The organism is Hymenobacter sp. H14-R3 (genome assembly GCF_030063445.1).
Classification (GTDB): domain Bacteria; phylum Bacteroidota; class Bacteroidia; order Cytophagales; family Hymenobacteraceae; genus Hymenobacter.
In genome coordinates, this window is record NZ_JASITD010000012.1 from 113,292 (window position 1) to 168,961 (window position 55,670).

General features: G+C 62.2%; 53 protein-coding genes (1 of these 53 only partly in view). 21 read left to right on the top strand and 32 right to left on the bottom strand.

What is annotated here, in order from left to right:
- Positions 1 to 424, bottom strand: the 5' portion of a protein-coding gene (locus QMK33_RS12695; RefSeq protein ID WP_283564966.1) for a M23 family metallopeptidase. It extends 902 nt beyond the left edge of the window; only the first 424 of its 1,326 coding nucleotides appear in the window; the start codon lies at positions 422 to 424; its stop codon lies beyond the left edge, outside the window.
- Positions 425 to 564: 140 nt separating this feature from the next.
- Between QMK33_RS12695 and QMK33_RS12700 the strand changes: the two genes are divergently transcribed.
- The 3 genes from QMK33_RS12700 to QMK33_RS12710 all read left to right on the top strand — a co-directional run bounded on the left by QMK33_RS12700 (position 565) and on the right by QMK33_RS12710 (position 3,330).
- Positions 565 to 1,446, top strand: a complete 882-nt coding sequence (locus tag QMK33_RS12700) for a hydroxymethylglutaryl-CoA lyase (RefSeq protein WP_283564967.1) — start codon at positions 565 to 567, stop codon at positions 1,444 to 1,446.
- A gap of 70 nt (positions 1,447 to 1,516) precedes the next feature.
- Positions 1,517 to 2,254: a (Fe-S)-binding protein gene (locus QMK33_RS12705; protein ID WP_283564968.1), complete on the top strand. Its 738-nt coding sequence runs from the start codon at positions 1,517 to 1,519 to the stop codon at positions 2,252 to 2,254.
- 143 nt (positions 2,255 to 2,397) lie between these two features.
- Entirely contained in the window at positions 2,398 to 3,330 is a 933-nt protein-coding gene (locus QMK33_RS12710; protein WP_283564969.1) for a cation diffusion facilitator family transporter, read from the top strand.
- On the opposite strand, the gene QMK33_RS12715 is transcribed toward QMK33_RS12710, so the two are convergent.
- Genes QMK33_RS12715 through dapA form a run of 3 tightly spaced genes read right to left on the bottom strand, consistent with a single transcriptional unit; the run spans position 3,327 to position 4,779 of the window.
- Positions 3,327 to 3,665 carry a 2OG-Fe(II) oxygenase gene (locus tag QMK33_RS12715; protein ID WP_283564970.1) on the bottom strand — a complete coding sequence of 113 codons (339 nt, stop codon included), beginning with the start codon at positions 3,663 to 3,665 and terminating at the stop codon, positions 3,327 to 3,329. The genes QMK33_RS12710 and QMK33_RS12715 overlap by 4 nt on opposite strands.
- 30 nt (positions 3,666 to 3,695) lie before the next feature.
- Positions 3,696 to 3,902 carry a hypothetical protein gene (locus QMK33_RS12720; protein ID WP_283564971.1) on the bottom strand — a complete coding sequence of 69 codons (207 nt, stop codon included), beginning with the start codon at positions 3,900 to 3,902 and terminating at the stop codon, positions 3,696 to 3,698.
- A 13-nt stretch (positions 3,903 to 3,915) separates the two neighbouring features.
- Positions 3,916 to 4,779: a 4-hydroxy-tetrahydrodipicolinate synthase gene (dapA, locus tag QMK33_RS12725; RefSeq protein ID WP_283564972.1), complete on the bottom strand. Its 864-nt coding sequence runs from the start codon at positions 4,777 to 4,779 to the stop codon at positions 3,916 to 3,918.
- Between the two features lie 82 nt (positions 4,780 to 4,861).
- On the opposite strand from dapA, the gene QMK33_RS12730 reads away from it, so the two are divergent.
- Complete coding sequence (locus tag QMK33_RS12730) at positions 4,862 to 5,803, top strand: polysaccharide deacetylase family protein (RefSeq protein WP_283564973.1); 942 nt, start codon at positions 4,862 to 4,864, stop codon at positions 5,801 to 5,803.
- A gap of 12 nt (positions 5,804 to 5,815) precedes the next feature.
- The gene (locus tag QMK33_RS12735) at positions 5,816 to 6,157 is read left to right on the top strand and encodes a hypothetical protein (RefSeq protein WP_283564974.1); all 342 of its coding nucleotides are present in this window, start codon (positions 5,816 to 5,818) and stop codon (positions 6,155 to 6,157) included.
- Between the two features lie 29 nt (positions 6,158 to 6,186).
- Here the strand turns inward: QMK33_RS12735 and QMK33_RS12740 are convergent, their stop codons facing one another.
- A complete protein-coding gene (locus QMK33_RS12740) occupies positions 6,187 to 7,365 on the bottom strand; it encodes a LacI family DNA-binding transcriptional regulator (protein WP_283564975.1) in 1,179 nt (392 codons plus the stop codon).
- A gap of 675 nt (positions 7,366 to 8,040) precedes the next feature.
- On the opposite strand from QMK33_RS12740, the gene QMK33_RS12745 reads away from it, so the two are divergent.
- The 5 genes from QMK33_RS12745 (at position 8,041) to QMK33_RS12765 (ending at position 16,398) form a co-directional block, all read left to right on the top strand.
- Positions 8,041 to 9,534 (top strand): xylulokinase, encoded by a 1,494-nt coding sequence (locus QMK33_RS12745; protein WP_283564976.1) that lies wholly within the window; start codon positions 8,041 to 8,043, stop codon positions 9,532 to 9,534.
- 132 nt (positions 9,535 to 9,666) lie between these two features.
- A complete protein-coding gene (gene xylA / locus QMK33_RS12750; protein ID WP_283564977.1) occupies positions 9,667 to 10,983 on the top strand; it encodes a xylose isomerase in 1,317 nt (438 codons plus the stop codon).
- 172 nt (positions 10,984 to 11,155) lie between these two features.
- Complete coding sequence (gene tkt, locus QMK33_RS12755; protein ID WP_283564978.1) at positions 11,156 to 13,237, top strand: transketolase; 2,082 nt, start codon at positions 11,156 to 11,158, stop codon at positions 13,235 to 13,237.
- A 166-nt stretch (positions 13,238 to 13,403) separates the two neighbouring features.
- Positions 13,404 to 14,615 carry a lactonase family protein gene (locus QMK33_RS12760; RefSeq protein ID WP_283564979.1) on the top strand — a complete coding sequence of 404 codons (1,212 nt, stop codon included), beginning with the start codon at positions 13,404 to 13,406 and terminating at the stop codon, positions 14,613 to 14,615.
- A gap of 25 nt (positions 14,616 to 14,640) precedes the next feature.
- Positions 14,641 to 16,398: a S41 family peptidase gene (locus tag QMK33_RS12765; RefSeq protein ID WP_283564980.1), complete on the top strand. Its 1,758-nt coding sequence runs from the start codon at positions 14,641 to 14,643 to the stop codon at positions 16,396 to 16,398.
- Between the two features lie 99 nt (positions 16,399 to 16,497).
- Here the strand turns inward: QMK33_RS12765 and ligA are convergent, their stop codons facing one another.
- The 3 genes from ligA to QMK33_RS12780 form a co-directional block, all read right to left on the bottom strand.
- Positions 16,498 to 18,513, bottom strand: coding sequence for an NAD-dependent DNA ligase LigA (ligA, locus tag QMK33_RS12770; protein WP_283564981.1), 2,016 nt, complete (start codon positions 18,511 to 18,513; stop codon positions 16,498 to 16,500).
- Positions 18,514 to 18,690: 177 nt separating this feature from the next.
- Positions 18,691 to 18,927, bottom strand: coding sequence for a hypothetical protein (locus QMK33_RS12775; RefSeq protein ID WP_283564982.1), 237 nt, complete (start codon positions 18,925 to 18,927; stop codon positions 18,691 to 18,693).
- A 58-nt stretch (positions 18,928 to 18,985) separates the two neighbouring features.
- Positions 18,986 to 19,447, bottom strand: a complete 462-nt coding sequence (locus tag QMK33_RS12780) for a hypothetical protein (protein WP_283564983.1) — start codon at positions 19,445 to 19,447, stop codon at positions 18,986 to 18,988.
- Positions 19,448 to 19,568: 121 nt separating this feature from the next.
- Here QMK33_RS12780 and QMK33_RS12785 point away from each other — a divergent pair, with 121 nt between their 5' ends.
- The 3 genes from QMK33_RS12785 to QMK33_RS12795 all read left to right on the top strand — a co-directional run bounded on the left by QMK33_RS12785 (position 19,569) and on the right by QMK33_RS12795 (position 20,889).
- The gene (locus QMK33_RS12785; RefSeq protein ID WP_283564984.1) at positions 19,569 to 19,820 is read left to right on the top strand and encodes a hypothetical protein; all 252 of its coding nucleotides are present in this window, start codon (positions 19,569 to 19,571) and stop codon (positions 19,818 to 19,820) included.
- On the top strand, positions 19,813 to 20,160 hold the full coding sequence (locus QMK33_RS12790) for a hypothetical protein (RefSeq protein ID WP_283564985.1): 348 nt from the start codon (positions 19,813 to 19,815) through the stop codon (positions 20,158 to 20,160). The genes QMK33_RS12785 and QMK33_RS12790 overlap by 8 nt, the downstream gene beginning before the upstream one ends.
- A gap of 75 nt (positions 20,161 to 20,235) precedes the next feature.
- Entirely contained in the window at positions 20,236 to 20,889 is a 654-nt protein-coding gene (locus QMK33_RS12795; RefSeq protein ID WP_283564986.1) for a cytochrome c oxidase subunit 3, read from the top strand.
- A 193-nt stretch (positions 20,890 to 21,082) separates the two neighbouring features.
- Here QMK33_RS12795 and QMK33_RS12800 read toward each other — a convergent pair whose 3' ends face one another.
- The gene (locus QMK33_RS12800) at positions 21,083 to 23,344 is read right to left on the bottom strand and encodes a T9SS type B sorting domain-containing protein (RefSeq protein WP_283564987.1); all 2,262 of its coding nucleotides are present in this window, start codon (positions 23,342 to 23,344) and stop codon (positions 21,083 to 21,085) included.
- Between the two features lie 219 nt (positions 23,345 to 23,563).
- Between QMK33_RS12800 and QMK33_RS12805 the strand changes: the two genes are divergently transcribed.
- A complete protein-coding gene (locus QMK33_RS12805) occupies positions 23,564 to 25,612 on the top strand; it encodes a M1 family metallopeptidase (protein ID WP_283564988.1) in 2,049 nt (682 codons plus the stop codon).
- Positions 25,613 to 25,660: 48 nt separating this feature from the next.
- Here QMK33_RS12805 and QMK33_RS12810 read toward each other — a convergent pair whose 3' ends face one another.
- From QMK33_RS12810 to QMK33_RS12820, 3 genes are all read right to left on the bottom strand, one after another.
- Positions 25,661 to 26,296 (bottom strand): hypothetical protein, encoded by a 636-nt coding sequence (locus tag QMK33_RS12810; RefSeq protein WP_283564989.1) that lies wholly within the window; start codon positions 26,294 to 26,296, stop codon positions 25,661 to 25,663.
- A 160-nt stretch (positions 26,297 to 26,456) separates the two neighbouring features.
- Positions 26,457 to 26,900: a DUF2147 domain-containing protein gene (locus tag QMK33_RS12815; RefSeq protein ID WP_283564990.1), complete on the bottom strand. Its 444-nt coding sequence runs from the start codon at positions 26,898 to 26,900 to the stop codon at positions 26,457 to 26,459.
- A 620-nt stretch (positions 26,901 to 27,520) separates the two neighbouring features.
- A complete protein-coding gene (locus QMK33_RS12820; RefSeq protein WP_283564991.1) occupies positions 27,521 to 28,054 on the bottom strand; it encodes a C40 family peptidase in 534 nt (177 codons plus the stop codon).
- 160 nt (positions 28,055 to 28,214) lie between these two features.
- Here QMK33_RS12820 and QMK33_RS12825 point away from each other — a divergent pair, with 160 nt between their 5' ends.
- The gene (locus tag QMK33_RS12825) at positions 28,215 to 30,092 is read left to right on the top strand and encodes a M61 family metallopeptidase (protein WP_283564992.1); all 1,878 of its coding nucleotides are present in this window, start codon (positions 28,215 to 28,217) and stop codon (positions 30,090 to 30,092) included.
- A 64-nt stretch (positions 30,093 to 30,156) separates the two neighbouring features.
- Here the strand turns inward: QMK33_RS12825 and QMK33_RS12830 are convergent, their stop codons facing one another.
- The 10 genes from QMK33_RS12830 to QMK33_RS12875 form a co-directional block, all read right to left on the bottom strand.
- A complete protein-coding gene (locus QMK33_RS12830) occupies positions 30,157 to 30,372 on the bottom strand; it encodes a Txe/YoeB family addiction module toxin (protein ID WP_283564993.1) in 216 nt (71 codons plus the stop codon).
- 65 nt (positions 30,373 to 30,437) lie between these two features.
- Entirely contained in the window at positions 30,438 to 30,698 is a 261-nt protein-coding gene (locus QMK33_RS12835; RefSeq protein ID WP_283564994.1) for a type II toxin-antitoxin system Phd/YefM family antitoxin, read from the bottom strand.
- 236 nt (positions 30,699 to 30,934) lie between these two features.
- Positions 30,935 to 32,905, bottom strand: coding sequence for a KUP/HAK/KT family potassium transporter (locus tag QMK33_RS12840; protein WP_283564995.1), 1,971 nt, complete (start codon positions 32,903 to 32,905; stop codon positions 30,935 to 30,937).
- Between the two features lie 157 nt (positions 32,906 to 33,062).
- The gene (locus QMK33_RS12845; RefSeq protein WP_283564996.1) at positions 33,063 to 33,623 is read right to left on the bottom strand and encodes a hypothetical protein; all 561 of its coding nucleotides are present in this window, start codon (positions 33,621 to 33,623) and stop codon (positions 33,063 to 33,065) included.
- A 171-nt stretch (positions 33,624 to 33,794) separates the two neighbouring features.
- Entirely contained in the window at positions 33,795 to 34,433 is a 639-nt protein-coding gene (gene bamJ, locus QMK33_RS12850) for a BamJ family beta-barrel-assembly machinery protein (protein WP_283564997.1), read from the bottom strand.
- A gap of 159 nt (positions 34,434 to 34,592) precedes the next feature.
- Entirely contained in the window at positions 34,593 to 34,727 is a 135-nt protein-coding gene (locus QMK33_RS12855; protein WP_283564998.1) for a hypothetical protein, read from the bottom strand.
- A gap of 106 nt (positions 34,728 to 34,833) precedes the next feature.
- A complete protein-coding gene (locus QMK33_RS12860; protein ID WP_283564999.1) occupies positions 34,834 to 35,400 on the bottom strand; it encodes a DinB family protein in 567 nt (188 codons plus the stop codon).
- Positions 35,401 to 35,406: 6 nt separating this feature from the next.
- Positions 35,407 to 35,829 (bottom strand): YybH family protein, encoded by a 423-nt coding sequence (locus QMK33_RS12865; RefSeq protein ID WP_283565000.1) that lies wholly within the window; start codon positions 35,827 to 35,829, stop codon positions 35,407 to 35,409.
- 210 nt (positions 35,830 to 36,039) lie between these two features.
- The gene (gene mtgA, locus QMK33_RS12870; RefSeq protein ID WP_283565001.1) at positions 36,040 to 36,801 is read right to left on the bottom strand and encodes a monofunctional biosynthetic peptidoglycan transglycosylase; all 762 of its coding nucleotides are present in this window, start codon (positions 36,799 to 36,801) and stop codon (positions 36,040 to 36,042) included.
- Positions 36,802 to 36,845: 44 nt separating this feature from the next.
- A complete protein-coding gene (locus QMK33_RS12875; protein WP_283565002.1) occupies positions 36,846 to 38,054 on the bottom strand; it encodes an App1 family protein phosphatidate phosphatase in 1,209 nt (402 codons plus the stop codon).
- A gap of 331 nt (positions 38,055 to 38,385) precedes the next feature.
- Between QMK33_RS12875 and QMK33_RS12880 the strand changes: the two genes are divergently transcribed.
- Entirely contained in the window at positions 38,386 to 39,504 is a 1,119-nt protein-coding gene (locus tag QMK33_RS12880) for a DNA topoisomerase IB (protein WP_283565003.1), read from the top strand.
- A gap of 13 nt (positions 39,505 to 39,517) precedes the next feature.
- On the opposite strand, the gene QMK33_RS12885 is transcribed toward QMK33_RS12880, so the two are convergent.
- On the bottom strand, positions 39,518 to 41,095 hold the full coding sequence (locus QMK33_RS12885; RefSeq protein WP_283565004.1) for a hypothetical protein: 1,578 nt from the start codon (positions 41,093 to 41,095) through the stop codon (positions 39,518 to 39,520).
- Positions 41,096 to 41,278: 183 nt separating this feature from the next.
- On the opposite strand from QMK33_RS12885, the gene QMK33_RS12890 reads away from it, so the two are divergent.
- Positions 41,279 to 42,907 (top strand): hypothetical protein, encoded by a 1,629-nt coding sequence (locus QMK33_RS12890; protein ID WP_283565005.1) that lies wholly within the window; start codon positions 41,279 to 41,281, stop codon positions 42,905 to 42,907.
- A 76-nt stretch (positions 42,908 to 42,983) separates the two neighbouring features.
- Here the strand turns inward: QMK33_RS12890 and QMK33_RS12895 are convergent, their stop codons facing one another.
- From QMK33_RS12895 to QMK33_RS12910, 4 genes are all read right to left on the bottom strand, one after another.
- Complete coding sequence (locus tag QMK33_RS12895) at positions 42,984 to 43,682, bottom strand: spheroidene monooxygenase (protein WP_283565006.1); 699 nt, start codon at positions 43,680 to 43,682, stop codon at positions 42,984 to 42,986.
- Positions 43,683 to 43,699: 17 nt separating this feature from the next.
- On the bottom strand, positions 43,700 to 44,161 hold the full coding sequence (locus QMK33_RS12900; RefSeq protein WP_283565007.1) for a hypothetical protein: 462 nt from the start codon (positions 44,159 to 44,161) through the stop codon (positions 43,700 to 43,702).
- A gap of 9 nt (positions 44,162 to 44,170) precedes the next feature.
- Entirely contained in the window at positions 44,171 to 44,560 is a 390-nt protein-coding gene (locus QMK33_RS12905) for a hypothetical protein (protein ID WP_283565008.1), read from the bottom strand.
- Between the two features lie 100 nt (positions 44,561 to 44,660).
- A complete protein-coding gene (locus QMK33_RS12910) occupies positions 44,661 to 45,173 on the bottom strand; it encodes a pyridoxamine 5'-phosphate oxidase family protein (protein WP_283565009.1) in 513 nt (170 codons plus the stop codon).
- A gap of 150 nt (positions 45,174 to 45,323) precedes the next feature.
- Here QMK33_RS12910 and QMK33_RS12915 point away from each other — a divergent pair, with 150 nt between their 5' ends.
- On the top strand, positions 45,324 to 45,920 hold the full coding sequence (locus QMK33_RS12915) for an acyl carrier protein phosphodiesterase (protein ID WP_283565010.1): 597 nt from the start codon (positions 45,324 to 45,326) through the stop codon (positions 45,918 to 45,920).
- Here QMK33_RS12915 and QMK33_RS12920 read toward each other — a convergent pair.
- The 3 genes from QMK33_RS12920 to QMK33_RS12930 all read right to left on the bottom strand — a co-directional run bounded on the left by QMK33_RS12920 (position 45,917) and on the right by QMK33_RS12930 (position 49,153).
- Positions 45,917 to 46,195: a SemiSWEET family sugar transporter gene (locus QMK33_RS12920; protein WP_283565011.1), complete on the bottom strand. Its 279-nt coding sequence runs from the start codon at positions 46,193 to 46,195 to the stop codon at positions 45,917 to 45,919. The genes QMK33_RS12915 and QMK33_RS12920 overlap by 4 nt on opposite strands.
- 170 nt (positions 46,196 to 46,365) lie before the next feature.
- Positions 46,366 to 46,881 (bottom strand): FKBP-type peptidyl-prolyl cis-trans isomerase, encoded by a 516-nt coding sequence (locus QMK33_RS12925; protein ID WP_283565012.1) that lies wholly within the window; start codon positions 46,879 to 46,881, stop codon positions 46,366 to 46,368.
- A 166-nt stretch (positions 46,882 to 47,047) separates the two neighbouring features.
- Positions 47,048 to 49,153: a catalase gene (locus QMK33_RS12930; RefSeq protein ID WP_283565013.1), complete on the bottom strand. Its 2,106-nt coding sequence runs from the start codon at positions 49,151 to 49,153 to the stop codon at positions 47,048 to 47,050.
- 383 nt (positions 49,154 to 49,536) lie between these two features.
- Between QMK33_RS12930 and QMK33_RS12935 the strand changes: the two genes are divergently transcribed.
- Positions 49,537 to 50,670, top strand: a complete 1,134-nt coding sequence (locus QMK33_RS12935) for an SMP-30/gluconolactonase/LRE family protein (protein ID WP_283565014.1) — start codon at positions 49,537 to 49,539, stop codon at positions 50,668 to 50,670.
- A gap of 208 nt (positions 50,671 to 50,878) precedes the next feature.
- Complete coding sequence (locus QMK33_RS12940; protein WP_283565015.1) at positions 50,879 to 51,472, top strand: fasciclin domain-containing protein; 594 nt, start codon at positions 50,879 to 50,881, stop codon at positions 51,470 to 51,472.
- Between the two features lie 283 nt (positions 51,473 to 51,755).
- On the opposite strand, the gene QMK33_RS12945 is transcribed toward QMK33_RS12940, so the two are convergent.
- Complete coding sequence (locus QMK33_RS12945; RefSeq protein ID WP_283565016.1) at positions 51,756 to 53,747, bottom strand: AAA domain-containing protein; 1,992 nt, start codon at positions 53,745 to 53,747, stop codon at positions 51,756 to 51,758.
- Between the two features lie 146 nt (positions 53,748 to 53,893).
- Between QMK33_RS12945 and QMK33_RS12950 the strand changes: the two genes are divergently transcribed.
- The gene (locus QMK33_RS12950) at positions 53,894 to 54,556 is read left to right on the top strand and encodes a DUF6985 domain-containing protein (protein WP_283565017.1); all 663 of its coding nucleotides are present in this window, start codon (positions 53,894 to 53,896) and stop codon (positions 54,554 to 54,556) included.
- Positions 54,557 to 54,751: 195 nt separating this feature from the next.
- Here the strand turns inward: QMK33_RS12950 and QMK33_RS12955 are convergent, their stop codons facing one another.
- Positions 54,752 to 55,495, bottom strand: coding sequence for an outer membrane beta-barrel protein (locus QMK33_RS12955; RefSeq protein ID WP_283565018.1), 744 nt, complete (start codon positions 55,493 to 55,495; stop codon positions 54,752 to 54,754).
- Positions 55,496 to 55,670: the final 175 nt, after the last annotated feature.

Sequence of the window (55,670 nt, forward strand, 5' to 3'; positions counted from 1 at the left end):
TCAGCGGCTCGGGTTTTTGGCCGGCGGCCAGGGCAAAGGCATCGACGAACACGCGCGGGGCCAGTACCGGGCCAGGGGCTAGGGTGAGGCGCACATGCACCAGCTCGCCGGCCCGCACGGCGTAGCGGTAGCTGGCGGCCGTGGGCTGCTCGGGCCGGAAGTAGCCGGTTTCGAGCACCGGTAGCGTCACCGTCAGCGAGTCGCGCAGGGCCTGGGCGGCGGCCTGTTGCCACTGCCGGCCCAGGGCGGCTTCTTGCAGGCCAGCCCGGTTGAGGGCGCGGGCGTAGTCGTCGTGGGGGGTGGTTTTCTGAAATAAAGCCGCCAGGGTCTGGGGCTTGCTGCAACTGGCCAGCAGTAGGAGCGCGGCCAGCCCAATACCCCCGGCCTGCCGCCTGCCAGTGGGGGAGAAAAACGAAAAAAGCATACCCTTCCAACGCCCGCGCCGCCGGGCAAGTTCGGCGCGGCGGTAGCGTGGATTCTGCTAATCTGCGTGTGGGGTCGTTGTTCAAGCATACCCACGCGCGGACTCGCAGAGTCCACGCTACTGCGCTTTACCTTCGTGCCATGCCCACTCACTCTCTCGCTCTCACCGAATGCCCGCGTGATGCCATGCAGGGCCTGCCTGACTTCATTCCGACCGCCACCAAAACGGCCTACCTCCAGCAGTTGCTAGCCGTGGGCTTCGACGTGCTCGACTTCGGCTCGTTCGTGTCGCCCAAGGCCATTCCGCAGCTGCGCGACACCGCCGAGGTGCTCGCCGGCCTCAACCTCGACTACACGCGCACCAAGCTGCTGGCCATCGTGGCCAACCTGCGCGGGGCCGAGCAGGCCGCCAGCCACCCCGAAATTAGCTACTTAGGCTTCCCCCTCTCTGTGAGCGAAACCTTCCAGCGCCGCAACACCAACCAAACCATCGCCGAGGCCCTGGCCGATGTGGCCGCCATGCACGCGCTGTGCGAGCGCCGCGGCAAAACGCTAATCGTCTATCTATCAATGGGTTTTGGCAACCCCTACGGCGACCCCTACAGCCCCGCCGTGGTGGTCGATTTTACGCAGCAGCTAGCCGCGCTGGGCGTGCGCATCGTGGCCCTCTCCGACACCATTGGCGTGAGCACGCCGGCCCTCATCATGCCGTTGTTTGAGGAGTTGATTCCGGCCTTCCCGCACATCGAGTTTGGCGCGCACCTGCACACCACGCCCACCACCTGGCTCGAAAAAGTGCAGGCCGCCTACCAGGCCGGCTGCTGCCGCTTCGATGGCGCACTGGGCGGCATCGGTGGCTGCCCCATGGCGACCGACGTGCTCACCGGCAACATGGCCACCGAGAACATCGTGGCCTTTCTGGCCGGGCAGGGCGAGGAACTGGGGCTGGACCTGGCGGCTCTGGCGGCCGCCCAGGCGCAGGCGACTACCGTGTTTCAGCCGCTGCCCGCCAGCGCCGCCTAGCTTCTGCGTCTTCTGCGCAAGCTTCTGCGCCTTCTGCGGGAAAGCTTCCCCGCCCAAACCCGCCTCAACCATGCACCAAGTCGATATTTTCATTCCCTGCTTCGTGGACCAGCTCTACCCGCACACCGCCCTCAACATGGTGAAGGTGCTGGAAAAAGCCGGCTGCCAGGTGCACTACAACCCGGCCCAAACCTGCTGCGGCCAGCCCGCTTATAACGCTGGCTACAAGGAGGAAAGCCGCGACATTGCCAGCAAGTTCCTCACCGATTTCACCCCGCACTCCAACGAGTCGCGCTACGTGGTGAGTCCGTCGGCCTCGTGCGTGGGCATGGTGCGCAATGCCTACACGCACTTGTTTGCCGGCACGCCCGAGGTGGCGCGCTGCCAGGGCGTGCAGCGCCGCACCTACGAGCTAACCGAGTTTTTGACCGATGTGCTGAATATCAGTACGATACCCGGTGCGGCGCTGGCCGGCACCTACACCTACCACGACTCGTGCTCGGCGCTGCGCGAGTGCGGCATTCGGGAGGCCCCGCGCCGGCTGCTCGATGGTGTGGCCGGCCTCAGCCGCCTCGAAATGGCCGAGAACACCACCTGCTGCGGCTTCGGCGGCACATTTGCCGTAAAGTTTGAGGCTATTTCGGTGGCCATGGCCCAGCAAAAAGTAGAGCACGCCCTGGCCACCGGCGCCGATTATATCGTGAGCACCGACGTGAGCTGCCTCATGCACCTGGAGGCCTACATTCGCCGTGAGAAGCTGGCTATCAAAACGATGCATATTGCCGATGTGCTGGCCAGCGGCTGGTAATCTTAGCTGGCAGCTACCAAGCAGCAGTTATCGGAAGCGGGCGTTGAGTACTTCAAGATGAATATTGGATGAAAACCCGCCGGGCAATGCCCCCGTTGAGGAAATCCACTTGATAGGTGCTCACTGATAACTGATAACTGAAAATGGCCGGTGGTTCTAAAGTAGTTGTATACGGGGCCATCGCGGCTAACCTGGCCATCGCGGTAGCCAAGTTTACGGCCGCATTTTTCACGGGTAGCGCCGCTATGCTCTCCGAGGGCATTCACTCGCTGGTGGATAGCGGCAACGGCCTGCTCATCCTACTGGGGCTATCGCGGGCGGCCAAGCCGGCCGACGACCAGCACCCGTTTGGGCACGGTAAAGAGCTGTATTTCTGGACGATGATTGTGGCCGTGCTTATCTTCGCGGTGGGCGGCGGTATCTCGCTCTACGAGGGCTGGATTCATATTAAGGAGCCCGCCCCGCTCACCGACCCCACCTGGAACTACTGGGTGCTGGGCCTGGCCGTGCTCTTCGAGGGCATCGCTTTTTCGCTGGCCTTCCGCGAATTCAACAAAACGCGTGGCGACGCGGCCTTCTGGAAAGCCCTGCGCGCCAGCCGCGACCCGGCCGTGTACGCCATTCTGCTCGAAGACCTGGCCGCGCTCGTGGGCCTGGTTATCGCGCTGGGCGGCGTGTATTTTGGCCACCTACTCCACAACCCGTATTTCGACGGGGGGGCCTCCATCGCCATTGGCCTGCTGCTCATCGGCATGGCCGTATTCATGCTCAAGGAAACGCGCGGCCTGCTGGTGGGCGAGGGCGTCGACGCCGCCACGCGGGCCAGCCTGCAAGCATTGGCCCAGGCCGAGCCGGCCGTGCGCAGCCTCAGGCCGCCGCTCTCGATGTACCTAGGCCCGGCCGATGCCTTCCTGGCGCTCGACGTGCGCTTCCAGCAAGACCTTTCGGCTCAGCAGGTGGAAGACGCCGTGGGCCGCCTCGAAAAAGCCATCCGGGCCAAGCACCCCGAATTCAAGCGCATTTTTGTGGAGGCCGAGTCGTTTGCGCCCGAGCAGCGGGCCGGGTATACCTCCTAAATACCTGAGGAAGTGGGTGTTGTGGCGTCGGCGAGGCGGTACATCACATCTAAGCGCAGCACGTATTTCACGCCCTGCGTTACCTCGCTGCCCTCGTGGTAGAGGCTATGCAGGAAGATAAGCGCCATGCCCTGCCGGGGCCGGATGCGCACGCCCCGAAACGTAGTGTCGCCGCCCTGAAAATTATCGTTCAGGTAAACCATGAAAGTGAAGTAGCTGGCTTCGTGTGCATTGCGGGCATAGCTCTCGTCGTAGTGGCCTTTAAACTTGTGCCCCCTCTGGTAGCGGTAGAAGCGAAACAGCTCGTTGAGGCCGCAGGCGGTACTATTGCCCAACTGCGCCGGGGCAAAGGGCTGAATTTTCTCTCACAGGGTTTGGGCCAGCTCCTCACTGTTGTGAAATGCCCGGCTGTTATTGCGCACATCCGTCTTGACCTTGCTGCCCCCCGCCGCGTTCACCTTAGCCAGCTCGTAGCCGATTTCTTCACTGCGCACAATGTACTGTAAGCACTCGGCGCGCGTGAGGAGGTCTTCAACGGTGAAAATATTATCGGCTACCTTCGTTATTTTCATTAGCTAAGTTGCTTTACAGCAATACCTTAATGCGCGCCGTGAGCCCTGCGCTAGCGGGCACCAGGGGCAGGCGCACGGCGGGCTCACACACACCTTGCAGGGCCAGGGCGGCCTTCACGCCCACGGGGTTACCTTCCTCATACAGGAGCGGGTTGAGGGGCACCAGGCTGAACAGCAACTGCTGCGCCTGGGCAAAATCGCCGGCCAGCGCGGCGCGGGTCATGTCGCTGAATTTGCGCGGCAACGCATTGGCCATCACCGAGATAATGCCCTGGCCGCCGCAGGCGATGAGCGGCAGCGTGAGCATGTCGTCGCCGCTCAAAAACAGGAAATCAGCCGGCTTGCCAGCCAAAATGGCCAGGCACTGCTCCAGGTTGCCGCTAGCTTCCTTGAGGCCGATAATATTGGGGTGCTGGGCCAGGTGCAGCACGGTGTCGGCCGCCAGGTTGGAGCCCGTGCGGCTGGGCACGTTGTAGAGCAGCAAGGGCAGGGCCGAGGCATCGGCCAGGTGCTGATAATGAGCCACTAAGCCCGCCTGGCTGGGCTTGTTGTAGGCGGGGCTGGCCGACAGAATAGCCGTAACGCCGCCGAGGTCGGTATCGCGCAGCTGCTGCACCACGGCGGCCGTGTCGTTGCCGCCGATGCCGTACACGAGCGGCACGCGGCCGGCTACGTACTCGCGCGCAACGCGCAGTAAGTCAGTTTTCTCGGAAGAGGTAACGGTGGGCGATTCACCCGTGGTGCCGTTGATAACCAGGTACTCCACGCCGCCGGCAATCGTAAAATCGAGGAGGCGCTTCCAGGCGGCCAGGTCGACCGTGCCGGTGGGGGTAAAAGGCGTCACGAGGGCCACGCCGGTGCCGTGTAGTTTGTTCATCCGCTGTGGGGGTTGTTGCTTTGTGACAAAAGTACGCTTATCGTCCGCCGTCGCGCCCCGCCGGCAATTTTTTCTATCATCCTTGAAAGCTCTGTTTTCCGCGACCAGCCTGTTGGCTGCTACCCTCGTGTTGGTCGCCTGCGATTCTAAAACCGCCACTACCGGCGAAGCCCGCACCACGCCCGACTCGGAAGCCATGGGCAAAGCTGCCTCGGCCAAAACCGACGAAGCCGCGCCTACCTCCGGCACCGCCGCCGTAGCCGCCGACGAGGCCAACGCCGTGCCCGGCCCCAACCCCAGCACTATTTCGGCCGCCAAGGCCGGCGACGCGGCCGCCATCTACGCCCGGCCGCAGGTGCCGATTTTGTGCTACCACCAGATTCGCGACTGGACCGCCCGCGACTCGAAGGGCGCCAAGGACTACATCATTCCCATTGCCGCCTTCAAGGCCCAGATGAAGATGCTGGCCGACTCGGGCTACCACAGCATTCAGCCCGACCAGCTCTACGCCTACCTCACCACCGGGGCCCAGCTGCCCAGCAAGCCGGTGATGCTCACGTTTGATGACACGGACCTCGACCAGTTTACCATCGCCCGGCCCACGCTGGCCCAGTACGGCTACAAGGGCGTGTACTTCGTGATGACCGTGAGCCTGGGCCGGCCGCACTACATGACCAAGGCCATGGTGAAGCAGCTCTCCGACGAGGGCAACCAGATTGGCTCGCACACCTGGGACCACCACAACGTGAAAAAGTACCAGGGCCAGGATTGGGTAACCCAAATCGACAAGCCCACCAAAACCCTGGAGGAGATTACGGGCAAGAAAATCAAGTACTTCGCCTACCCCTTCGGCCTCTGGAACACCCCGGCGTTCCCCGAGCTCAAGCAGCGCGGCTTCGTGGCCGCCTTCTCGCTGGCCGAAAAGCGCGACCAGCAGGACCCGCTCTTTACCATCCGGCGCATCATCGCCAGTGGCTACTGGAGCCCGCGCACGCTGCACAACAGCATGGTGCAGAGCTTCTAAGCGCGCTGATTTATGCGCCCGAACAACAGCGAGTACGTTACCAGTATTTCCGTTGAATTGGCCTGGCTGCTTGGCAGCTGGGCTTTTTCGTTTGCGCTGCTGGGGGTGGTTTTTGGGTTTGGCCGCCTGGCCGCGGGGCCGCTGGATATTCAGCTGCACAACCGGTATTTTATGCTCACTGCGGGCTACGCCACCTTCCCCGTCTTCGTGTTGGTAGCCACCGTGGTTACGGTAGTGCGCGGGGTGCTGGTGCGGTTCAGGCAGGACAGCATCAAGGCGGTGCTGGGGCTGCTGGGTATCGTGTGGGCTTTTTTGGGGGTAGTGGTTTATGCCCTGCTGAAAAGTATTCACTGAGGGAAAACCGCCTGCCAAAAGCGCGCTGCTCAAATAGCCAGCCGAAACCCCTCGCCCTTGCCTTTGAGCGACGACTGCCGGATAATCAACTCGCTGGTAACTACGCAGGTGCGGGGCTGAAAGCGCTCCTGTAGCTGCATCTGCTCCAGAAACAGGTGGGCAGCCTGCTGGCCGATGCGGTAGGGGTGGAGGTCGACGGTGGTGAGGCCGGGCTCGATGAGACTGGCCAGAAACTCGTCGCCGAAGCCCACAATGGCCATGTCTGCGGGCACGCGGCGGCCCCGGCTGCGCAGCGCCAGCAGGAGGTCGAAGGCGTTGACGTAGTTGATGGCAAAAATGGCATCGGGCGGCTCGGGCAGGGCCAGCCACGCATCGAGGCAGGCCACGGCCGACTCGGTACGAAAGTCGATGTGGGCAATCAGGGCATCTTCTACCGGCAGGCCGTGCTTGCGCAGCGCGCCCAGGTAGCCCGCCTGCCGCTGCTGGCTGATGAGCAGCGACGCCGGCCCCGCCAGAATGGCAATGCGGCGGCAGCCTTCGAGCACGAGGTGCTCGGTTACGGCGAAGGCCCCGCTCCAGTCGTCAATCATCACCCGCGACACGTTGTCCTGGTTATACACCCGGTCGAAATGCACGATGGGAATGTCGCGGCAGGCCCTGGGGCTCACGTGGTCAAAATTCTCGGTTTCGCGCGAGTGGCAGATGAGCAGGCCGTCTACCTGGCTGGCTACCAGTGCCTGCACGTTGCTCACCTCCGTGGCGTACGACTCCTTCGACTGGCAAATCATGACCCGGTAGCCGGCCTCGGTGGCCACCTGCTGAATGCCGCTGACGGCGGTGGCAAAAAAGGGCCTTTCCAGGTCGGGTATTACCACGCCGATGGTGTTGGTGGCGCGGTTTTTCAGGCTCTGGGCCAGTAGGTTGGGCTGGTAGTCGAGCTGCCGGGCCGCGTCCAGAATGGCCTGCCGCGTGAGGGCGCTGATGTCAGGGTGGCCGTTGAGCGCCCGCGACACCGTGGAGGGAGCCACGCCCACCTGCCGGGCCACGTCGGCAATGGTGGCTTGGCGGCGCTTGCGGCTGGGCGTGCCAGCCAGCTTCTCGGCCGTGAAATGGTAGTCGCAGGCCTTGCAGAAAAAGCGCTGCCGGCCCCGCACAAAGCCCGCCTTCAGCACGTCATCGGTGAGGCTGCACTTAACACATTTGACCATGGCGGGTGGGTAAAAGAAAAATTAGATAATGTGAAGGTCGGCCATAATCTGTGAAGTGGCCCCCGAAAAGCAGAAACCGCATAAATAGTTCGTAAAGATTACCTATCGGCAACGTTTGCGCAACCGTTGCCGGTAGTTTTTAGCCTTACATTGCCTGGAATACTAACTTTTAGGTGTTAGCAAGTGGTGGCGCAGCCGCTATATTTGAGCAAGCTTCCTTTCCTACCTGTTGGCAGTCGGCGCAGTTGGTTTTGCGCTGGTGCGCACTGTTGCAGGAGGCAAAATTGCATTTTTCTAATAATGCCGCCGTGTTGCCTGCCTCGTCCCAGGTGGGGCCAGCCGGCCTGGTTTTTAGGAGCAGGACTTACCCACCTTCCGCCCCACTGCCTTTTATTCTTCCAGCCAGGTGTTATTTAATTAAAATAATTAACTTATTGACGGTCAATATTTTAAAAACAAAAAGCTTGACGGCGGCGGCCGTGGCTTCCCATCCTTTTTAGGGTAGGGGCAGGGCCAGGCAACCTGCGGCGAAGCCCCAACCCTGACCAGCCGCATGGGCGTGGCCTTTGTGCCCTCGGCCCGCCGCCTGGCGCTGGGCGCGGCCAAGCCCGCGTCGGCCCTGCCCACCGTTAACTAAAGGCCCGCTGCTTTACGGGCCTATTGAATCAGCAAAAAATGAAATACCTGCTCGGCTACGACATCGGTAGCTCTTCCATCAAGGTCTCCCTTCTCGACATTGCCACTGGGCGCTGCGTGGCCGCCGCCACCTCGCCCACTACCGAGATGGGCATGGCCGTGCCCCAGCCCGGCTGGGCCGAGCAGCACCCCGCGCGCTGGTGGCAGGAGGTCATCAACGCCACCCAGCAGCTGAAGGCGCAATACGGCTTCGACGCCGCGCTGCTGGCCGGCATCGGCATCACCTACCAGATGCACGGACTGGTGCTGCTCGACAAAGCCGGCCACGTGCTGCGCCCCGCCATTATCTGGTGCGACAGCCGCGCCGTAGAAATTGGCAACCAGGCCTTTGCGGAACTGGGGGAGGAGTTTTGCCTGGAGAATTTTCTGAACTCGCCCGGCAACTTCACGGCTTCCAAGCTGAAGTGGGTGCAGCAAAACGAGCCCGAGATTTATGCCCAGATTCACAAGATTCAGCTGCCCGGCGACTACCTCGCCTACCAGCTCACGGGCCAGATGCAAACCACCGTTTCGGGCTTATCGGAGGGCGTGTTCTGGAATTTCAAAACCCAGGCCATCGCTCAGGAACTACTTGATTATTACGGTATTAGTGCTGAGCTGCTGCCCGAGGTAGTGGACACGTTTGCCATCCAGGGCCGCCTCACGGCCGAGGCGGCCCGCACGTTGGGCCTGGCGGTGGGCACGCCCATCAGCTACCGCGCCGGCGACCAGCCCAATAACGCCTTCTCGCTCAATGTGTTGAATGCGGGCGAAGTGGCCGCCACCGGCGGCACCAGCGGCGTGGTCTACGGCATCAACGAAACCACCGCCGCCGACCCGCGCTCGCGCGTCAACTCCTTCGTGCACGTCAACAGCACGCCCGAGCAGCCCAAAAACGGCGTGCTCATGTGCCTCAATGGCACCGGCATTCTCAGTAGCTGGCTGCGCAAAGTAGTGGGGGATATCCCTTATGACCAGATGAATGCGCTGGCCGCCCAGGCGCCCGTTGGAGCCGGGGGCCTGCTGTTTTTACCCTTCGGCAACGGGGCCGAGCGCATGCTCGAAAACCGGCCGGCCACCGCCAGCCTCCACGGCTTGCAGCTCAACGTGCACGGCCAGGCGCACCTCATCCGGGCCGCGCAGGAGGGCATCGTGTACGCCCTCAACTACGGTATGGATATTATGCGCGCCGCCGGGGTGCGGGTGCAAACCGTGCGCGCCGGCCACGCCAATATGTTTCTGAGCCCCGTATTTCGCGAGGCGTTCGTGAACTGCGGCCACGTAACGCTGGAGCTCTACGACACCGATGCGGCCCAGGGTGCGGCGCGCGGCGCGGGCATCGGGGCCGGCATATATGCCAGCCCCAAAGAGGCCTTTACTGGCCTGGCGCGCATCAGCACCGTAGAGCCCACGCCCGCCTTGCAGGCGCAATACCAGGAAATGTACAGCGACTGGCAGCAGCTGCTGGCCCGCGAAACCCGGCCGGCGGAATGACTGCTGGCCTAGGTAATCACTTGTCCGCCTTGTCCTTGCGAGCGCAGCATTCTGCTTAATGCGCAGAATATTGCGCTCGCAAGGACAAGGCAAATTTAATTTCTTCAAAACCACCCCTAACCATCTCCCAACATGGCAACTTCCGAATTTTTCAAAGGCATCGGCAAAATCAAGTTTGAAGGCCGCGACTCCGATAATCACTTGGCTTTCAAATGGTATGATGAAAGCCGCGTGGTGGCCGGCAAAACCATGAAGGAGCACCTGCGCTTCGCCACGGCCTACTGGCACACGTTTGTGGGCACCGGCGGCGACCCCTTCGGCCCCGGCACCAAAAACTTTGCCTGGGACAGCAAGGGCGACATTCTGGGCCGCGCCCAGGACAAGGCCGACGCGGCGTTTGAGTTCTTCACCAAGCTCGGCACGCCCTACTACTGCTTCCACGACATTGACCTCGTGGACGAGGGCGCCTCGCTGAGCGAGTACGAAAGCAACCTGGCGGCCATGGTGGACTACGCCCGGCAGCACCAGCAGGAAAGCGGCGTGAAGCTACTGTGGGGCACGGCCAACGTGTTTTCGAACCCGCGCTACATGAACGGCGCCAGTACCAATCCCGACTTTGCCGTGGTGGCCTATGCCGGCACGCAGGTGAAAAATGCTATCGACGCCACCATTGCGCTGGGCGGCGAGGGCTACACTTTCTGGGGTGGCCGCGAGGGCTACATGACTCTGCTCAATACCAACATGAAGCGCGAGCAGGCGCACCTGGGGCGGTTTCTGGGCATGGCCCGCGACTACGCCCGCCAGCAGGGCTTCACGGGTAAGTTTTTCATCGAGCCCAAGCCGGCCGAGCCCACCAAGCACCAGTACGACTTCGACGCGGCCACGGTAATCGGCTTCCTGAAGGAGCACGGCCTAGAAAACGACTTCATGCTGAACCTGGAGGTGAACCACGCCACGCTGGCCGGCCACACCTTCCAGCACGAACTGCAAGTGGCCGCCGATGCCAACCTGCTCGGCAGCATCGACGCCAACCGCGGCGACTACCAGAACGGCTGGGATACCGACCAGTTTCCCAATAATGTCAACGAGCTGACGGAGAGTATGTTGATTATTCTGGAGCACGGCGGCATTGCGCCGGGCGGCATCAACTTCGACGCCAAAACGCGCCGCAACTCGACCGACCTGGAGGATATTTTTGTGGCCCACATTGCGGGCATGGACACGTTTGCCCGCGCCCTGGTAACGGCCGATGCCATTCTGGAAAAGTCGCCCTATAAGAAATTCCGTGCCGACCGCTACGCCTCGTTCGATGCGGGCCAGGGCGCCGAGTTTGCCAAGGGCGGCCTCACGCTGGAAGACCTGCGCAAAATTGCGCACGAATCGGGCGAGCCTACGCCGCGCAGCGGCAAGCAGGAGTGGCTGGAAAGTATTATCAATCAGTACATTTAAGTCGGTAGCGGGGGCTTTGTAAGTCCGCGCCTGGGGGCATTGCACAGCGTTCCTGCGCGCGGACTCACAAAGTGGTACGCTACTATCCCGCGGAAAAATTCGTAGAGATAAGCGGCGCGGGCGTTCCGCGTTGCGTTCCTTTACGGCGTCATTTCTTTCGCCTGAAAAAAACATGAGCAACTCCCAAATTTCGATTGACGAGCTGAGCGTCAACACTATCCGCCTGCTGTCGGTGGATATGGTGCAGAAGGCCAACTCGGGCCACCCCGGCCTGCCGCTGGGCGCCGCCCCCATGGCCTACGTGCTGTGGTCGCGCTTTTTGCGCTTCAATCCGCAAGACCCCAAGTGGCCCAACCGCGACCGGTTTGTGCTGTCGGCGGGCCACGGCTCGGCGCTGCTATACAGCCTGTTGCACCTCTACGGCTACGACCTGAGCCTGGACGATTTGAAGCAGTTCCGGCAGCTCGATTCCAAAACGCCGGGCCACCCCGAGTCGCACATCACACCCGGCGTAGAAGTGACGACCGGCCCGCTGGGCCAGGGCTTCGCCAACGGCCTGGGCATGGCCATGAGCGAGGTGCACCTTGGGGCGCTCTACAACAAAGAGGGCCACGCGCCGGTGCAGGACCACTACACCTACGTGCTGGTGAGCGACGGCGACCTGATGGAAGGCATCTCCGCGGAGGCGGCTTCGCTGGCCGGCCACTTGCAGCTCAACAAGATGATTTATCTCTACGACGATAACAACATCTCGCTCGACGGCCCCACCAACCTCACCTACACCGAGAACCCGATGAAGCGCTTCGATGCCTACTACTGGCACACGCAGCACGTAACGGACGGCAACGACCTCGATGCCATCGAGAACGCCATTCGGGTGGCGCAGTCGGTAACGGACCGGCCCTCGATTATCGCCGTGCGCACCATCATCGGCTTCGGCTCGCCGCTGGCGGGCACCAGCAAGTCGCACGGTTCGCCGCTGGGCGCTGATAACGTCAAGATTACCAAGAAGTTCTACGGCTTCGACCCCGAGCAGTCTTTTCAGGTGCCCGCCGAAGTATATGCCCACCTCAAGCAGCCCGGCCAGCAGGGCGCTGAGCTGCAAAGGCAGTGGGAGGCTGACTTCGCCACCTACGCCGAAGCCTTTCAGGATGAGGCCGCTATGTTCAAGCTTTCCTTCGAAGGCAAGCTGCCCGAAGGCTGGGATAAGGACCTGCCCGTGTACACGCCCGCCGATGGCGAGCTGGCCACCCGCCAGGCCTCGGGCAAAGCCCTGGACGCCATTAAGAAAACGGTGCCGTTTATGTTTGGCGGCTCGGCCGACCTGGCCTCTTCGAACGAGATGGATAAGGCGGGCAGCGACAGCTTCCAGCCGGCGCACCCCGCCAACCGCAATGTGTGGTGGGGCGTGCGCGAGCACGCCATGGGCGCGGCCATGAACGGCATTGCCCACCACGGCGGCCTGCGCACCTACGGCGGTACCTTCCTCACGTTCAGCGACTACATGCGGGCGGCCATCCGCCTCACGGCCCTGGCCGAGAGCACGGCCACGTTCGTGTTCACCCACGACAGCATTGGCCTGGGCGAAGACGGCCCCACCCACCAGCCGGTGGAGCAGGTGCTGGCCCTGCGCAGTATCCCCAACATTGTGGTGCTACGCCCTGCCGACGCCAACGAAAGCACCGAGGCTTGGCGCATCGCCATGACCACGCCCAAATCGCCGGTGGTCCTCATTTTCTCGCGCCAGAAGCTGCCGATTCTCGACCAGACCAAGCTGGGCTCGGCCCGCGAAGGTGTGGCTAAGGGCGCGTACATCCTCAGCGAGGCCAAAGGCGGGCAGCCGCAGCTCATCCTCATTGCCACCGGCTCGGAAGTGAAGCTGGCAATGGGCGCGCAAATAGAGCTGGAAAAGGCCGGCACGCCCACCCGCGTGGTGAGTATGCCGAGCTGGGAGCTGTTTGAGCACCAGGACAAAGACTACCGCGAAAAGGTGTTGCCGCCCACGGTGCGCAAGCGCCTGGCCATTGAGGCGGGCTCGCCCATCGGCTGGCACAAGTACACCACCGACGAGGGCGGTATTATTGCCATGAACCGCTTCGGCGCCTCGGCCCCAGCCGAGGAGCTGTTCGAAAAATTCGGCTTCACGGTGGAGAATGTGGTAAAGCGTGCCCAGAGTGTGCTCGCCGGCCACCCCGAAAACGAGCAGCAAGAGAAGAAGCAGTTGGTAGCCAAAGGCAGCGAGGGCGCAGTGTAGCGCCGCGGCCGCTGGCTTTGGCTGGCTGCTAGCCAGTTATAGTTCTGAATATCTAAGATAACATATTGTTAATCAGTATGTTATCTTAGATATTTTCTTTTCAAGTCTTTTCGCCTGCCCAGCGGGGCGCGGCCGCTGCGCCCGCCGTAGCATCTTTGCGACTCCCATGCTTCCCTGCTCTATGTTTGAAAAGTCTGCTTTGCGCCCGCGGGCCGGTTTGCGCGCCCTGGTAACCCTCGTGACGGTGGCGGCCCTGCCCGGCTGCGCCCGCCTCACGCCCCAGCAGGCAAACCAGGATTACCTGGTCTACGTCGGCACCAACGTGGCCGACCCGGCGGCAAACACCATCTACCTCTACCACCTGCGCCCGGCCACCGGCGAGCTGCTGCCGCTGGGCGCTATGAAAGGTGGTGCCAGCCCCAGCTACCTCACCGTGGACGCCGCCCACCGCCACCTCTACGCCGTGAGCGAAACCCAAACCTACCTGGGCGCGCCGGGCGGCGGCGTGAGCGCGCTGGCCATCGACCCGCACAATGGCACGCTGGCTATGCTCAACCAGCAGCCCTCGCTGGGCGCGTCGCCCTGCTACATCAGCCTCGACCACACGGGTAAGAACGTGCTGGTAGCCAATTACTCAAGCGGCAACGTGACCCTGCTGCCCGTGCGCCCCGACGGCCAGCTGGGCGCGCCCGCCGCTACCGAGCAGCACCAGCCGCCCACCGGGCCGCACAAAAACCAGGAGCAGCCGCACGCGCACAGTTTCTTGCCCGCGCCCGATAACCGCTACGCTTTCTCGGCCGACCTCGGCACTGATAAAGTATATGGCTACCAGCTCGATGCGAGCAGCGGCAAGCTGCGCCCGCTGCCCGCGCCGGCCTTCACGGCCAAGCCCGGGGCGGGGCCGCGCCACCTCACCTTTCACCCCAACGGCCGCTGGGCCTACCTCGAAAACGAGCTGAATTCGACCGTGACGGCGCTGAGCTACGACGCCAAAGCCGGCACGTTTCAGGAAATCGAAACGCGCTCGACGCTGCCCGCCGGCTACGCGGGCGACAACTCGGGGGCCGATGTGCACGTGAGCCCCGACGGCCAGACGCTCTATACCTCCAACCGGGGCGATAACAGCCTGGCCGTGTTTCACATAGCCCCCGCCACCGGCCGCCTCACGCTGGTGCAGCACGTGAGCACCCAGGGCAAAACGCCTCGCAACTTCGCCCTCGACCCCAGCGGCCGCGTGCTGCTGGTAGCCAACCAGAACTCGGACAATATCTTTACCTATTCGGTTGATAAACAAACGGGTAAGCTCACGCCCACCGGCAAGTCGGTGAGCCTGCCTTCGCCCATGTTCGTGGGCATTGTGCCCGATTTTACGAAGTAGCTTGCTGGCTTTCATATCCTGCCCCATGTCGAAACTTGCCTCCCTAATCGCCCTTGGGCTGGGTTGCGCTACGCTGCCCGCGCACGCGCAGGCAACAAGCGCCGCGCCGGCTTCTCCCGACCCGGCCGCCGCCGTGGCCTTATCGGCGGCCGTGCCGCCGCTCCCTACCCTCACCCCGCAGCAGGTGGATAATGTGGCGGCGCTGGGGCAGGTCTGGGGCCTGCTCAAATACTTTCACCCGGCCGTGGCCGCCGGGCAGCGCGACTGGGATGCCGAGTTTCTGCGCCAGCTGCCGCAGGTATTAGCTTGTAAATCAGTGGCTGAACGGAGCCGCTTGCTCAGCGCCTGGGTTGCCAGCCTGGGCGCAGTACCCGCCTGTGCTACCTGCGCCGCGCCGCCCACCCAGCCGGTGCGCCTGACCACTGACCTGCGCTGGGCCCAGGATAAGCACCGTTTCAGCGCGCCGCTGCGCGGGCAGCTGGTCTTTATCGCAGCCAACCGCTACCAGGGCACGCCCTACTACGTGGGCCAGTTGGGGTCTACCACGCTGTTTCCGCACGAGGCCGCCTACGCCGAGGCGGCCCTGCCAACGCAGGGGCTGCGCCTGCTGGGGCTGTGCCGCTACTGGAACATGTACCAGTATTACTACCCTTATGCCTACGCGCTGGATGAGAAATGGTCTGCCGTGCTGCCCGCGCTACTGCCGCGCTTTGCCGAAGCCGGCACGCCGCTGGCTTACCGGCACGCGGCGCTGACACTGTTTGCCTACGTGCACGACGGCCACGCCCGCTTCTACCCGCCCGACCCGCTGCTCGAAGCCGAGCGGGGTGCCTACCAGGTGGCCGCCGAGGTACAATTTATTGATAACCAGGCCGTAGTAACCGGCGTGCGCCACGACGGGCTGGTGCCCGCGTCGCCACTGCAGCCGGGCGACGTGCTGACGCATTTCGCGGGCACGGCCGTGGCTGACCTGGTGCGGCAGCGCCTGCCCGAAACGGGGGCTTCCAACCGGCCCGCCCAGCTCAATACCATCGCCGGAAACCTGCTCTACTGCGCCACGCCGCAGGTAGCGGTGCAGGTGCGGCGAGCGGGCCAGCCCCTGCGCCTGGCAGTGTCTGCTGGGCTGGTAGGGGCGGTGCCCCCCGCGCAGCCCGCCGCGGCCGATAGTATGTACCGGTTCCTGACCCCCGAGGTCGGCTACATCAACATGGCCCGCATCAAGGGCGCGAAGGTGCCGGCCATTATGCAGGCCTTTGCCCACGCGAAGGGCATTGTGGTGGACCAGCGTAATTACCCGAGTGACTTTGTATTTGCTTATTTATCAGGCTTTTTACTGGCCCAGCCGGCGACTTTTACCAAATCTACGCGCCGCGACCTCACTTGTCCGGGGCGGTTTCTGTGGCAGGCTCCCGATACCCTAAAACCCCAGGGCTCAACGCCTTATTCCGGCCGGGTTGTAGTGCTGGTCAATGAAAAGAGCCGGAGCCTGGCTGAATACACCGCAATGGGCTTGCAGGCTACCCCGCACGGTACGCTGCTCGGCAGCCAAACGGCGGGCGCGGATGGCAATACTACGCCCGTCACGCTGCCCGGCGGCCTGAAAACGTTGATGACCGGTATCGGCATCTATTACCCCGACGGCCGCGAAACGCAGCGGGTCGGCCTCGCCATCGACGTGCCCGTGCGCCCCACGGTAGCGGGCCTGCGCGCCGGCCGTGATGAGTTGCTGGACCGGGCCATCGACCTCATTACCAAGGGGCCGGCCGCTAAGCCGCACGGTTAAGCTGCCTTTACCATCGGGTGGGGAGCGCGCAAGGTTTCGCAAGGTTAGTTTTTTGTCAGACTTCGCGAAACCTCTTTTAACCTTGCGAAACCTTGCGTTTTACTCAGCCACCGGCAGCAGCGCCAGCAGCTCATTCTCCGAAATGATGGGCACCTTGAAGCCCACGGCCTTCTCCCGCTTGGCGGGCCCCATGTTATCGCCCGCCACTAAGTAGCTCAGCTTCTTGGAGATGGAACCCGTGATTTTGCCGCCATTGGAGGTGATGAGGGTTTGCAGCTGCTCGCGGCTATAATTCTCAAACACGCCCGAGAGCACGAAGGTGAGGCCGGCCAGGCGGTCGCTCACGGCCAGGGGCGGCTCGCCGCTGGCTTCGAGGGCCACGCCGGCTTCGGCCAGGCGGCGCACTTCTTCCTGGTTTTCGGGCTGCTGGCTCCACAGGGCCACCGAGTCGGCGGTGATGCCGCCCACGTCGGGCACGGCGGCCAGTTCGGCGGTAGGGGCGGCCATGATGACGGCCAGCGTGCGGTAGTGCTGGGCCAGGCGCTGCGCGCCGCCTTCGCCCACGTAGCGAATGCCCAGGCCGAAGAGCACTCGCTCGAAGGCTACGGTTTTGCTCTTTTCGATGCCCGCCAGCAGGTTATCAATTGACTTGGTACCGAGGCGCTCCAGGCCCTCCAGGTCGGGGCGGCGCTGGGCCAGGTCGTAGAGGTCGGCGGGCGTTTTCACCAGTCCCAGGTCGAAGAAGCGGCCCACGGTTTCGGCACCTAAGCCGTCGATGTTCAGCGCCTTGCGGCTTACGTAGTGCTCTAGCCGGGCCTTGAGCTGGGGCGGGCAGCCGCGCTCGTTGGGGCAGCGGAAGTGGGCCTCGCCCTCGGGGCGCACCAGCGGCGTGGCGCAGGCCGGGCACTCGGTAGGAAAGCGCACGGGCACGGCCTCAGTGGGCCGCTCGGCCAGGTCTACGCCCGTTATTTTGGGAATGATTTCGCCGCCTTTCTCCACGAATACCATGTCGCCGAGGCGCAGGTCGAGCATAGCTATCTGGTTGGCGTTGTGCACGCTGGCGCGCTTTACGGTGGTGCCGGCCAGGGGCACGGGGTCGAGCAGAGCCACGGGCGTGACGGCCCCGGTGCGGCCCACGTTGTAAATGATTTCGCGCAGGCGAGTGCGGGCCGCCGCGGTGGGATATTTGTAGGCGATGGCCCAGCGCGGGCTCTTGGCGGTGAGGCCCAGCTGGTCTTGCTGCCGCAGATTATCTACCTTAATCACAATGCCATCGGTGTTCACGGGCAGCGTGAAGCGCTTTTGCTCCCACTCGTGAATGTAGGCCAGCACCTCCTCCAGGTTTGCGCAGCGCCGCCAGGTGGGCGACACTGGCAGGCCCCAGGCCGCGGCAGCCTCCAGGCTCTCGCTGTGGCTACCAAAGTGCCGGCCCGGCGTGAGCACCGAATACGCATAAAACCGTAGCCGCCGCGCCGCCACCGCCGCCGAGTCTTGCAGCTTGAGCGCGCCGCTGGCCGCGTTGCGGGGGTTGGCCAGCAGGGCCTCGCCGTTTTGCTCGCGCTCCTGGTTAAGGTCGTCGAACACGCTGTTGGGCATGAATACCTCGCCGCGCACCTCCACTTCTGACGGGGCATCGGGGCCATGCAGGTGCAGGGGCAGCGTGCGAATAGTGCGCACGTTGGCCGTTACCACGTCGCCGCGGGTGCCGTCGCCGCGGGTCACGCCTTGGTGCAGGTCGCCGTTTTCGTAGGCCAGGCTCATGGCCACGCCGTCAAACTTTTGCTCGCACACGTAGCCGTAGGGCGCGCCTTCGAGGCCCTTTTGCACGCGCTCGTCAAACTCGCGCAGGTCGTCTTCCGAGTACGTGTTGCCCAGGCTCAGCATGGGGTAGCGGTGGGTGGCCTGCGCAAACTGCTTGGTAACGGTGCCGCCCACGCGCTGGGTGGGCGAGTTGGGCTGCGCAAATTCGGGGTGGGCTTTTTCGAGCGCGTTCAGCTCGGCCAGCAGCTGGTCAAACTCCTGGTCGGGCACCTCCGACACGTCGTGCTGGTAATACTGGGTGTTGAGGTGGTGCAGGCGCTGGGCGAGTTCCTGGATGCGGGCTTGCGGGTTCATAGGGCCGGGTTAAGGACTGATTTTCAGTATTTTGTCCTTACGAGCGCAACGAAGTGGAGCGCGGTAATCCTTCCTTTACCGTTGGGTCACTACCCCTAACGTGAAGGTAAAGATTGCCGCGCTCCACTTCGTTGCGCTCGCAAGGACAGCCTGTTGGGTGGTTAAACCCTGTGAAAACTACGCAGCGCTCGACAGCCGCAGGCTGGGGGCGAAGTACGTGGTGCCGCTCTTTTGGGCATCGGCTTTGCCCTGCTCCTCGGTGCGGGCGGGGGGCGCGTTGTCGTCGGCGCCGGGCTGGCCCTGGGCTTCCTTAGCTTCGACGGGGATAATGGGCTCGGCCGACGACTGCGGCTTGAAGCGAGCGATGAGCAGTACGACGAGGGTGGCGACGGCGAACCAGGCGAAGAATTTCATGGGCAAGGAAAAAAGAAAGTAAAAAGCAGGAAACGGGCGGCAAGCCGCAGGGTTGGCGTTAGTCTTCGTCGGTGATGATGATGCCGATGATTTTTTCAGAATCAATTAAAAACAAGGCGGCATCGAAGGTGCTTTCGGTAATCCAAAAAGACCCGTAGGATTTACCGTGTAGGAAGGATTCTATGTCGTAGAAATTTGTGTAGTAGCTTGGCTCCCTGTTCAGTAGCTGGCTGAATACGGCCCAATAATAGATAGCATCCGCGGCGGTGAGTAAAGGGGAGCCATGCGCCAGGCTTTTTATAAAGAGCCGGGTAAACAAGCGGGCGGCATCGCTGGGCGTTAACGCAGTCCACTCCTCGGCGGGGTCAAAAATAAAGGGTGGCTTTTGCAAGAGCAACCCAATGGCGGCGGCGGGGCTGGCGGGGTTGGCCAGGGGCGCGGAGCGCAAAGCTACGCTCAGGTATTTCTCCTTGGCTAGCAGCTCTTTCTCCAGGTTTTGAAGCAAAGTAGGCAAATCCATGAGTAGCGCGAAATGGGGGAGCGGTGGCTGGCCAGCGGCCTGCAAAAGTACGGCCGGCAACCCAGCCCCGTGCGCTACGTTTGCCCACTAACCGATTACTTTGCTTCTTTACCACCTTCCCATGCCTGACCAATCCACCTCTTCCTGGGCCGAAACGGCCGCCTCGCTGCTCACCAAGCTTTCGGGCGGCGTCGAGCTCAACCTGAATTTTGACCAAGTAGAATTGCAAGTGCCCAACCAGGCCAACCCCGCCGGCGTGCCCGCCACCTGGAAGCTCAATGGCGCGCTGCGCATCCGCACCAAGGGCGAGGCCCCGGCCGCCAGCGCGCCCCTCATTTCGCCCGCCCCCGATCCCAACGCGCCGCGTGGCTAGCGCCCTGGAGGTAGAAGCGCGGCTGGTACTTACCTGGCCGGGTGGGCACGAGATTCAGCTGGCGGCCTCCGGTACCTACCTCATTATCAACGTGCCCAGCCAGCAGGTGCTCGACCTTATCACGAGCGGCCCGCCGCAGCCGCCGGGCACCCCCAAGCCGCCCAAAAAGCCCGGTCCCGACCCCTTGCAGCAGCTCCACGACCTGGCCAAGCGCCTGGGCCTAGTGCTCGACCTGCGCGTGGCCGGCAAAACCTACGTCACCTTCGGCCTGGCCGACCGCAGTGGCCCCAAGATTACGCTTAGCGCGGTGCTGGGCAAGATTGGTTCTTTTTTTAAGTAGAAGTATGCCCGCCGGCCGAACAAAAAACTCCCCTCTTTTCTTAAGGAAGGGAGTTTTTTGCTTTACCCTCCTTTCGTGCAAGCCCCTCGCGACGACCGCAATACCCCCCCCGGCACTGGCCGCCGCCCGGCCGGCGGGGCCTTTAGCCGCATCGAGCGCGTACCGCCGCTGCTCATGCTGCTCTACCTGGCGCTGCTGGGTATCACCATGCTTTTTGTAACGCTGGTGGCCATGTACGTGGCCTCGCGGGCGCAAAGCGAGGTGGCCAGCGGCATTCACCCGTTTCCGCGCTATTTCTCGCTCAGCACGGTGGTGCTGCTGGTATCGTCGTACACGCTGGCGCAGTCGCCGCGCCTCTACCGCGCCGATGACCTGGCTAGCCTGGCGCGCTGCCTGGGTGCCACGCTGGTGCTGGGCTGCGTGTTCAGCGGCTTGCAGGTGCTGGGCTGGCGCGAGCTGGTGCAACAGGGCGTGCTGTTTAGCGGCGAGCGCAGCGGCACGTTTGTCTACGTTATTTCGGGGCTGCACGTGGCCCACGTGGCGGCGGGGCTGATTTTCTTGCTGGTACAGCTGGTGCGTACCCATCACGCCAACCGCGATGGCGTGCGCGCGCTCGTTTTTATCCGTAACCCGTACCACTTGCGCCAGCTGCGCGCCCTGCTCACCTACTGGCACTTCATTGATGCACTGTGGGTGGCGCTGTTTGGAATGTTTTTATTCCTCTATTAATCAGGGATTTATACAAATACTGCTAACTGAGTAAACTGCACCGGTCCGCCGGCGCAAGCCGGCCAACCGGTTGTCGTTGAATAGCTGTCCTCGACCGATTATTGTTGACCGACGTGGGCTGCGCAACGACAACCGGTCGGCCGGCTTGCGCCAACGGACCGGCTAGGCGACGCAGCTTAGGTTTGCTACTTACTTACTGAATAACCTCCACCCAGCCCTTGAAGCGCCGGCCAGTAGTGTAAGTCAGTAAGTAATAGTATGTTCCGGCCGTGTTCTCGCCACTCCAGGTGAAGTTGCGGTCGCCCGACTCGTACACCATGCGGCCCCAGCGTGAGAAGATTTTGATACCCGCGAAGCGCGTGTCGCAAAAGTCTGGTGGTAAGCTACTTAATGTAAAAGTACGGTTGGCCTGGTTGGTCCCGGTGGGCAGGATAAGGTTGGGCGGGGTGAATGTCGCTGTGTCGGGGTTAATGACCTCAAAGCGCACGGTGCGGGTCTGGGGCACGGGCTTGCACGTGGCTTCCTGCAACTGAAACGTAACGGTGAGCGGCTGGGGCCGGCCATTGGCTACGCTGGCCGCATCGCAGCCCGGCAGCCAGGTAAACACGCCGCTGGCCTGCCCCGCCGGGCTGGGGCTGGTAACGAAGCGCATACCCGCCGCCGCCAGGTCGAAGCCCTGGCCGGTGGCGCTCAGGGCCAGCACGTCGAGGTCGGTATCGCGGCCGGTGAGCGTGGCCGAGTAGGGCCGGCCCAGCGGCAGCCGAATGAGCACCGGCTCGGCCCCCGCGGCCGGCGGCAGCGTGCTGGTGAGGGCCGGCGGCGCGTTGTCATAGTCCACAATCACGGGCACGCTCAGCGTGGCCGAGGGCTGCGTGGTGCCGCACGCCGAGGTGCTGGTGGCCGTAAACAGCAGCTGCCGCGGCTGGCCCGTGGGGTCGGTAACGGCCCGGCAATCGACGGGCCACGCGAAGCGGGCGCGCCGCACCTGCCCCACCTGCGCCTGTGGCGTGAGCGTAGCGCCCAGCCCACCGGGCCCGAAGCCTGCACTGCCGCTGAGGGTAAACAGGATGGGGTCGCCGTCGGTATCGGTGGCAATGAGGTCGAAGGCCAGCGCCTGGCCGGGGCGCACGTGCAGAGGCAGGGTAGGGCCGGCCGTGCTCACCAGGGTGGGCGGGGCATTGGGCGGCGGCGTGCCAATAAAGGCCACGTGAATGGTATCGTGCTTGGGCAGCGAGCAGCCGTTGTCGGCCACCAGCACGTCGATATAGGCCACTTTGCCGCGGGTATCGGTGCAGTCCGAAAAGCAGAGCGAGGCCACCAGTGTATCGGGCTGGCCGGCCGTGTGCACCGTGCCGCTGGTAGCAGTGGTGAAGGTGGGCAGCGGCCCCGCGTAGCCCACCGGCCGCAGGCTCAGCGTGAGTTGCGAGTTGGGGTCGGGGTCGGTGAAGCGTAGGCGCACGCAGTGCGGGGTGCCGGGCGCAATGCGCAGCGTGTCGCGGCCCGGCCGGTAGGGCGTGTTGCGGGTGGGGCTGGGCAGCAGTACTAGGCTGGGGGCCGCGTTGCGGGGGCACACCAGCACTTGCAGCTGAAAGTCGCGGCGCGTTTCGCCAATCTTCTCGCCCTTGCGAAACTCCTGGCAGCGCACCCCAAACACAAACAGCCCGATGGAGGAGGGCCGCACCGTGAGCCGCCCCGTGCGGGCCCCGATGCCCAGCCCTGGCGTACCCGGAATCTGGTTGGTGGCGCTGCGCCCGGCCTGCCAGGTAATCTCGGGATAGGGCGCGCTGGCCGCCGCCACGGGCTTGGGCTCGGCGGGCGTCGAGTGGCCGTTGAGGGGCGTCACCATGTCATACACCAGCGAGTCGCCGTCGGGGTCCTGGCCGGCAAAATCGTAGGTAAAGGTCTCGCCCAGGCACGCATAGTCGGCCAGGGGCGGAAACACGCGCGGCGTGGAGTCGCGAAACGGCAGCCCGCGCCGCAGCACCGCCGGAAACTCCAGGTAAAACGTCTGGGCCGCGTTGCCGGGGGCCACAATGTTGCTGATGGACACGTTGCGGCAGCACCGCTCCACGGCCACGTAGTAGCCCTGCGGGCTGTTGTAGGTGCCCGTTGGCAGCTCAATAGTGCTGCGATACACGAGGGCCTTGGTGCTCAGCGAGCCTACCGTGCAGGTGGGGTTGGTATAGCTCACAAACGTGTTATTGATGAGCGGCAGCAGCAGCGTGGCCATCGACCGGTTGGTGGCTTTGTCAAAAATGCCCGCCGTGAGGTTCGTATCCAGCGCCCCCGGCTGGCCATTTACAGCATCAAAATACAGGTTCAACGTCAGCTGATACGTGTTGCCGCTCAAGTATTGCAGGTCCATCTCACCGCCCACAATGTGGGTGGCCCGTGCGGCCGGCGCGCTCAGCAGCACCAGCAGCACCACCAGCCCGCACCCAGCTCGGCCAAGCAAACTACTTTTTGTTAAATTGCTGATTGATAAGTAATTGTAAAATTTTGTCATAACAGAATAACGAAAAACCAAATGCGGTACGGGCCACCGAATTACCCCACAGTAGCCAGTCGGTCAGTTCCCGAAGATAAGCGCTGGCGCAGAGTTGGCCGCACCGAATTACCTTCGGAGTAACTCCTTCAGCCAACGCCTGTTGGCTGCCGGGTAGTATCTGCTCTAATGCGTAAAAACCTGCGCTCGTCCTTCCTGCTCATTACCCTGGCTTGCTGGGCGGCCGGCCCCGCCCGGGCCCAGGTAATCACCGCCCCGCCCGACGCGGCGCAGGCCTGCATCCAGGCGCGCCTGCGCACGGGCACGGCCGCCGCCGTGCGCGCCGTGCCCGTGCGCCACCGCCAAAAAATGGACCGCTACGACGTCAAGTTCTACCAGCTCGACCTGACGCTCGACAATACCTCGCGCACTATTGCGGGCTCGGCGCTCATGCGCGTGCAGGTGGGCCCGCAGGCGCTCGATTCGCTGGCTTTTGAGCTCTACCAGGCCCCGGCCGGCTCGCCCGCCGGCACGGCCACGCTCGTTATCGACTCGGTAGTGGCGGGCGGGCGGCGCTCGCCGGGCGTGCTGCGGCAGGGGCAGGCGGCCACCGCCGCGCTGGCGCTGGCGGCCCCGGCTGGCGCCCTGCTGGCGGCCCGCATCTACTACCACGGCACGGCCCCCAGCGGCAACTCCAGCGCCATCGGCAACGCCTTCAACACGGCTGCCAGCTACCGGCGCGACAACGTAACCTATCCCTACAACGTGACCTGGAGCCTGTCGGAGCCGTTTTCGGCCCACGAGTGGTTTCCGTGCAAGCAAGTGCTCACCGACAAGGCCGATTCGGCGGCCGTGCTCATCACCACTACGCTGCCCAACAAGGTGGGTAGCAACGGGGTGCTGCGCCGCACGGTGGCGCTGCCCGGCAACCGGGTGCGCTACGAGTGGCGCGAGAGCCATCCCATTGAGTACTACCTCCTTTCGGTGGCCGTGGCACCCTACGTTGAGTACGTGAGCTACGCCAACCCGGTGGGCGGGCCGCGCATTCCCATCGTCAACTACGTCTATAACCAGGAGTCGCTCACGCATTACCAGGCCGATATTGACCGCACGGCGGGTTTCATAGAGAACTTCTCACAACTGGTTGGCACCTATTACTTTGCCGATGAGAAGTACGGCCACTCTATGGCTCCCATCGGCGGCGGCATGGAGCACCAGACCCTGACCACGCTCGACAGCTTCGGCTTCACGCTGGTGGCCCACGAGCTGTTTCACCAGTGGTTTGGCGACAACGTGACCTGTGCTTCCTGGGAAGACATCTGGCTGAATGAGGGCTTCGCCTCCTACGGCGAGTATATATCGCTGCAAGCCTTCGACACGCCCGCTAACGCCCGCGCCTGGATGGACGACGCCCAGCGCCGCGCCCTTAGCAATAGCACCGGCACCGTGCGCGTACCCGATACCACCAGCGTGAGCCGCATCTTCAACTCCAACCTGAGCTACAAAAAGGGCGCGGCCGTTATTCATATGCTGCGTTACCTCTGCCACGACGATGCCCGCTTCTATCGCGTGCTGCGCACCTACCAGCGCCAGTTTGGCGGCCGCACCGCCCGCACCCTCGACTTGCAGCGCCTGTTTGAGGCCGAGCTGGGCCAGCCGCTCGATTACTTTTTTCAGCAGTGGTACCGCGGCGAGGGCTTCCCGGCCTTCGGCGTGCGCTGGAACCAAGTAGGCAGTACTCTTTTCCTGCAAGTAGCCGAAACGGCGTCGGTGCCCGCCAGCACACCGTTTTTCCAAACTGAAGTCGACTACCTGCTCACCTTCCAGGATGGCAGCACGCGCACCATTCGCCTAAGCCAAACGCAGGCCAACCAGGGTTTTAGCGTGCCCGTGAGCGGCACCGTAGCCGCCATCGCCGTGGACCCCGCCGGCTGGCTGCCCGACCTGCCCGGTACCGTGCAGCGCGACAATGCCCTGGTGCTGGCCACCCGTGCCGCCAGCGCCCCGGCCTTGGCGCTGTTCCCCAATCCCTGCCACAATCAATTGGTTATCAGTAATATACCGGCTAGTGCCACGGCCGAGGTACGTGATATTACCGGCCGCGTGGTGCTACGCCACACCCTGCCCGCCGGCACGGCCGAGCTACCCACCACCGCCCTGGCCCCCGGCCTCTACCTGCTGCGCCTGTTGAGCCCCACCGGCGAAGCCCTGGCCCAAGGCCGCTTCGTGAAGGAGTAAAGGCCCGCCCGCCAGTCCGCCAGCGCGAGCCGGCCGACCGGTGCAGTATCAATTCGTGTAGTACTCGATAATCTTTTCCTCAATGGCTGCGTCGGCCAGGGGCTCATCAAACACCGTTTTGAGTAGCGCTTCAAACGAGTGAGGCGGGGTGAAGTGCGTCTCGTGCACGGGGTTGGTGCTGAGGCGGATAAAGAGCGGCCGGTCGTTCACGTCCACTAGGTCGAGGGTGACGAAGCCGTAGCGCTGGTCGCAGCGCCCACTTTCCACGCAGTCGGTGGGGTTGGGCTTGAAGAGCTGTTTCACCGTGTGCTCGTGCAACTGCTGGTGGCGGCGCTCGCGGCAGTCGTGCGCGGCGCGGTGGTAGCCCAAGGCCGCCACGCGCTCGCCCAGCAGCTGGTAGAGGTGTTCAAAATTGCCCGGCCCAATGGTTTGGTCATAAAAGAAAAGCGCGCCTTGGCGGCCGTCCTCTTGCAGCAGTTCGACGCGGAAACCCCGCCGCCCGCCGGCCCCGCCCTTGCGCAGGTGGTAGGCCTTAAAATACGGCCCCAGCCAGTTGCGGTACACGCGCTCCGTCACCCAGGCCTGGTGGCGCTGGGCTTGGGCGGGCGTGGGCTCGTGAGCCGGCTGCCACTGGGCTGCCGCATCGGTGCGCCGCTGAAAAAGCTGTTGGAGAAACTGTAACACTATCTAAAAAACGAGCAATCTGGACAGGGCGAGAACACCGGCTCCGGCAAATAGTTTCGGGCCGCAGGCCTACAAGGGCCGCCAAAATGAGCAAAAAAACAGCGGCCCTTCGCTACCGAAGAGCCGCTGTGCCAGCGAAAAAACTAGGTGGCCGGTCCGCTTATTTCACCCGCGTCCAAGCCTGCGACTTGCCAATGAGCGAGAAGCCGATGTAGCCTTTGACCTCCATCGCGTTGGCCGATTCCATTTTCATGTAGCACGAGTAGGTTTTGCCGCTTTCGGGGTCATAAATCTTACCGTTGTCCCATTTGTCGTTGCCGTCGTAGCTGAAGCCCTGCATAAACACCATGCCCAGGCGGGGGCGGGTACGCAGCTTGGGGTCGGGGTTTTGCGTGTCGAGCTTGGGCTTGCCGGTGGCCGGGTCGTTGGGGGTGGTCAGGGTCACTATTTTGCCGCACAGCTTCTCGCCACACTTGTAAATCTCGAAGGTGGCTTTCTTCTCAGCGTTGGTCCACACGCCCAGCGGCGACAAGGTTTGGGCCTGGGCGGGGGCACTGGCGGCACCGAGCCACAGCGCCAGCAGGAAGAACAGGTATTTGTGCATTGGGAAGAAGTGAAGGAGTGATGAGGTAATGAGTTTGATAAGGCAATTATACGGCCAGAAATTTTAGCCGCTCACCCCGGCGTGTTCCACTGCGAACTAAAATAAGTATCGGCGCCTAAAGTAAAATAAGTGCCTTGATTATCAGTTAAATGCAGAAAATCCCGGCCCGGCTCCCCACAAATAGGTAGGAAACCTTGGAACCTACGCGCCGGCAATTAACTTTAACCTTCAGTAGCGAGTGCTACGGCCCCAATTCAAGCCGCCCTGATTTGCTGGGAAGCGTGACTGGGGTTATGTGGAACCATAAAGAAAGGAGGTACAAAATGTCTAGTAGTCCCAACCAAATTCTGCCGAGCCTGTCCAATGTAGTACGCTTCACCGCCGTACTCGCCTAAAACAACTCAGCTCGGCGGAGGGCGCTGCGGTGTCGCGGCCCCCTTTCGTTGGACAGGTCTTACTGGTGGACGCCGGCGCTGTACCCCAGCGCTACCGCTCGGTAAGATTTGAAGGATTAGATGCCCGGTTAGCCCGATGGCGCACGCAAGTGCACCGCTGTGGGCCAACCGGGCATCGCTTTTTTAAGGGTGAGGTAGTGAATTGTGTCCTTCACTCATTCATCCTCAAAAAATAACCCGCCGCACCTGCATAAAGCGCCGCTCGTAGCCGCTGCCCTCCACTTGGCTGATTTTGACGCCCGACTCGCGCCGGGCGGAGGAGGCGTGCACGAAGCGCAGCGGCGTTTCGCCCAGGGCCGAGATGACGATGCCCGCGTGGCCGGGCGTGGTACTGCCCTCGGCGGTGCCCGTAAATACTACAATATCACCGGGCTGGGCCTCGGTGCGGGCCACGGGTTGGCCGGCACTAATGAGCAGCGCGGTGGAGTGGGGGGTGTCGATGCCAAAGTGCGCATACACGTACTGCAAAAACCCCGAGCAATCGAAACCGGCCATGGGGCTGACGCCGGCGTACACGTAGGGCGTGCCCAACTGCTGCAGCGCAAAGCGCACGATGCTATCGCGGGGTGGGGCCGCGCGGGACGTAGCGAGCGAGGTTGCTACTGCGCCCGAGCGCTGGGCTACCCACACCACCGGCAGGGTAGCGGCTACCCGAACGGCCGCCGGCTCCGGCTGCCAGTAAAACCGAAGCCCAACCATTAGGAGCAACAAAAATCCGAAAATCAACCAGATAGCGCGCATAGGCAAGTGGTGGCCGGATTGGCCAGGCTTGCTTAACGCTGGGCGCGCGGCCCAGGTTCGCCGGCGCGTGGTGGGGCCGATGCGGGCGTAGCTCGTTTTCGGCTCTTACTTTGTGGCCATGTTTGCATCAACTTCTGCGCTTTGCCGCTTGGCCGCTGTGGCCGGCTTGCTGGCGGCTGTGCCCGCCGCCGCCCAAACCAAACTCAAAACCAAGGTAAAAAACGCCCCGGCCACGACGGCCGCCGCGCCGGCTGCCGCCCAGGGCGGCACCCTGCGCTACACGCTGGCCATGCCCGCGCCCCAAACCCACTACTTCGAGGTGCGGATGGACATGCAGGGCTTCGGCCAGGAATATACCGACCTCAAGATGCCGGTGTGGGCCCCCGGCTCATACCTGGTGCGCGAGTTTGCTCGGCACGTAGAGCGCCTGAAGGCCCAAACGGCTGGCGGCCAGGCCCTGAGCGTGGATAAAATCGATAAGAATACCTGGCGCGTGCACCACCCTGGCCAGGCATCGTTTCGGGTCGATTACGGGGTGTATGCCTACGAAATCAGCGTGCGCACCAGCTTTATTGATGCCGACCATGGCTTCGCGCTGGGCAGCAGCATCTTTATGTACCCGGCCAACGGCAAAAATATGCCCAGCCAGGTAACCGTGCAGCCCGCCGCCGGCTGGGCCACGGTGAGCACCGCGCTGCGCCCCGCGGCGGGCATGCAAAAGTTTGTGTATCAGTCGGCTAACTACGACGAGCTGGCCGACTCGCCCATTGAGGTAGGCAACCAGAAGGTGCTGAATTTCACCACCAACGGCACGCCCCACCAGATGGCCATGTACGGCCCTTATACGCTGCCCGACGAGGCGCGGTTTCTGGCTGATATGCAGAAGATTACGGAGGAGGCCCAGCGCGTGGTGGGCCAGAATCCGCTCGACCACTATATGTTTATCGTGCACCACCTCGAAACCGGCGGCGGTGGCTTGGAGCACCTCTACTCGACCACGCTGGGCGCGCGGCCGGGTACCTACGGCTCGGAGGCGGGCTATAAGAACTTCCTGCGCCTGGTGGCCCACGAGTATTTCCACCTCTGGAACGTGAAGCGCATCCGGCCGGTGGCGCTGGGGCCGTTTGACTACGACCACGAGAACTACACCCATATGCTGTGGGTGAGCGAGGGCCAGACCGAGTACATGGCCAACCAGATTGCCCAGCGCGCCGGCTTCTACACCGGCCAGCAGTACTACGACCAGCTGGCGGCCGTGCTCACGGGTGTCGAAAACCAGCCCGGCAATAAGCTCCAGCCGGTGGCCATGGCCAGCTTCGACGCCTGGATTCGGGCCTACCGGCCCGATGAGAATTCGAAGAATTCGGAAATCAGCTACTACGACAAGGGCGAGATGGTGGGCATGGTGCTCGACCTCATGCTAGTGAACGCCACCAAGGGCCAGAAGCACCTCGACGACGTATTTCGCCTGCTCTACTCCACGTACTATAAGGGCCTGAAGCGTGGCTTCACCGACCAGGAGTACCAGGACGCGGTGGCCGAAGTGGCCGGCCGGCGCTTCGACGACTTCTTCCAGAACTACGTGTACCAGGCCAAAACCCTCGACTATAACACGGCCTTGGGCTACGTGGGCCTCACGCTCAGCAGCGCGCCCGCCAGCCCCAACGGCAGCCTGGGGGCCAACATCACCAACCGCAACGGCCACTACGTGGTAACCAGCGTGAAGCGCGACGGCACCGCCTGGAACGGCGGCCTCAACGTGAACGACGAGGTGCTGCAGCTCAACGGCGCCGCCCCCACTGACGAGGCCGTGAAGCAGGCTCTCTTCGCCACGGCCCCCGGCACGGCCCTGAAAATACAGGCCAAGCACGGCGCCATCACCCACGACCTGACCCTGACCCTGCAAGCCGACCCCGACCGCGCCTACCAGATTCAGCCCGTGGCCAACCCCACCGCCGAGCAGCAAAAGCTACTGGCTAAGTGGCTGGGTAAGTAGGAGGTATCAGTCTTAAAACAAGAAGTGCCCCGGCCGGTAGGTCGGGGCACTTCTTGTTTTAAGGCTACTTCTTATCGTAGTGAAAACGAGCTGATAAGAACTGTATCGTCTTGCCTGCCACGCGGTAAACAAGCCGGTGCTCCTGGAAGATGCGCCGCAACATGTAGCTGCGGCCCAAGTGCTTAAGTATTTCGGGCTTGCCGATGCCGCCGAGTGGGTCGCGGCTAGCCTGCTCCATCAGGGTGAGGGTTTTTGAGGGCCAGAGTTCGGTCGGTTTCAACTCAGTAGGTGAGGTCTTGCAGGTAGGGAGGTAGCAGTACAATCTCCCAGGCGGTAGGCGGCGGCTTACTCATCACCGAGTCCTAGGCGCTGCTGCAAGTCTTCGACCGACGAAAAAATGGTGCCCTCACCACGCTCGGCGCGGTCCATTGCGTCGAAAAGGGCGCGGGCATTTGCGCGCGAACTGAAGAGATGCAGGGTTTCCTGCATGGCGCTCAAGTCGGCGGTGGGCAGCAAGGCCATTGTTGCGCGGCCGGTCCAAGCTATTTCAGCAGCCTTGCCGGTGCGGGCTACTTGTTCCCCCATAGTACCCAAATCGGGCTGCATGGGGGTAAACGAGGTGCTTTGCTTAACCTAGAGATAAGAAGAGCAATTTGCCGGAAACAGCTACCGTGGTCCCTGCTTGCCGTGGGCGCGGCTCTTAGGTGTAATCTCCACCTCGAAGCCAGTACGAGTTGCGCTACGCTAAACTCGCGCCAGTGGCACTATAACGCAACTTCGCCCGCCAGCCGCCCCTAGAGGTACCCGGCGGGCGAACCGCATTCAAACCTAAAAACAACCGCTTACTTCACCCGCGTCAGCGCTACTTCGTGCACGGGGGCAATAACCAGGGGCACCTTCTCCATCTTCACCGAAGAGGTGTCGAGGCCGAAGTACTGGGCTTCGCCCGGGATGAACTGCTTGATGTAGAAGTAGGCCTGCATCACGAGCTTTTCGCGGGTGGGAAAGTCGTTTTCGACCGAGAGGTACTTCTCCAGCACCACGAAGCGGAAGTCGCCCACCACGTGCCGCTGGCTGAGCGAGGCATAGCGCGAGGTGATATCCACCTCCTTATTGCGCACTAGGTCTTCCACCACTTTGCGGAAAAACAGGTTGATGCGCTGTTGCACCCGGAAGCCCAGCCGGAAGTTGATGCGGAACACGTCGTCCTGCGCCAGCTCGGTCACGGTGTACTCCATGGTATAGGGCTCATCGGTGGTATCAACGTGGATAAACCAGTAGATATCAGCCCGCTTGGGGCGCTTTTGGAAGATGGAGTAGATGATTTTCTGCTCAATCTCGCTGGCGCGCTCGGCCGAGGTGAGGAACACCAGGTGCGTAGCGTACTTGCCGATAGACTCGTCGTTGCTGAGCTGCTTGAGGGGCTCAATGTAGGGCTCCATCTTCACGAAGTCAGTGAGGCGGCGCTTGATGTAGAAGGCCTTGAGCCACACGTACATCACGCTCATCAGGGCCGCGCCAATGGCCAGCGACACCCAGCCGCCGTGCGGAAACTTCACGAGGTTGGCGATGAGGAAGGAACCCTCAATAACGCCGTACACTGCCACAAACAGCACCACCAGCGGCAGGGCCACGCGCTTCACTTTACGCAGCCACACCGTTAGCAAAATGGTGGTCATCAGCATGGTGAGCGTGATGGCCAGGCCGTAGGCCGCTTCCATATTGGAGCTTTCGCGGAAGTACAACACCACCCCAATGCAGCCGATGAGCAGCAGCCGGTTCATGCTGGGCACGAAGAGTTGGCCCTTCACGTCGGTGGGATAGTTGAGCTTCACCTTGGGCCACATGTTGAGGCGAATGGCCTCGGCCACCAGCGTAAACGAGCCCGTGATGAGCGCCTGCGAGGCGATAACGGCCGCTACCGTAGCCAGCCCGATGCCAAACAGCAGAAACCACGGCGGCATAAGGGCATAAAATGGGTTGGCCTGGTTGGCCAGCAGGCCCTTGCCCATCGTTTGGCCCTGGTGGCTGAGCAGCCACGCGCCTTGGCCCAAGTAATTGAGCAGCAGGGTAGTCTTGACAAACGTCCAGCTGATGCGGATGTTATTCTTACCGCAGTGACCCAAGTCGGAATACAAGGCCTCGGCCCCCGTGGTACACAAGAATACCGAGCCCAGCAGCCAGAAGCCGCTGGGGTATTTCACCAGCAGCTGGTAGGCGTAGTACGGGTTAATGGCCTTGAGAATGGCCGGGTTTTGCACTATCCACGCCGCGCCCAGCACGCCCAGCATCGTAAACCACAGAAACATAATCGGCCCGAAGGCTTTGCCAACTATCTGCGTACCAAAGCTTTGCAACAAGAACAAGCCCGTGATGATACCCACGATAATGGGTACCGTCGGAATGGTGGGGTAAATGGCCCGCAGACCCTCTACGGCCGATGCCACCGAAATAGGCGGCGTAATCACGCCATCGGCCAGCAGGGCCGACCCGCCGATGATGGCCACGGCCGAGAGCCAGGCCCCCCGCCGCCGCACCAGGGCGTAGAGTGAGAAGATGCCACCCTCGCCGTTGTTATCGGCGTTGAGGGTGAGCAGCACGTACTTGATGGTGGTTTGGAGCGTAAGCGTCCAGATAACGCACGAAATGCCGCCGAGCACCAGTAGCGGGTCAATCAGGTCGGGCACCCGGCCGCTTTTCAGAATGGACGACATCACGTAGAGCGGCGATGTCCCGATATCGCCGTAGATAATGCCCAGCGCGATAAGCAGCCCGGCCCCGGAGATGGCAGTGTGCGAGTGTTTAGAACTCATTAGATAACAGGGTAATTACTGGGTCAGGTAGCGGCAAGTTGCAAAGAAACGGCCCGCACTGACAGCCAGCGGGCCACTTTTTCGGTCAAAATATAACAGTAGCTGAGCAAGGTGCTGGTGCTCAGCGCGGCCACCATTTTAAGGCTGCCCGCCCGCTTTACGCAAGCGAATCGGGAACGGCCGGGTTAAGGGCCGGAAGCGCTTCGGCTGCCTCAAGAGCCGCGGCGGCCTCGGCAGTACGTGCGGCCGCCAACGCGGCCAGCAGCGTGGCGGCTTCGACGGCGGCCTGGTCGTGGGCGTGGTCGATGCGGCGGTTGGTTTCGCTCACTAGGCGCCGCCAGAGGTCAGCGTCGCCGGGCAGGGCAAAGTGCGCCGCCTCCAGGCCCAGGCGCCATAGCCGCAGCCGGTTGGTGCCGCGGTGGCCGTAGAGCAGCATAAGGGCCGTAACCAGCAGGCCGGCCATGGTGGGCGCGGTGCGTAGCCAGTTATTCAGGAAAAAGATGAGCACGATAGCCAGCCCCAGGCCGCCCAGCAGGTACCACAGCAGCCAGCGCACCGGCTGCACCTCGGCCCGCTCCAGCTCGCGCAGGCCAAACGTGCGGCCCAGCACCGTGAGCGAAGTCGCCGTGAGGGTCAGGCGGCCGTCGGGGCTTTGCAGGGTAGGCGCGGGGGGTGGGGGCGGTAGTACTGGTTCGGGTTCCGGCTCTGCCGCTGCCAAAACCGCCACCGGCGCGGGGGCGGCCGGTGGCGGGGTAGCGGGTAAAGCAGAAGCGGGGCCAGCGACTGGGCTACCGCCGGGCACGGCCGTGCTGCTGCGCACCCAAGTGGGCGCAGCCGCCGTAGCCGGGAGGGTGGTAGGCGCCGTCAGCGCCCTGGCCGACGCCTCGGCTCAGTTATTCACTTTCAGCAGCTCCACATCAAACACCAGGGCCGAGTCGGGGCCGATGTCGCGGCCCGCGCCGCGCTTGCCGTAGGCGAGGTCGGAGGGGATGTAGAGGCGGTACTTCGAGCCTTCGGGCATGAGCTGCAACGCTTCTGTCCAGCCGGCGATTACGCCGTTGACGGGGAACGTAGCGGGCTGGCCACGCTGGTAGCTGCTGTCAAACACGGTGCCGTTGATGAGGGTGCCGTGGTAGTGCGTGGTCACCGACGAACGCAGGGTAGGCTTGGCGCCGGTACCCTCGGTCAGCACTTCGTACTGGAGGCCGCTGGGCAGGGTGGTGATGCCCGGCTTGTTCTTGTTTTCGGCGAGGAATGCTTCGCCTTCGGCTTTGTTGTTCATCGAGTTAGGGTTGGGGGTTTCGTCGTTGTCCTGGTCGTCTTCGCCGCCGCCGAGCTGCTCTTGCAGCTGCTGCATGGCGGTTTGCATCTGCTCCTGGGTGAGGCGGCTGGGCTGGCCCGACAGGCCTTCCTTGAGGGCGGCGGCCAGGGTGTCAATGTCCAGCTCCAGGCCCTGCTGGGCGAAGTTGCGGGCCAGGTCGCGGCCAATGATGTAGCTGACCTGCTGCTGATTGGTGTCGAGGGTCACGGGAAAAATGAGGATAAGGTAGCCGGCCCGTCGGGGCCGGCCCAGCGTGAAAAATGGGGTAACCAGGCCGCAAAGGTCGGCACTGGTGCTGGCTTCTTACGCAAAAAGCCCCGCCAAGGGCGGGGCTTCAATACGCAATAGGGTGGGAAGCCTGGGCGGTTAGAGGTAGTATTGGGCGTCTTCGCCGTGCAGGTGAAAGGTCAGGTTGAGGGAGGCCAGCCGCGCACTCAGGTAGCGAAGCGAGCCCAGGCCGCCGATAATCAGCAGGGAAGAAAGAGCAGTGGTCTTTTTCATGAGAGCTGGAAATGAAGTGGTTGTAACGCAGTACAAAGATACGACAAAGCTGGGCAATATGTTAGGCATGCCGAGTAGTTTGACTCGTTTACCTGGCAGTTATACGTTACTTTGCGGCTAGCTCCGTCGCGTTATCCCGCATTTGAGTGAGGTGGCGGCGGGCGTGCTGGGCAAGAAAGTAAACGTACTCGTACACATTGAGCTTGCCCAGGCCATTAACTGACATAGTAGTCTGATAAAGAAGGCCTTCGCCGTGCGCCAGCCGGTCCAGGCAGCCATCGAGTTGTGCCAGCTGGTTGTGCAGCTGCTGCCGCACCACTGGTTGCGGCCGAGGGTAAGCGCGGGGCTCCATATGCCCGGGCCGCTGCCACGGAAACGCGTGGAGCGTGCCAATGGCGGCCAGTTTCTCGCGCTCAAAATGATACTGAGCCACTTCGGCTTGCAAATCCAGCTTGTGCAAATTGGCAAGCGCTTTGGCAGTGCCTTTCTCAATGAGTATGAGTAGGTAATGATTGGTGAGCCCGATGTGATTTAACACCTCCTCGATGGTCCACCCCTGGTCGTCGGGTACGTACGCCCGCAGAGTATTCGGCTGGTCGAACCAGGCATCTACCAGCGCAAACGTATCATGCAGCTCGGCCTTGATTTCGGTGACGAGTAGAGAAATTTCCATCGGAGATTAGGAGGAGCTCGTGTGGTCGGCCACAATCACCCACTGGCCGTTCAGCTTGCGAAAAATCAGTAGAAACTGGCCTTGCAAATCGCCGGTGGCCACGCCCGGCCGGGCCAGGTGCCAGTGGCCCACTACCTGCGCTACTTCGGTGCCCAGTGGGGTGATGCGCAGCTGGCTGAAGTCGAGCTGGCCCATTTGGGTGGCGTCGGCGTAGCTGCGCCGGTAGTTGTCGAGGGTGGGCTGCCAGCCGTAGGTGGGGCCTTTTTTGCCGATGAAAACGAGCGAGTCGGAGTGCCAGTAGCCGGCCATGAAGCCCGGAATATCGCCCCGGTTCCAGGCGGCCGTTTGGGTGGTGAGCACCTGGGCAATGGCCTGGCGCGGCGTGGGCGGCGCAGCCAGGGCCAAAGCAAGAAGCAGGGAATGTAGCATAGGCGTTAGTTTGTGAGTAGGGCGAAAATGGACTCAACGCGCAAGCTAGCGTAATTCCCGGGCTGTGGTACGTGCTCCGGTCCGCCGGCGAAGCCGGCCGACCGGTTGACGGGTGCGCCGCTTGCCCAGTCGTGCCGCCCTCGTTCAGGCGTCAGCCGGTCGGCCGGCTTCGCCGGCGGACCGAAGCACGAGCAATTGCAGGGGCAGCCATTACCGGTTCAATAAGGTCGCAACGTAGGCGGTGCCGCCCAGCGCCCGCATGTTGCGCAGCACGCGCAGCTGCTTGGCCCGCGCCTGCGGGCCCGGCTGGCCCGCCCGAAAGCGTAGTGGGTTGGGCAGCACGCCGGCCAGCAGCGCGGCTTCGGGGGCACTGAGGCTGCGGGCCGGCTTATGGAAATAGCGCTGGCTGGCGGCCTCCACCCCAAAGGTGCAGTCGCCCATCTCGGCCACGCTCAAATACATTTCCATGATGCGGCGCTTGCTCCAGAGCAGCTCAATGAGCACCGTGAAGTAGGCCTCGGCCCCCTTGCGGATATAGGAGCGGCCCTGCCAGAGAAACACGTTTTTGGCCACCTGCTGCGAAATGGTGGAGCCGCCGCGCACGGGCTTGCCATCGGCGCGGTGCCAGTTGTACTGGGCGGCTTTCCACATGCCATCCACGTCGAAGCCGTGGTGGAGTAGAAAGCGCTGGTCTTCAGCCGCCACCATGGCCAGCGGGATGCTGGGGGCCACCTCGTCGAGCGAGCAAAAATTGTAGCGCACGTGGCGCGGGTCGGCCTGAATGCCGGTGTAGCCCAGGCCCACGGGCGCGTGGGCGCGCCGGTCGAGCATGAGCCAGGTGGCCGGCGGCGCCAGCCAGCGGTACAGCAGCACCCAGGCCACGGTAACCAGAAACAGGGCCGCCACGGTCTGCACAGCCACGCGCAAAGCCGTGCGCCACGACGGCAGAAGAGTTTGAATAGAGTGCGCCATAGATTGGAATTTTGGATTTGGAACGAGGAATTTAGAAAGGGGAATTACTCGGTTGATAATTCTTCGCTCTTCATTCTAGCTCCCTGCTTTTTCATTTCCAATTCTAACTGCTTCATTCTCAACTCCTCATTCTGAACACTGGCCAGGCCTTCGGCCGTGATGAGGCCGTGCGCAGCCGCGTGGGTGGCGGCGGCCAGGTAATCGGGCACTAGCAGCAGCTCCACGCCCGTGTCGCGGCACAGGGCGGCGGCTATGGGAGCTACGCGGGCGGCGCGGGTCGGCACCCCCACATCGCGGATGTACACTACCCGGATGCGGCCGGGGTGCGTGCGTACCACTTCGGCATAAATATCAGGGTCTTGCTGGCCGCTATCACCAAGCAGGATGAAGGTAAGGTCCGGATACGTGTCAAGTATCTGGTTGATTTCCTTGAGTTTATGGCCGTGGTGGGGCGAGGCCGCCGTGGGCTTGCCCTCCGAGCCGGGCGTGCGGCCGAGCAGGGTTTCGCGCAGCAGCAAGGGGCCGGGGGGCACGCCTTGCAGGCGCAAAAAGTCGTCGAGCACATCGTACAGGTTCCAGGGCGAGGAGCTGACGTAGAAGAACGGGTTGTCGGGCCGGCCGCTGAGCCCGCGCAGCAGCGCCTGGTAAAAGGCGGCTACGCCGCTCAGCGTTTCGTGCGAGTAGGCGTTGCGCAGCAGCACCGTGCGCAGCATGCGCAGCAGGTGGGTGGCCTTGGTGACGATAACGGTATCGTCGAGGTCGGAAATCACCCCAAACTCGGCCGTGGGCGGCGGAATGAGCACCTGCGCCGTACCCGTTACCTGGCCCAGCAGCCCCCGAAAGCGTAGCGGCAGCTTGGCAAGCCGCACCGGCACCGGATACCAGAGGTACTCGACCGGGGCGGGCAGGGCGGGTGGGTCGAGGCGCAGGGTAAAGTAGCCGGTGGGGCCCGTAGTCACGGGCAGGTCGAGGTGCTGAGGAAGGGAGATAACTACCTCAGCCCCCGGTATTTCGCGGCTATTAAAGCGCCGGTACATGGCCTGAAAATTGCGCCACGGCGAGTCGGCATCGGTTTGGGGCGTGAGGCCACGGTCGGCCAGCAGGCGGCCCTTCACATAAAAGCGGTGCGCCGTGCCGTAGCTGCGATACACATCGAGGTGCAGCGGGCGTAGGCGGCCCAGCCGCGCCGTCGTGCGCGTGATGGTCGCATCGACCCACTCCCAGCCGTCGGCCAACCCTTGCGCAATGTCCATTTGACAAACCTACGGCGGGCCAAGTGTTCGGGCGCGCGGCGCTACCAGTGCCGCCGCCCCAGGCCCTTCCGCACCGATTGCCACGATTTGCGGAAAATTCCTTGGGGTCAGGCCAGTTGCGCCAGTCCGCCGGCGCAGCTGGCCGACCGGTTGACGTGTGCGCCACGTGGCCAGTCGTACGGGTATTGTTCACGCGTCAACCGGTTGGCCGGCTTCGCCGGCCGGCCGGCGCGCACCGCTACTTGCGCAAGCCTACCGTGGAGGTAAGGGAAGAAGCACATCGCCCTTCTCCCCAAAACTGCGTAGAAGCTGCTTCTAAGCCACTCTTCCCATGCCCGCCACCCACGCGCCCCTCCGCCCCAAAACCCGCAAAAAAAACCTGCCGCCCATCCACGAGCTGGCCGCGCATGAGCTCTACAAAGACCCCGCCCGCCAGGCCGAGCTGGCCGGCCTGCGCTACGCCACCGATGCTGGCCCCGGCATCAGCCGCCAGCCGCACGCTACGGATAAGTTTTTGTACCTCAGTGCGAAAGGCGAGGAAATAGCCGACGAGAAAACGCTGGCCCGCATCCACAGCTTCGTAATTCCGCCAGCCTGGACGGACGTGTGGATTGCCCCTAACCCGCGCTTTCACTTGCAGGTGACGGGCCACGACACGGCCGGCCGCAAGCAGTACCGCTACCACCCGGCCTGGGACGCGGCCCGCTCGCTCACCAAGTTTTCGCGGCTGCTGGCCTTTGGGCAAAAGCTGGGCGAGCTGCGCGGGAAGCTGCGCAAAGACCTGGCCCGCCCCGGCCTCGACCGCGACAAGGTGGTGGCGCTGGTGCTCACGCTCATGGACCAGTCGTTCATTCGCATTGGTAATGAGGAGTATGCGAAGAAAAATAAGAGCTATGGCCTTACCACGCTGCTCGACGACCATGTGGAAATAACGAAGGCCGACGTGCGCTTTTCGTTCGTGGGCAAAAAAGGCGTGGCCCACGACGTCACCATCCACGACCGCAAGCTGGCGCAGCTGGTGCGCAAGTGCAAGGACATTCCGGGCCAGCATTTATTTCAGTTTTACAGCGCCGACGGCCAGCGCCACCCTCTGGAGTCGGGCCACGTGAACGACTACCTGCACCAGCATACCGGCATCTCGCTATCGGCCAAGGACTTCCGTACCTGGGGCGGCACCGTGAAAATGGTAGAGTGCCTTGAATCGGTGCTCAGCGCCGACGTGGAAGTAGCCCCCGAAAAGGCCATTCGCCAGGCTACCAAGGAAGTAGCCAACAACCTGGGCAACACGCCCACGGTGTGCTCCAAATACTACATTCACCCGCAGGTAACGGAGCTATTCAAATCGGGCAAGCTCATCGAGTACCTCCGCCGCCACGACGCCGACCCGCAGGACCGCGACGAGCTCTCGCCCACCGAGCACCTAGTGCTGGAAATGCTGGCAGAGATTTAATTACTGACTGAAATTACTCGTCCGTCAGGCGGTTATAATTATCAAAGCGCTGCTTCTTTTTCTGGGGGGCCGGCGTGTTGAGGGTACCGTTGGATTCGGGCTCGTAGCGCAGGCGGCGGCGCGAGGTGGCGCGCAATATATCCTCGCCCGCGCCGGCGTGGATGACGATTTTCAGGCCCCGGCCGGTGAGCTCAAACACGTCGTTGCTGCCCAGGCTTTCCAAGGTAAGGCGCTTGGTTTCAGCGGTATAGAATGTGCGCTGGTAGAAGAGCGAATCGGTTCCCAGGGTGCGGCTATATACCCGCACAGTGGTAGAGTCGGGCGTGCGGGCCACCACGAAGTGGTCGGGCAGCTCGGTGCCGGCCACCACGGGGCGCTCCGCCTTTAGCCTGTAGTATTTCTGGGCCACGGCGGGCAGCTGGTCGCGGCGGGCTTGCAGGTCGCGGAGCAGGGTGGGGCCTTCGAGGGAGTACACGGCGGGCGGTAGCTGCCGCACGGCGCGGGCCAGCACGGAATCGGGCAGGCGGGTTTGGGTGTGGCGGGCGGCGGCGGCAAAGTCGCGGCGGGTCAGCGCATTCAGGCCGCGCTGGTCCACGTAGCGGCCCTGGCCGGTGAGGGCCGGAATATCATGATATTTTCGCTTGAATGTAACCAGGTGGCGCACCGCAAACTTACGCGTCATCAGCCAGGGAATCACCCCGTCGGAAATCCGAAAAAATACTTGGTCGCGGTCTTTGGGCACGGCCACGTAGAGGCGGCCGCCGCGCCGGTTGGGGTCGGCCAGCTCGCCCCACTGCCACTGGCCCGAGTGGCGGTCCCAGTCGCCCACCAGCAGGTCGAGCAGGCGGGCGCGCAGCAGGGCAGGCTGGTCGGGGCTGTTGCGCGGGTCGGCGTAGATGCGCTCGCGCATGTCCTCGTCGTCGATGTACTTGCGGGCCTGGGGCAGCAGGGCCGAGCTCACCTCATCGCCGGTATATTTTTCTTCCAGCAGCACCAGCTTGCCGCGCAGGCGCTCGTTGGCCTCGGCCGAGCCGAGGTTGTCGGCATCGGCGGGCACGTAGAAGATGCGCGGATGGGTGTGGGGCACCCCCAGGGCCAGGGCCAGCGGCGTCACCACCAGGGCCCCGTAGGGGTTGCCGGCCGAAGTAGCATCGCGCAAGCCATTGGCCAAAAACGTTTTTTGGTAAAATTCAGGCAGAATGCGCGCCGGGTCTTTATCCAGTGAGCGAATCACAAATAACTGTTTGTCAGGGGATTGTAGGGTAAGGCTGGTGCTTTGGAAGCCGCCCCCCAGCTTGGTGGGCGTCAGCGGGCCGGCCGTGGGCACCGCCTGGCCCAGGCGCAGCACGGGCACGCGCACTGGTGCGGCCCACACGGCGCGGTGGTGCGCCCCAAAAAACACTTTGTAAAGCCCGCTGTGGTGGTTGTACTGCCGGCCGGCCGTGGCCCACACGCTATCGGGGGTAGCCGGCCGGCCGGCCGGGTCCGTGGCCAGCCGGGCATCGGGCTGAAAGTAATTGCGCCGGACGCAGCCAGTGGCTAAGCTCCCCACCAAGCCGCCGGATAATAATAATAAGGTAACAGAGCGCAAGAGAAGCCAGAATAACGGGTGCAAGGCGGCAAGGGCCGCGTCAGGCCTTCTAACGTAGCTGCATCGGAAAAGATGGGGTTCCGTGGGCCCCTGCACTGGGCAACCCCACCAGCCCGCCTTGCGCTATACGGAGAAATTACGTTACTTTATGAAGAAGGCGGCGCTGCTGGCTTCCCGGTGTAGGTGCTACTAATTACCAAAAAAACAAGGAGTAACAACTGGGTGCTGCTGGCGGCGCTTGGCCTGGGGCTGGGCGGCTGCGCGGCCCCCACTACGCCCGCCCCCGGCGAGGCCGGCCCGGTTTTCAACGCCGATTCTAGCACGGTGCGGGTGGCGGCCGGGGCGCACTACGCCCGGCGCGGCTGGTGGTGGCAGCGGCTGTGGGGCCGCCACTACCGCCAGCTGTGGGCCACCCCGGTTACCGCGCCGGTGCTGCGTCTGGGGGCCATGGGCCTGCAACCCGTGCGGGTGGGTGGCAGCTTCCAAACCAACTCGCTGCACCTGCGCACGCCCGATGGCCGCGATTTTGTGCTGCGCTCCGTGGACAAAGACCTGCGCCAGTCGCTGGCGGCGGGCTGGCTGAGCCGCACGGTGGCCCCCGTGCTGCACGACCAAACCTGCGCCGCGCCGCCCTACGGTGCCTACGTGGCCGCCCGGCTGGCGCCCGCTGCCGGCGTGTTTCACACCAACCCGCGCCTGGTGTACCTGCTGCCCGACACGGCGCTGGGTCGGTTTCGGGCGCAGTTTGTGCCGGCGCTGTACTTGCTGGAGGAGCGTCCCGACCGCGACCAGCGCCACGCGCCCAGCTTTGGGGGTGCGCACCGGGTAGTGGGGTCCGATAGTATGCTGCGGCAGGTGCTGCGCGGCCCGGCCACTCACCTGGCGGCACGCCCCTACCTGCGCGCCCGCCTGCTCGACCTGCTGGTGGGCGACTGGAGCCGCCGCGCCGACCAGTGGCGCTGGGCGGCGTTTCCGGCGGCGGGGGGCGGGGTGGTGTTCCGGCCCATTCCGCGCGACCGCGACCAGGCGTTTTTTCGCTTTGACGATGGCTGGCTCACGCGGCTCATCTCGTGGGTACGGCCTCGCTACCAGAGCTTTAACTCTCACTTGGTGGCTGCCGATGTGGGCCCGCTCACCACCACGGCCCGCGCCCTCGACCACACGGCTCTGGCCCTGCTGCCCGAAGCTGCGTTTCTGGCCGAGGCCGACTCGCTGCGCCGCCGCCTGCCCGATGCCGTGCTACTGGCCGCCCTGCAAACCGTGCCCGCCGAGGTGCGCGCCCGCATGACTCAGGAGCTGCTAGCGGCCCTGCGCGCCCGCCGCGCCGCCCTGCCCGCCGTGGCCCGCCGCTACTACGAGGTGTTGCAAGAGGCGGCCGTCGTCACGGGTACCGATGCCGCCGAGCGCTTTGAGCTCATTGGCGAAGGCCCCGGCCAGCTGCGCCTGCGCGTGTTTGCCCGCCGCCCGCCTCGGCCCGACAGCCTACTCGGCGAGCAGCGCTACGATGTGCGCCGCACCACGCGCCTCAGCATCTACGGCCTGGGTGGCAAAGATGAGTTTACCCTGAGCGGCCGGCTGGCCCCCGGCTTCGGGGTGCATTTATATGGCGGGGCGGGGCGCAACGTGTTTTTGCAGCAGGATATACTGGCGGCCGCCGGCCCCGGCTTCACTATTTACCCCGGCCCGGCCGATGACCTGGTGCAGGTAAGCCACACGGTGCGCGTGTTGGTGGGGGCTAATGCGCCCGCCACGGCTGCCGCCTGGGTAGCCAGCCAGTACCGCCTGCAGTTGGGCAGCCGCCCGGCCAAGTAGGGGTAGCGCGGACGTTGTGAGTCCGCGCGTGGGAGCATTAAACAACGACCCCACGCGTGAGCTCACAGCGTCCACGCTACTTCCCAATAACCAAAGGGTTTACCCCATCTACGGTGCCCTCGCTGCTCAGCACCCGAAAGCGGGCAAATAATTCTTCCGAATACCAGCCTTCGCGGCGCGTGAGCTGAATTACCTCGCGGTGCTTCGTATCGCGGTAGGCATACTGCTGCATGGCCGCCACCGAGTCCCACACGCTGAAGGTGGCCTGCCGCACCAGCGGTAGCTCGCCCAGCCCAATGGCCAGCCGCAGCCCCTGCGCACCCACTGCGGCCCGGCTCGTGGGCTCTACGTAGCGCCAGAACCGGGGCGCGCGCCGCAGCCGGATGCTGGCCCGCGTGAGCACCGCTACCGGTCCCTCCGGCTTTGTGATAAGTGTTTCATAATCAAATGGATTGCTGCCGTCCCAGAGGCCGTGCGCGACCAGGGGGGCCAGCGCTGCGCGCCAGGTTTCGCAGCTGCGCTGCTCGTAGGTGGCCCACAGCGGATGCTCCGCAAAAAAGGCGGTGGCGGCGGCCTCCGTTTCCCACACGGCCAGCAAGCCGTAGCGGTCGAGGTTGGGCAAAAAGCCGAAGCCATTGGCCGCGCCGCTGCCCAGCAGCTGAAAAAAGCGCAGCCCCGGCAGCTTGTGCAGCACGCGGGGCGAAGTACCCATTTGGGTGAGGCCCCAGTGCCGCTGGCCGGGCCGCAAGGTGAAAAGAGTAAGCGTAGTAAACATGCGTGTTGCTTAAGCAGCTATTCCTCGTCTCTTGTTTCGTAGGAGGTGATTACTTCTTGCCAAAATTCGTTTTCAGCCTCCGGTACGCTCCGCAAGGTGCGCAAATAAGCATCGGCATCTTCTTGTAAATCAACGAGTTTAGTAAGTAGCGTAGTAAATTCGAAAAGGGTGGCCGAAACTTTAAGCGGCGTCCAGCTGCCGGCGCCGTGGTAGGAGAAATAAACGGGAAAACCCAGGTCGCTTTCCGAAAAATCTACGTAAAAAGGGTCGTCAAAATAATTGGCGGCTATCAGGTACCAGGTGGGTTTAAAATCGCCCTCCAGCGTGCCCGTTATGTCCTCCTTAGTTACCGCATTGTACCGGTAACCCGCCTGAAAGTCACTGAAATTAGCAGCAGTAGGGTAGTGGTCTGGCAAACACATCTGGCCAACCTCAATTTCCTGGGTAATAAAGGCTTCAATTTCGGGCGGAATACGCATTTTTTATGACTAATAATTGATGCTGATTTTATCCTGATAGCAACTTTCGAAAATGCCGTTTTTGCTAGCCAGCTTGAGGTGCATTCCTCGTTGAAAGCCCTCCTTGCTTAAGGCATCTATTATCCAATTAAAATCGAACAATGGCGGCCTCACAACAAGGAACATCTTGTAAGAAATATTGCCGGAGGAATGTTCTGATTTTTGCTCCACCAGAAAATGCGCGCGTTTAATGTAAACTTTATTTTTAAGTAAGATATTGGTAATCAAGTAGAAGATATTGTCATCACAAATTTCGTCTAAATTACTAAGGCCATAGTATGAAGCCAAAACAGCCACTGGAAATTCGATTAGAATTTCCAGTGGCTGTTCATAGTCAATCTCGATTTGCAAACTAGCCATACCTATAATTACCAGCGTTGAGTATTAACCAAAAACGAGTGGTAATTTAAAGACGGCACAGCCGCTAAAAACCGGCAATTACGTGTAAATCAACTGCTGCTTAGAGCTTCACCTGGGCGTGCTCGTTCACGTCGTCGTCTTTGCTGGCTTCGCCCGTAATTACGGCGCGGGCGTAGCCGTAGGCCCGTGAAAGCACTCCGCTGGGCGAGTCCCAATACTCAGCCTTATCAATGGCTATCTTGAGAATCATGATGCTGGGGTCTTCCTTGCCTTTGGGGAACCAGGCGCGCATGTCCTCGCTCCACAGCTCAGCAATTTTGGCCTCGTCGCGGTAGGCGCTGGCGTGGCCCGATACCGACACGTACACGTTGTTGCTGGGGTTGGCGTAGCTCAAGTTTACTTGGCTATCCTTTTTTACTTCGTACACCTTGGCCGACTCCTTGTCGGTGAAGAACAGCAGCGAGCCGTCGGCCTCCGGCTTGATGGTAGCCATGGGGCGGCTGTGCAGTGCCTGGCCTTCGTCGAAGGTGGTGAGCATGGCAATGCGCACGTCCTTAATTTTTTCAAACAGCTTGCTGAGGTCGTGGGTGACGGGGGTTTTCGAATCAGACATGGGAAAAGAGGATTGTAAGAGATAAGCCCGCGCCGGCCAGCGGCAGCGGGTGGCCTTAGCTTACGGCTGAACCCCCAACTGGTTTCCTGGTTAGCAGCGGCAGGCGGGGCCAACAGCGCCCGGCCGGCCCGCTCGCCGCATTGCTCCGCTATGAATTTTCTGGCTCACTTGTTCCTCGCCGGCCCGCCGGCCGCCCCGGCCTACGCCGGCCAGCTGCTGGGTCAGTTTATTGCCGACTCGGTGCCCGGCCGCCGCTTCGAGGCGTATCCGGCCGCGGTGCAGGCCGGTATTCGGGCGCACCGCGCTATCGACACATTTACCGACCAGCACCCCGTGGTGCGGCGCAGTACGGCTCGCCTGCGCACGGCCGGCACCGGCAAATACGCCGGCGTGGTGTCCGATGTATTTATGGACCATTTTCTGGCTCGCAATTTTCACGAGTTTTCGGCCGAAGCACTGCCCGACTTTACCCAGCGTGCGTATGCGCTGCTGGCCACGCAGCAGGCTGATTTTCCGGCGCCCGTGCTGCATTTCTTTCCGCATCTGGTGCAGCACAACTGGCTGCTGCACTACGCTGAGCTAGCGGGCATTGGCCGCGCCTTGCAGGGCTTGAGCCGCCGGGCGTCGCCCGGCTCGGGCATGGACACGGCCGTGCACGAGCTGGCGCGCCACTACGCTGCTTACGAGGCCGACTTTCGGGAGTTTTTTCCGCAGCTGCAAGCCTACGCGGCCGGGCTGCTGCCCTAGCTGGCGGGCCGCTCCTGGCCGGGCTTGGCCGTGAGCTTCAGGTAGAGGATAATGCTGGCCAAAACGCCGCATATCAGGTTGGTGAGCAGGATGGGCAGGTTGTCGATAAGCACCGCATACACGGCCCACAGGCAAGTGCCGGCAAATAGTATCAGGAAGGTGGGCAGGGAAAGCGCGCTGGTATCGCGGGTCTTGATGGTGCGATACGCCTGGGGCACGTAGGCCACGGTGGTAAGCAAGGCAGCGATGTTGCCGATAATAGTAGCAAGCGTCATGCGCAGAGTGGGAAAAGGACGAAAAACAAAAGCCGGGAGCTGCCCGCCAATCGGCGGGCAGCTCCCGGCTCACAAAGTAAGGCGGGAAAGAAGGAAGAATCAGGGGGTAGGAAGGTAGAATTAACCAGTGATTAATTCCCCGTTTTTAGCTACTGATGCTTCCCTGCTCACTAGTGCTGGTGGCCGCCGTCGCCGTGTACGTGGCCGTGGGCCAGCTCCTCGGTGGTAGCGGGGCGCACGTCCTGGATTTTACCGTCGAAGTGCATCATCATGCCGGCCAGCGGGTGGTTGAAGTCCATCGTGATTTGCTCCTCGCCAATTTCAACTACTTTGGCTTGCATGTGGTGGCCTTCGTTGTCGGCCATGGGCAGGTAGTTGCCCACTTGCAGCATCTCGCTATCAAGCTGACCGTCAATTTCAAACACCTGCTTCGGAATTTCTACCACGGCCTGCTGGTCGTAGTCGCCGTAGCCCTGCTCGGGCGTGAGCGAGAAGCTAAACGAATCGCCGGAATTTTTGCCATCGAGCTGCTGCTCAAACTCTTCGGGCAGGCCGCTGTGGCCAAAAAGGAAGACCATCGGCTCATCAGCCTCGGCTTGCTCAACTAATACTTTCTGCTGGTTTTCGTCGGTTACGGACAGGTCGTAGGTCAGGGTTACGACGGAGTTCTGGGCAATGGCGGCCATAAAAAGAGTGGGTTAATGTTGGCCGCAAAGGTAGGGCTGCGGCGAGTTGGGAGTCGAAAAAGAACGTCCTGCTACCGAAGGAAACCGCGTGCTCGCCTAAGTAAGCCCAACGGTTGGGGCTGGTTGCGGAGGGGAGTGGCTTGTTTCGGCAACAGGACGTTCTTTTTTACTGCGTAGCTTTTACTTTACGGCCTCCACCAGCAGGGCCTCCATTTTCTGGGCGGCTTTCAGCTCGTGGCTCCAGAAGCGGTGGTGCGCGATGGCCTCCATAGACTGCGGGGCCAGGTCGCTCATCACGTTGCCAGTGGCTATTACAACTCCCTCTGCGCCCACAATGTCCATTGCGCCGGGGTAGGCGGCGGCTTTGAGCAGGTCTGCGCCCTCGGCCGAGGCGGCGCTGGGCTTGCAGTGCTTGAAGGCATCGTGCACAAAGCGCACGGCGTCCGCGTCCTGCGTCAGCAGCTGCACGCTGCTGGCTCCGCCCGGCCACGTACACGGCATCAAACAAGGACGAGGAAGTGCTCTGGAACGTCCAGTTGGCCATTATTTCCTGGCCGCCCTGGCCCTTGATGGTGCCCAGGTGCGTGGCCACGATGGCGGTTTGTGCGCCGGCATCCATCAGCGTTTTCATCAGCGCGCCAATGGCCGCCACGTCGGCCCCATCGGTGGCCAGAATAGCAACCTGCCGGGTTTTGATGTCCTTTTTATTGGCGTTGGCCGGGCTGTTGGCCGCCATGCTGAGCGCGGCCGAGCTATCCACGGTCGGCTTGGCCGTGCCCGACTGGTAGCCGGCCGGGTTGGCCTCGGCGGGCACGCCCAAGTTGAGCTGCGTACCGTTGAGCTCCGGCACGCGCATGCCCAGGCCCAGGGCCACGCGGTGGGCCAGTTCGTGGTCTACCTGCGCCAGCAGCAGAATGGTGCGCTTGCGCACAGCCAGCGTCTGCACGTGGCCTAGCTCGAAGCGCAACGCCTTGACGATGTGCAGCTTCTCAATCTCGGTCTGGCTATTCCAGAAGAACTTGGCCTGGCTGTAAAAGTCGATGAAGCTCTTGCGGCGGCGGCGAATTTTGGCCCCGTCCGCGCGGGCATGGGTGCTCACGAAGCCGCCCTCGCTCTGCTTGGCCTGCTCAGGGAAGTTGTCGTTCAGCAGGTTGGGGCTGTAGGCCGTCTTGCCCTTGTTGATGGTCTGGCGCATGTGGCCGTCGCGCTGCCCGTTGTGAATAGGGGCCAGCGAGCGGTTAATCGGAATCTCGTGGAAGTTGGGGCCGCCCAGGCGCTTAAGCTGGGTGCCGAGGTACGAAAACAGCCGGCCTTGCAACAGCGGGTCGTTCGAGAAATCAATGCCCGGCACCACGTGGCTGAGGCAGAACGCGACCTGCTCGGTCTCGGCAAAGTAGTTGTCCACGTTGCGGTTGAGCACCATTTTGCCGAGCATCTGCACCGGTACCAGCTCCTCGGGAATGAGCTTGGTAGCATCCAGAATATCGAAGCCGAACTTCATTTCGTCTTCTTCCTCAATCACTTGCACGCCCAGCTCCCACTCGGGGTAGGCCCCCATCTCGATGCAGTTCCAGCGGTGGAAGTCGGGGTCGTTGCCCGGAATCTGCTGCGCCTCTTCCCAGGCCACCAAGTGCACGCCCTGCTTGGGCTTCCAGTGAAATTTTACGAAGCGCGACTTGCCCTCGGCGTTAATCAGGCGGTAGGTGTGCACGCCGAAGCCCTCCATCATGCGCAGGCTGCGCGGTAGGCCGCGGTCGCTCATCACCCACAGCAGCATGTGTATGCTTTCGGGGTTAATGGAGATGAAGTCGTAGAACATGTCGTGGGCCGAGGCGGCCTGCGGAATCTCGTTGTGCGGCTCGGGCTTCACGGCGTGCACGAAATCGGGAAATTTCATCGAGTCCTGGACGAAAAACACCGGCATATCATTGCCCACGAAATCATAAACGCCTTCTTCCGTGTAAAATTTCACCGCGAAGCCGCGCACGTCGCGGGCCAGGTCGGTGCAGCCGCGCGAGCCAGTCACCGTCGAGAAGCGGGTGAAAATGGGGGTTACCGCGCCCAGCTGCAAAAACGCGGCGCGAGTCAGGTCAGTGGCGTTGCCATAGGCTTCGAAGTAGCCGTGGGCGCCCACGCCCCGGGCGTGAATTACCCGCTCAGGAATGCGCTCGGGGTCGAAATGCGTAATTTTTTCGCGTAGCAGAAAGTCTTCTAGCAGCGTGGGGCCGCGGTCGCCATCCTTGAGCGAGTTCTGGTCGTCGTTGATGCGCAAGCCCTGGTTGGTAGTCAGGAATTGCCCGCAGCCATCCTCGCGGTTCTGGGCTAGCTCGTCGGTTTGGGGGTGCTTACCATGTCTTAATGGTTTTGCTTCGCCAGTGGTTTCTGGTCCATAAACAAAAGTGGATTAGGAAAAGGAAAGGAAGATAAATTTTTGCCAACGAGCTTCCAGGCCAGCGGGTTAGCTTAAATTCTCCTTAATAAAACCACCGCGGAGGGCTACTGCCTGAGCGTCAAAACCGGTCTTTTTAGTAAGGTGGAGGTAATTCTTATAAAAAGAATTTTATTCTGTAACCGGGGCCCGCCACCGGGGCGCGGCCGCACAACTTCGGTTCGCTCCGGGGCGTAAAGGGGTGCTCCTACTTGCCTGAAAATCAAATGAAAATCCTTTTCCTGCCGCTAGCCGCACTGGCCAGCACGACCCTGCTCATCGGCTGCGGCCCCCAGCAAGCTGAAGATAAAAAAGTGGTGGCGACAGCCCCCGCTAAGTCGGTTGAACTGGCCGATACCGCCACCCAGGGGGCTAAGCCGCGCCTGATTGCCACCTTCCCCGACTCTATGAATACGCCCGATGGCCTGGCCCTGCTGCCCGATGGTCGGGTGCTGCTCTCCATCCCCAACATGGCCGATAACAGCTATCCGGCCCGCATTGTGGAGCTAACCGCCGGCGGCTACAAGCCCTTCCTCAGCCACCTGCCTCCCGAGCCCACCACCAAGCACGCCGCCCCGATGGACCTGGCAATGGGCCCCGATGGCAACTTGTACTACGCTGAAAACCAATACGAAAACAGCAAGGATTTTAAATCGCGCCTGATGCGGGCGCTGATGAAAAACGGCAAGCCCACCGGTACCATCGAAACGGCCGTGGACAACTTTGCCCTCGCCAACGGCACGGTGTGGAAGGGCAACGACCTCTACGTGACCGACAGCCAGTGGGACCTGCCCGATAACGACAAGGGCAGCGCCATCCTGCACTTCACGCTGGCCGAGCTGAAGCCCGGCACCACCATCCACCTCAAGCCCAAAACCAAGGACCCGCACGTACTGGCCATGTTCACAACTACCGTGAACGAAACCGGCGTCGATAACGGGGCCGACGGCATCGACTACGACAGCCAGGGCCGGCTTTACACCGGCTCGTTCGGCGATGGTGTGCTCTACCGCGTCACGCTCAAGCCCGATGGCAGCTACGCCAGCCAGGAAATCGTGCCGGTGGCCGGCCCCAAAATCCCCTGCATCGACGGCTTCGTCATTGACCGCGCCACCGACAAGGCCTACATCACCAGCGCCCGCCTCAACTCGATTGACGTGGTGGACCTAAAAACCAACGCCCACAGCATCTTGGCCCGCAACGGCGACACCAACGGCGCGGGCGGCCGCCTCGACCAACCCGCCGAGGTGCTGCTAAAAGGCAAGCAGTTGCTTATCTCGAACTACGACAACCCGGTGCCGCACTTCGTCAACACCAAGTCAGATGCCCCGCACACGGAGTCGGCGATTGATTTGCCGTAAGTGTGTAGCTGCGTCACTGCTGTTGCGCGCCACAAGGACTGATTGTCTACCAACGGTCCCTCTGGGTCCGGGTCCCCTTTGGTGGGAGCATTTTAATTGTCAGCCAGCCTTGCCGTGAGCAGAATTGGGGATGAGTTTTCAAACAATATGCCCAGCGTTTTACTTTATGACTCTGTCAACCAAAAACTTAAACCCTTTCCACATGAAAATGACACCAGCAAAATTCCAACTCCGCACCTTGGCCACCGTATTTGTCGCCTCGTCCCTGGCATTTGGCAGCGCGGGCTGCTCCAGCACTGCTACCACTGATATGGCGAAGACGGATGCCAATGCAATGGCTACCGACTCAGCCAAGACTAGCGGCGACAACATGGGCATGGCCGACACGAGTGGGAAAAACCTGGCTGAAAACGCCACCGCCGTGCCGCAAATGAGCACCCTCACTGCCGCCCTGAAAGCCTCCGGCCTCGCCGATAAAGCCACCAGTGGTGGTCCCTACACGGTATTTGCCCCTACCAACGAAGCTTTCGATGCGCTGCCCGCCGGCACGCTTGACAACCTGCTGAAGCCCGAGAACAAGGCGAAGCTGGCTGATATTCTAACCTACCACGTAGTGCCGGGCAACGTGATGGCCGCCGATTTGAAGAATGGCCAGGAGCTAACTACCGTTGGTGGTAAAAAGCTGATGGTCAGCGTTTCGGGTGGTACTGTAACTGTAAATGGTGCCACCATTATCAAGGCTGATGTAAAATCAAGCAATGGTGTAACGCACGTAATAAACCAGGTGCTGCTGCCAAAGTAGGCTTTTCCGCCTGCTGAACCGGCAATTTAGGCTGCCAGCTTTGCTGAGTAGTCTAAAACTGGCCTGGGAGCGTTACCAATCGCTTCCCAACCCGAAAGCAACCTAAAGCGCCCCCACGTAAATTAGAACGTGGGGGCGCTTTATGCTTGCCAGGCTTGTTAGTAATTGGTTGTCAATACGTTGTATCAGTTACTCGAAAAACAGCGTTAGGCTTCCGTGAATCCAACCTAACGCTGTTTTTGCATAAAATACTGATTAGCAGTGAATTAATTAACATCCTTGCTTACGCCAGCTCCCAGGCGGTGCGGTAGCCGCCCACGCGCTCCACGTATTCCAGAAACGCCTTGTAGAACGGGTGCGAGCCCAGCGTAGACGAATCGCCCACGAGCAGCAGCTTTTTGCGGGCGCGCGTCATACCCACGTTCATGCGCCGGATGTCGGAGAGAAAGCCGATTTCGCCGTGCGAGTTGCTGCGCGTCAGGGAGATAGCGATAATATCGCGCTCCTGGCCCTGGAACGAGTCTACAGTACCTACGCTCAGCTGGCGATGCAGCAGGAGGCCACTTAGCTCGTCGTTTTCCTCCACGGCATCCTTCAAGTAGTTGATTTGGGCGCGGTAGGGGGCAATTACGCCGATGCTGAGCGGGTCGTTTTCGTGGTCTACGGCGTCGTAGGGCTCCAGCAACTGGGCCAGGCGCTTGAGCAGCAGGTCGGCCTCCTCGGGGTTGGCCGTAGAGCGGCTTTCCGGAATGGTAATTTCCTGAAAGCCAAAGCCGGCCGTGTCCAGAAACTCGACCGGCAGGTCGGGGGCAAAGCGTAAGTCGTAGGCTTCGAGGCCGTTGTGGGCCACGGTGGGCGAAGCCACCAGGCGGCCCTCGTAAAACTGCTCGGAGCTGAACTGCATTATCTGCTCGTGCATGCGGTACTGTACTTGCAGCATGCGGCTGGCCTCGGGCTGGCGCTTGATGCCTTTCTCGAAAAGTGTTTCGCGCAGGCCGTCGCGGGCCGCTTTTTCGCTTTTCACGGTGGGCGGCAGCTGCTGGTGGTCGCCGGCCAGCACCACGCGCTGGGCCTTGGAGATGGGTATCCAGCAACCCGGCTCCAGGGCCTGGGCGGCCTCGTCGATAAACACCGTTTCGTAGGTGAGGTGCCGGATGTTGCGGTTGCTGGCACCCACTAAGGTGCAGGTAATCACCTGCACCTGTTCGAGTAAGTCCTCGGTAATGTAGCGCTCCAGGCCGTCGGCTTCCTGGTGCATGGCCCGCGCTTCCTCCTTGAGGTGGCGGCGCTGCTCGCGCTCTTCCCAGCCAAAGGTGCGGGTTTGCTTGCTGGCCAGCTCGCGGTACTGCTCGGCGGTTTGGCGCAGCGAGCGCAGCTCGCCGTAGCGCTTGTGGGCCATCACCTGGGCATCGAGGGTATGCTCCAGCAGCAGGTCCGACACGCGCGAGGGGTTGCCCATGCGAATGACGTTGACGCCGCGCTCGGCCAGCTTCTCGGTGAGCAGGTCCACGGCCGTGTTCGAAGGCGCGCATACCAGCACGCGGCGCTCGCGCCGGATGGTTTCCAGAATGGCCTGCACCAGCGTGGTGGTCTTGCCGGTGCCGGGCGGGCCGTGGATAATGGCCACATCCTGAGCCGCTTGCACGTGGCGCACGGCTGCCAGCTGGCTCTCGTTGAGCGGGCTGGGGTAAAAAAGGTCGTCGGCTTTTTCCTGGCGGAAGCGGGCGGGCTTGGCCCCGAGCAGAATATCGCGCAGGTCGGCCAGGCGGTCGCCGTAGGCGCCCATCACCTTACCCAGCGCGTAGTCCATCTCGCGGTAGCTCACCTCATCAAAGGTGAGGTCGATGCCCAGCTTGCCGCCCTCGTGCACCCAGTCGGGCAGGTCTTCCTTTGTGGTGGCCAGCAGCAGTTTATTGCGCCGCACGCTGGTAATGACGCCGCTGAGCGTGGGCCGGTCGGTGGCGGCGCGGCCGGGCACATTGCCGAACAGCGACGCGTTTTTACCCACCTGAAACAGGTGCAGCCCCTGCTGCCCGGCGGGCCGCTCCAGCTCAATCACGACCTTGCCGCCGAAGCCCACGTCTTCCTTGGTAATCGTGACGGGGTACCAGGTGAGGCCGCGCTGCTGGCGCTCCTGGATGCTGGCCTTGGCGTTTTTGAGCTTAAACTGCTCTAAATCTTCTTGTTGCTCTAGCTTGAGCAATGCCTGCACGCGGCGCAGCTCCTTCTCAATGGCGTAGGGCTCGGCGTGGGGGAGGGTACTATCGGTCGACAAAAGACAGGGATATAATTTTCGTTGGAGGGGTAACAACGGAAAAGGCAAATGAGTGGCCGAAGGTCGGCATTAATTGGGCAAGCGGACGGCGCGAGTACTTTAGCCCGCGCAACCTGGCCCTCTTTTCACATTCCGGTTAGTTCTATATGTCTGCTCTCTCTCTGGCTACTGCTGGCTCAACTGCCATTCCCACCCTGGAGTGGGCCGAATACAAGTGGCTGGGTACCATTGCGCTACATAATTGGGAAGCCTTCAACCAAGGCCGGGGTACCTGGAAGGCCGTGCGAGCCGCCACCAATGCCCGGCGGCGCAAGCGCGAGAAGCACGCCGGCCAGGAACGGGATAGCTACGGCCCAAACGACGACCCGCTGGAGCTGGATGTAGATTCGCCCGTTGTGAATGTGCAGTTGCCGCCCAGACCCGAGCAGGTGCGGGCCTACGAGTGGCTACTCGCACACGAAAGCGAGCTGCTGCAAGCTACGCTGGCCTATTTTTACCGGCACTGGTGGACCATCCTGCTCACTTACAGCTACGACGATGACGATAATGCCAATCGCCACAGCCTGCCCGCTAAGCTGCGCGCCCCCGAAGAGCTGCGCGGACTAATCGAGCTGCACCGCGTTTATATAAAGGGTGAGCATACCGACGGCGTGGCGCACATCGGGCTGGCCCTGAGCTGCGATTGGGATACCGAACATGGCATGGGGGTGTACACCTGCCGCAGCGAAGTACTGGGCTTCGGGAGCAGCGACCTGGCCGCTGGCGACCTGGACGATGCTTTTGAGCTGGATGAAGAGGGCGACGAATAGGTGCGGAGCCTTACTTAACTGAACAATTCACCTAGAGGCTATCCAAATAGGGATTGTCATACTGACGAAGAAAGCATCCTATCAGGCTAGAACAAGTCGTCCAAACGTGATAGGATGCTTTCTTCGTCAGCATGACAATCCCTATTCGGATAGATTCTAAGTATAAATAATTGTCATTCAGCAAAAAAGCTAATCTCACTTACTGCTGCCAAACAGGTAGGCCGCTGCTAAAGTAAAGCAGCGATTGTGGTAGGAAGGAGCGGCTCTGCCTTTGCCAGCGGGGTACTCAGCCCCGAGGTTGCGCAGGCCGTAGCTGTATACCAGCTGCACCTGCAGATGCTGCCCCCCCACGCCCATGCCCAGCTGCCCGCCCGCATCGAGCCCCCGGCTATAGTAGGTGTGGCTGGAATAGTTGGTGTTATACGTATCGCCGGGCGCTACATTGCCCGAGTCGCCACCGCCGCCCTGAAATGTGCCGCTTGTATAGGCCTGTGAGGTAGACTTGTAGCTGCCGCCGCCCAAGAAGCCGGCGTAGGTACCCGCCAGCAGCAGCAGTCCCTGGCCGTTTGGGGCCGAGCTATATTGCAGGCGCAGCGGGAGCACTAGGTAGTTGAAGCGAAAATCGTAGGTTTCGGTATAGGTGTAGGTGTAGCTGGAGTACGCGGTGAAATAGCTGTTTTCGACGTGGGCCCCCTTTTGCGAAAACAACAAGCCCGACTGCAGGGCATAATGCGCCGCCAAGTCGAACTGCACCTGCGCGCCCGCCTCCAGGCCCGGCCGGTACGAGTTGCTGCTCTTGTCGCTGGAGGTAATGTCGGGGAATGCGTAGTTGCTGCCCGCGTAATTGAACCCTAGCTGGGGGCCGAAGCGAAAGCCCGCCTGGGCAAAAGCAGCGGGCGCTGCCAGCAGTAGGCCAACGGTGAGTAAAAATTTATTCATTTAAAGCATTTAAAAAAGATTGGAGGAAGCAAAAGTATGGGCTGCTAGTTGTATAGTCCCACAAAGTCATGGGTAGGGTCACGAGTGAAGATAGTAGGATTTTTTGTATACTCGGCGCAGACAAACTCGTAGGGGGTCTGGCCCCGTAGCTTTTTGAGCCGCTTAGCCCCGTTAT

Excerpts from the sequence above, each read along its gene's own strand:
- mtgA (WP_283565001.1), bottom strand. The coding sequence starts at position 36,801 with ATGGCGCACTCTATTCAAACTCTTCTGCCGTCGTGGCGCACGGCTTTG.
- QMK33_RS12950 (WP_283565017.1), top strand. The coding sequence starts at position 53,894 with ATGTCTGCTCTCTCTCTGGCTACTGCTGGCTCAACTGCCATTCCCACC.
- dapA (WP_283564972.1), bottom strand. The coding sequence starts at position 4,779 with ATGAACAAACTACACGGCACCGGCGTGGCCCTCGTGACGCCTTTTACC.
- QMK33_RS12875 (WP_283565002.1), bottom strand. The coding sequence starts at position 38,054 with ATGGACATTGCGCAAGGGTTGGCCGACGGCTGGGAGTGGGTCGATGCG.
- QMK33_RS12825 (WP_283564992.1), top strand. The coding sequence starts at position 28,215 with ATGTTTGCATCAACTTCTGCGCTTTGCCGCTTGGCCGCTGTGGCCGGC.
- QMK33_RS12915 (WP_283565010.1), top strand. The coding sequence starts at position 45,324 with ATGAATTTTCTGGCTCACTTGTTCCTCGCCGGCCCGCCGGCCGCCCCG.
- QMK33_RS12840 (WP_283564995.1), bottom strand. The coding sequence starts at position 32,905 with ATGAGTTCTAAACACTCGCACACTGCCATCTCCGGGGCCGGGCTGCTT.
- QMK33_RS12700 (WP_283564967.1), top strand. The coding sequence starts at position 565 with ATGCCCACTCACTCTCTCGCTCTCACCGAATGCCCGCGTGATGCCATG.
- QMK33_RS12815 (WP_283564990.1), bottom strand. The coding sequence starts at position 26,900 with ATGCACAAATACCTGTTCTTCCTGCTGGCGCTGTGGCTCGGTGCCGCC.
- QMK33_RS12880 (WP_283565003.1), top strand. The coding sequence starts at position 38,386 with ATGCCCGCCACCCACGCGCCCCTCCGCCCCAAAACCCGCAAAAAAAAC.
- QMK33_RS12900 (WP_283565007.1), bottom strand. The coding sequence starts at position 44,161 with ATGCGTATTCCGCCCGAAATTGAAGCCTTTATTACCCAGGAAATTGAG.
- QMK33_RS12710 (WP_283564969.1), top strand. The coding sequence starts at position 2,398 with ATGGCCGGTGGTTCTAAAGTAGTTGTATACGGGGCCATCGCGGCTAAC.
- QMK33_RS12705 (WP_283564968.1), top strand. The coding sequence starts at position 1,517 with ATGCACCAAGTCGATATTTTCATTCCCTGCTTCGTGGACCAGCTCTAC.
- QMK33_RS12745 (WP_283564976.1), top strand. The coding sequence starts at position 8,041 with ATGAAATACCTGCTCGGCTACGACATCGGTAGCTCTTCCATCAAGGTC.
- QMK33_RS12780 (WP_283564983.1), bottom strand. The coding sequence starts at position 19,447 with ATGGATTTGCCTACTTTGCTTCAAAACCTGGAGAAAGAGCTGCTAGCC.
- QMK33_RS12935 (WP_283565014.1), top strand. The coding sequence starts at position 49,537 with ATGAAAATCCTTTTCCTGCCGCTAGCCGCACTGGCCAGCACGACCCTG.
- QMK33_RS12760 (WP_283564979.1), top strand. The coding sequence starts at position 13,404 with ATGCTTCCCTGCTCTATGTTTGAAAAGTCTGCTTTGCGCCCGCGGGCC.
- QMK33_RS12920 (WP_283565011.1), bottom strand. The coding sequence starts at position 46,195 with ATGACGCTTGCTACTATTATCGGCAACATCGCTGCCTTGCTTACCACC.
- QMK33_RS12955 (WP_283565018.1), bottom strand. The coding sequence starts at position 55,495 with ATGAATAAATTTTTACTCACCGTTGGCCTACTGCTGGCAGCGCCCGCT.
- QMK33_RS12720 (WP_283564971.1), bottom strand. The coding sequence starts at position 3,902 with ATGAAAATAACGAAGGTAGCCGATAATATTTTCACCGTTGAAGACCTC.
- ligA (WP_283564981.1), bottom strand. The coding sequence starts at position 18,513 with ATGAACCCGCAAGCCCGCATCCAGGAACTCGCCCAGCGCCTGCACCAC.
- QMK33_RS12775 (WP_283564982.1), bottom strand. The coding sequence starts at position 18,927 with ATGAAATTCTTCGCCTGGTTCGCCGTCGCCACCCTCGTCGTACTGCTC.
- QMK33_RS12910 (WP_283565009.1), bottom strand. The coding sequence starts at position 45,173 with ATGTCTGATTCGAAAACCCCCGTCACCCACGACCTCAGCAAGCTGTTT.
- QMK33_RS12785 (WP_283564984.1), top strand. The coding sequence starts at position 19,569 with ATGCCTGACCAATCCACCTCTTCCTGGGCCGAAACGGCCGCCTCGCTG.
- QMK33_RS12905 (WP_283565008.1), bottom strand. The coding sequence starts at position 44,560 with ATGGCTAGTTTGCAAATCGAGATTGACTATGAACAGCCACTGGAAATT.
- QMK33_RS12865 (WP_283565000.1), bottom strand. The coding sequence starts at position 35,829 with ATGCTACATTCCCTGCTTCTTGCTTTGGCCCTGGCTGCGCCGCCCACG.
- xylA (WP_283564977.1), top strand. The coding sequence starts at position 9,667 with ATGGCAACTTCCGAATTTTTCAAAGGCATCGGCAAAATCAAGTTTGAA.
- QMK33_RS12805 (WP_283564988.1), top strand. The coding sequence starts at position 23,564 with ATGCGTAAAAACCTGCGCTCGTCCTTCCTGCTCATTACCCTGGCTTGC.
- QMK33_RS12765 (WP_283564980.1), top strand. The coding sequence starts at position 14,641 with ATGTCGAAACTTGCCTCCCTAATCGCCCTTGGGCTGGGTTGCGCTACG.
- QMK33_RS12860 (WP_283564999.1), bottom strand. The coding sequence starts at position 35,400 with ATGGAAATTTCTCTACTCGTCACCGAAATCAAGGCCGAGCTGCATGAT.
- QMK33_RS12735 (WP_283564974.1), top strand. The coding sequence starts at position 5,816 with ATGCGCCCGAACAACAGCGAGTACGTTACCAGTATTTCCGTTGAATTG.
- QMK33_RS12855 (WP_283564998.1), bottom strand. The coding sequence starts at position 34,727 with ATGAAAAAGACCACTGCTCTTTCTTCCCTGCTGATTATCGGCGGCCTG.
- QMK33_RS12940 (WP_283565015.1), top strand. The coding sequence starts at position 50,879 with ATGACACCAGCAAAATTCCAACTCCGCACCTTGGCCACCGTATTTGTC.
- QMK33_RS12835 (WP_283564994.1), bottom strand. The coding sequence starts at position 30,698 with ATGCAGCCCGATTTGGGTACTATGGGGGAACAAGTAGCCCGCACCGGC.
- tkt (WP_283564978.1), top strand. The coding sequence starts at position 11,156 with ATGAGCAACTCCCAAATTTCGATTGACGAGCTGAGCGTCAACACTATC.
- QMK33_RS12740 (WP_283564975.1), bottom strand. The coding sequence starts at position 7,365 with ATGGTCAAATGTGTTAAGTGCAGCCTCACCGATGACGTGCTGAAGGCG.
- QMK33_RS12820 (WP_283564991.1), bottom strand. The coding sequence starts at position 28,054 with ATGGTTGGGCTTCGGTTTTACTGGCAGCCGGAGCCGGCGGCCGTTCGG.
- QMK33_RS12925 (WP_283565012.1), bottom strand. The coding sequence starts at position 46,881 with ATGGCCGCCATTGCCCAGAACTCCGTCGTAACCCTGACCTACGACCTG.
- QMK33_RS12895 (WP_283565006.1), bottom strand. The coding sequence starts at position 43,682 with ATGTTTACTACGCTTACTCTTTTCACCTTGCGGCCCGGCCAGCGGCAC.